The sequence below is a fragment of the Paraglaciecola sp. G1-13 genome (assembly GCF_055809255.1).
The window spans coordinates 2305431-2363101 of the sequence record NZ_CM147903.1 but is presented as its reverse complement, the minus strand read 5'-3'; the positions used below and the strand labels follow the sequence as shown (position 1 = coordinate 2363101).

Sequence of the window (57671 nt, the reverse complement as noted above, 5' to 3'; positions counted from 1 at the left end):
CTTCACCGGTGCAGGCATTGACGGTGGTATGTTTAGTGCGCAGAAATGTGTATCAACCGACAATGGTAGTGTTTTAGTTGTCCTTTATAGCGAAGATTTAGCAGCGACTCAGGCCGAGATCAAAGCGCATGGAGGAAAGATAGTACAAGATGTATTTAGTTTTCCTGGCGGGCATCGCTTTCATTTCTGCGACCCTTGCGGTAATGAGTATGCGGTGTGGAGTGACAAGTAGTGCCTTAGAAGGAGCCAGTCATTGGCTCCTTTGCACAGAACTAGCTGCGTACCGCTTATCCTTGAAACCCTTCATCGGGTAATAAATTCTTACCTGACGCCGCATCTCGTGCTAACACGTCGCATCGTTCGTTCATGGGGTGCCCCGAATGGCCTTTTACCCAATGCCATTTAACGTCATGTCGACCAACTTGCTCATCCAAGCGTTTCCATAAATCAACGTTCTTAACCGGTTTTTTATCTGATGTACGCCAACCATTCTTGCGCCAATTCTTTATCCATTGATTGATGCCGTTTTTTACATATTGACTGTCGGTGGTTAAATCAACTTTACACGTCTCTGTTAGGCTAGCTAACGCTTCAATCGTGGCCAGCAGCTCCATTCGATTATTCGTGGTGTGAACAAAGCCTTGGCTTAATTCTTTACTGTGCTGATTGAATAATAGCACCGCGCCATAACCACCTGGCCCTGGATTACCCAGGCAAGAACCGTCAGTATAAATTTCTATGTGTTTCATTTCACTTATCAATCATTTAAAATTTTTCGCAGTATAATGTAATCAACACTTAACGTCAGCCCGAAACAAATAGAGAAAACATGAGACAAATCGTACTTGATACAGAAACGACCGGTATCGATCCTAGGCAAGGTCATAGAATCATTGAAATAGGCTGTGTGGAGTTATTAAATCGCCGCTTAACAGGTAACACGTTTCATGTGTACGTTAATCCCCAAAGACTCATTGAACAAGAAGCGATAGAGGTTCACGGTATTACTAACGAGTATCTGTTAGACAAACCGCTTTTTGCAGATGTTGCTGCTGATTTTGTAAAGTTCATCAGTGGCGCTCAGCTCGTTATTCATAATGCGCCGTTTGATGTGGGCTTTATGGATCACGAGTTTGCTCGTGTTGCTGCGATGGCGGGCAAAAAAACGAGTGATATGTGTACCGTGTTAGATACACTCGAAATGGCGCGGCAAATTCACCCGGGTCAGAAAAACAATCTAGATGCTTTGTGTAAACGCTACGGTATAGACAACTCCCATCGAGAATTGCACGGCGCATTATTGGATTCCGAGATACTCGCTGACGTTTATCTAATGATGACTGGCGGGCAAACGGATCTTAATTTGTCCGGTAAGTCGAACTCCGATGGCGGCAGTCAGGTTGAACGTATTCGCAGGCTTGATCCTCAGTTAAATCAGTTAAAGGTTTTACGCGCCACAGCCGATGAATTAGTAGAGCACGAGAAGCGTTTAGATCTGGTTAATAAAGAAGGCGGTTCTTGTTTGTGGCGTGAATAAGCGCCAATTTTCAACACATTTGGGATGCTATGTTAAAATGTCTGTTATTTAGTGCGCTTATATTACCTGCTTTTGTTAGCGCACAAACGCCTCAAGCAGAACAGGCCCCATCCAATCCACTTACGTCTTTAGGTAATGACTTTCAAAACAGTATTGAGCTTTTACAAAACCGTTTTCGTATTGATTTCGAGGTGGATGAAATTACCATGGTCTTTTTTCGCGAATACGGTAGTTTACCTGTTGTATTAGTAAAGCCCGATGGCAGTAAAATCTATCAGTCTCAAGCTGATGGCGAAGATATTTTTTGGTTCGATACTGCAACCTATGACATGGTCAGTATTAAAAAACCGATGCCAGGCCCTTGGCAAGCGATAGGCGAAATTGAGCCGGGTAGCCGAGTGATGGTGATTAGTGAGCTATCGCTTCATGCACAGCCGTTACCCAGTGTTATCTTCTCTGGCGAGATTCTCAAGCAAACCGCTTATCTCACCAATGGTGGCGAGCCCATCAATTACACCGAGTTTAGAGACGTCGTTACGCTCAACATGCAATTCTTCAGCACAAACAATCCAGACAGTAATAATTTTGGTGCTGACTCGCAAACTATTGCAACATTTGAAGACAATGGCCAGGGGATGGACGAAATTCCGCTGGATGGCACATTCACTGGACAGTTTAATTTGTCAGTGGCTGCTGGTGAGTGGATCCCTACTTTTATGGTAAGCACGCCAATGTTCTCACGAGAGCAAGTGGGCGAGCCGGTGATGCTATATCCCAATCCCATTCATATTACGGTTGAGCAAAATGGCGGGGGAGGTGGATACCACAAGCTGATGGTCGATGCAGACCGGGAACATATCGATATGTCATCCCTGTTGATTGACGGTAAAGTCAAATTTCCAAATGGCGATATTCAAAACTTTTCCATTACTGACGAATCACCGGATATACGTGAGTACCTGATCGTCAATTATGAATATGGTGTTTATCGCGTGAAGTTAACTGCATTTGGTAAGACCATAGATGGCCGTGACCTTATTCTGGATGTGCCCGAATTTAGTTTCTTAACAGAAGAGCCTTTTGTAGAGCCTGTGATAGATGAAACGGCAACAGGGGAAGGCACTCAAGTCACTGATGAACAAAGTCAGCCATTGATGGCACAACCTCAGCTCGACGCTGAACCCGAAATGGAAACATCGACCTTGATCATGTTGATAGTCGGTATCAATGTATTTCTATTAATTGTGGGGGGGGCGCTAATTTGGTTTGTTACCAGAGAAAAACCGCTCACGGTTAGCGAGGTTTTAAACCAGAACACAGAACAAAGTGACGCGAGCGAGAGTAAACCAGGATGGTTTGCACGGCTTAAATTGCGCTTTGCACGTAAAAAAGACGATGCACAAGGGGAAAGTGGTAAAGCCGATAAGAAGCAAAAGGAAGCCTCGAAGAAAGATAGCCCTAAGAAAAAAGCCTAATGTTGAATGCATTTTGGTCAAATTGCTCACTGCGTAGGCAAACAAACGAAAATATTGAAATTAAGCGATAAAATCCAGAAAAAGCAGTTGACTCGATACGGGGTTAACCGTATTATCTGCGCCGCGGTTGAGGGGAAGGTCCTAGATTAACTTCTTAACTCGTTGAAAGTATTAAAGAAACTGGAGCGGTAGTTCAGTTGGTTAGAATACCGGCCTGTCACGCCGGGGGTCGCGAGTTCGAGTCTCGTCCGTTCCGCCAATTTCTTTTAATATTTTCGGTTTTGAAACAGCGGAGCGGTAGTTCAGTTGGTTAGAATACCGGCCTGTCACGCCGGGGGTCGCGAGTTCGAGTCTCGTCCGTTCCGCCAATTTCAAAACAACAAAAATTATATGGGGAGCGGTAGTTCAGTTGGTTAGAATACCGGCCTGTCACGCCGGGGGTCGCGAGTTCGAGTCTCGTCCGTTCCGCCATTAATTTTTCTTCTTTTTTTATCCCAGTTTTATTCTACGTTATCTTCGCCGATTCTTGGCAAATATTTGAAACAACTTATCTTGTGTGATGCTTAGCTATGTGGCTGAAATTCATGTCATTATCGTATGCTTAAGGTAAACTGCTTGTTCTGAATTTTATCGTGTTGATGTTATATTTTTGCACGAACGATTGACGAATAGGTGGGTTAGTTTGATCTTACTGATGTTTTATATTGTTTTGGCTTTGGGAGTATCTTTTATATGCTCAATTGCAGAAGCCGTGATATTGAGTGTGTCCTCTGCTTATATATCTGTGCTTGAGAAGCAAAAACACAAAAGTGGAGAACTCCTACGCCAGCAAGTTCAAAATATCAATAACCCTCTGGCAGCAATTCTTACTTTGAACACAGTGGCCCACACCATGGGGGCTGCGGGGGCTGGAGCCCAAGCGGTTGCCGTCTTTGGCGAAGTGTACATGGGCGTTATCTCTGCTATTTTAACCCTGTTCATTCTGGTCTTTTCAGAAATCATCCCAAAAACAATGGGCGCCACCTACTGGCGAAAGCTAGCCCCTGCCACAGCGTATTTTCTTAAGTACCTAATCTTGTGCCTCTACCCGTTTGTACTGCTGGCGAACAAGCTGACGGCGGGGTTTAGCGATGACTCGCCCTTAAAAGGACTGAGTAAAGCCGAATTGGCGGTGTTAACGGATGAATCCTATCAAGAAGGGCAAATAGCAAAGCAAGAGGCGAATATATTGCAGAACTTGTTGGCCCTTGATGAACTCAAAATAAAAAGTGCCATGACCCATCGTACGGTTATTTTTTCTGTTCCAGAAAACATGACGGTCGAAGCGTTTTATCATAAACATGGAACAATTGAATTTTCCCGTATTCCGATTTATGAGCAATCAGAACCAGAGAAAATAACGGGTTACGTATTAAAAAAAGACATTTTGTTAGCCATGATCCGCAAAAATGAAAAGAACCCACTGAGCGTATATCGCAAGGACATGGTCACGCTGTTAAGCAGTATGCCACTGTCAGCAGCTTTGCATCCATTACATACCAGGCGCGCTAATATGCTATTAGTGGTGGACGAATATGGTGGCTTAGAGGGTATTTTGACCGACGAAGATTTGACTGAATCTTTACTCGGGGTGGAAATCGTCGATGAAAACGATAAAAACGTGAGTATGAAAAAATTAGCGAGGTTGATGTGGCGTCGCCGTGAACGCGCGGCTTTGCATAAAACATCACAAACAAAATCATAAACGACAGCTAAAGACTGACATCAAAGGTAAGAACGAATATATGCATGAACTGCTGAAATGTGACCATTTATCTAAACAGTATGACGATGGTAAAGAAAGTGTTCAGATACTAAATAATGTAAATCTAAGCGTGAATACATCTGAACAGCTCGCCATTATTGGCAGTTCAGGCTCAGGAAAAAGTACTTTATTACACTTACTTGGGGCATTGGATCAGCCCACATCGGGCACCGTACTTTTTGAACAACAGGATATCTTTTCCTTCACAAGTGCCGAACAGGCGAAATTTCGTAATCAATCACTCGGCTTTGTCTATCAAGCTCATCATTTATTACCTGAATTTAGTGCGCTGGAAAATGTGGCTATGCCTCGCTTGATTGCCAATGAAAAACGCGAAGAAGCGATGCACCATGCACAGAATATGCTTGAAAAGGTCGGTTTAGCCCACCGCTTAACACACAGACCAAGTATGTTATCTGGCGGAGAGCGACAACGCGTGGCGATCGCCAGAGCATTGGTTAATCAGCCAAAATTAGTGTTAGCCGACGAGCCAACGGGTAACTTGGACACCAAAACCGGTGAAGGGATCTATCAGTTGTTGAATGAATTGCGTGACATCAGCCAAACAAGTTTTATCGTGGTCACCCATGATATTCAGTTAGCGAAACGCCTCGACCGTTCTCTGCGTTTAGTCAATGGGCAACTTAGCCCACAACTCGATTAAAAGTAGAAATTAGATGAATTTGATTTTTCAATTGGCGTGGCGATTTCGCAGCAGTAAGCAGCAAAATGGCTACATTTCGTTTATTTCTGCTTCGTCAACATTTGGCATAGCCTTAGGCTGTTTCGTACTGATTTTGTTGCTATCTGTTATGAATGGCTTTGAACGAGAACTTAAAGACCGACTTTTATCAATCATTCCACATGGTGAACTATATGCTGTCAGTAGTCAGGGTATTTCCGATTGGCAAAAAGAAGTAACAGCCTTACAGTCAGACCCGCGCATTGAGTCTGTTCAGCCCTACACAAAGGCCACGGGCATGTTGCAGAAAGGCAAAAAAATGAAAGCCATTGAGTTAGTGGGCATCGATACTAAGTACGCAGAAAATGACGGTATGCTTAGCAGTGTACCAGCGGAGCAATGGCAGGCGTTTAGCGCCAATCAGCAGGGCGTAATGCTGGGGGCTGGAGCGATGGCTAAACTTGGTATTTCGTTAGGCGATAAAGTGAAACTGCTGCTACCTCAGTTAAGTGATGACTTGTCCATTCGGGCTCCTAAAACACTTTGGTTAACCGTGGTCGGTGAAGTTAAAATTGGCGGTGAGTTAGATAATCACATTGGCTATATGCATTTGCCATTGGCCTCAGAAACCCTAGGGGTCACTCATGGCGTGCAAGGTCTGCGTTTTCGCTATCACGACCCATTCGCCGCCCCCATGATTACCCGTGAGATCGGTTACGGTTTCCCCCATGAAGTCTTCATGTCTGATTGGACTCGGACCCAAGGTCACTTATACCAAGATATTCAATTGGTGCGTGTGGTGGTGTATATCACGTTGATACTTGTGATAGGTGTGGCGTGTTTTAATATTGTGTCGACGTTAGTGATGGCGGTAAACGAGAAGCAATCTGAAATTGCCATGCTCAAAACAATGGGTACAACCGACCGCAGTATTATTCTGATTTTTATGCTCCAGGGCCTCATAAATGGCCTAATAGGCACTGTAATTGGTTTAGTTTGCGGCGTTTTAATGGCGTTAAATTTATCTTCGGTCGCTCAAGGTATTGAACGTCTAACAGGTTTTCAGTTTTTATCCGGGGATATTTACTTTATCAACTTTTTACCGTCTGCCTTGAAATGGCACGAGGTCTATATTACCGGCTTCATCGCTATCACATTGACCTTGCTGGCAACTCTTTATCCTGCGCGCAAGGCAGCTAGGGTTAACCCCGCCACTGTTTTGGGGCATTAGAAGGGTAGCTAGCTTAACCTTAAAACTTAACCATAAAAAAAGGCAGTGCGTTTTTAATGCACTGCCTTTTATCATTCTATGGCTCGCATTGTTAGCGGCCGCTCATGATGAGCAACGGCTAACTCGCTTTTGGCGAATGCAATGTTTCTTCCTCTTTACCTGCGTCAGGATCCTTGTATCTGTCAATGTCAAATTCCCCCTCACTTTTGGCGACGATGCAGGCCACCATACAGTCACCTGTCACGTTAACCGAGGTGCGTGTCATATCGAGTAAACGATCAACGCCAATAATTAAAGCAATGCCTTCAACCGGCAAATTGACTTGTTGTAGCACCATGGCCAGCATGATCAAACCAACACCAGGCACACCCGCTGTACCAACGGATGCTAGTGTTGCGGTCACTATCACCATCATGTAATCGCCTAGGGATAAATCGATACCATAAACCTGTGCGATGAACACCGTTGCCACGCCTTGCATAATCGCGGTGCCATCCATGTTTATTGTCGCGCCAAGAGGAATGGTGAAAGATGCAACAGAAGGCTTAACGCCAAGTTTATTGGTTGCCGTTTCTAGCGTAACCGGCAAGGTCGCGCCGCTGCTTGAGGTACTAAAAGCGAAAATGGCTGCGTCACGCATCTTTCGCAATAAGATGATTGGACTGAGTCCACTTAAAAGCTTCAAAATAATGGGGTATGACACAAACGCATGCACCATTAGTACGAACATCACTAGCAAGAAGTATTTAAGCAAACCGGCAATGGTATCAAAACCGATGGTGGCGAAAAGTTTGGCCATTAAAACAAATACGCCATATGGCGCTAGGTTCATTAATATAGTGACCAGTTTCATCACTACTTCGCTAAGATCTTCAAACATAGACGTTAAACGTTTACCTGCTTCACCCGCCATCGACATAGCCACGCCGAATAACACCGAAAACACGATGATTTGTAGCATATTACCTTCCGCCATCGCGCTGACTGGGTTTGAAGGCATCATATTGATAATGACTTGACCAAGACTCGGGGCCTCTTTTGCTTGATAGGCAGCGTCCGTGGTCATGCTAATCGATTCACCTGGGGAGACCAAAAGTGCAAAACCAACCGCTAGAGAAATGGCAATGGCGGTTGTGCCGATATAAAGCAGAATAGACTTGCCGCCTAAACGCCCTAGTTTACTGGGATCCGACAAACTTGCGGTACCGCAAACCAATGAGACAAACACCAAGGGCACGACAAGCATTTTGAGGCTGGCGATAAAAATTTGCCCGACAACATTAAATATACCATCGACTAAAAGTCCATACGTAGAAACCTCTAACCCAAATACACTAAACGAAAAATCTCCGCTATCATCAAACAGTTGCTGGAGAAGGCCACCGATAACGATACCGGCCAGCATGCCGAAAAATATTCTGGCTGTTAAACTGAATTTTTCGGGGTTGGAGGGGAGGGATTGGCTCATGATTTTCCTGAATTTATTATTATTGCCCATAGGTTAGCAAGTTTGCCCAATAAGCTGAACAATTAAAATGTTCATATGTGTGACACACCGCATTGGTTAACTGTTAAAAACAAAGGACTATTTATATGTATCAACGAACAAGATTGCTTTTAAGCAGCTTTATATTGTTTACTTTATTTGCCTGTGGGGGAGGCGGCTCTGATTCAATCACCCGGGGCGAGACACCTAACTCAGGTGATAACCCAAGCGAGACCACTACCTATTCAATTGCCCTAACCTTAACAGATTCAAACCAGCAAACGGCTTCGCAACTAAGTGCGTCTACCCCGCTAACGCTAACTGCTCGGGTAACCGACAATACAGGGGCTATCGCGACAGATAAGCTTGTCACCTTTACCTTCAGCCCAGAAGGCTTAGCTGATTTTAATAATGACTCAGGTACTGCTTCAACCGGCACAACAGGTGAGGCCAGCATAACTTTATTGGTGGGGGGAAACTCAGGCTCTGGAGAGGTTATAGCAACCCTCACTGGCGGAGAGTCAGCTAGCACAACCTTTACCTCACAAGGCACTACACAAGTGAATGAACAGCCAAGCTCGCTCGACTTATTTGCAGGTGCAGTACAATTGCCTTCTAGCGGCACAGACAGCATAGCGCTAATCGCACTGCTTAAAAATGCGCAAAACGTTTTGATGGAAGGAGTTGATGTGGTGTTCTCAGCTGATGCTGACGCGGCGTTACTGATTACGCAGGGCACAACAGGCAATGATGGCCAAGCAACGGCGTCATTGACGACGCAAAATAACCGTCAGAATCGTGATATTCAAGTGACAGCCACAAGTGGCACGTTAAGCCAGACTTTATTGATATCTGTTATAGGCACCACGGTGAATATTGATGGTCCAAGTTCAGTCATATTGAACGACCCCGTTGATTTAACCATTAGCTTACTTGACTCAGATGGCAATGGTATAGCCAATCAGCAGGTTAACTTATCGGCTGCTAACGGGCTGTTAAGCACCACCACACCGACGACAGGCACCAATGGTCAAGTCACTGTTACTTATACAGGCAATACATCTGGAGTTGAGACGATTTCGGCCAGTGCCCTGAACGATGAGAGTGAATTCACTTTGGCGGTTCAAGCGGATAACTTTAGCTTCACCAGTGTACCTACTGAAGAGGTTAACCTGAACGACGCTCAGTCCCTTGGGTTAACGTGGTTATCAAACAACATTGCGGTTTCGGGTGCTCAAGTAACGTTGACCACCTCAAGAGGGGCCATAGCCACGCGCACTAAAAATACGGATAGTGATGGCTTAGTGAGTTTCTCTATCTCATCTGATAATGCGGGGTTTGCAACGGTTTCAGCGACGGGCACGGACAGTGACGGCAATCAAGTGACGGCGCGCACTCAAATAGAATTCGTTGCAACGGTAGCGGATAACATCATAGTGGATGCCACACCTGACTCTATCGGCCCCACAGGTGAAATTAGTACCATTAGCGCAGTGGTGCGCGATGCTCGAGGCAATTTGGTCAAAGGCAAAACCATTAACTTTTTACTGGATGATGTGAGCGGTGGGCAAATTTCACCGAATCAAGCCACAACGGATAGAAGCGGCATTGCGAAAACGGTGTATACCTCAAATGCATTAAGCACATTTGAAGGGGTGAAGGTGTACGGCACAGTAGATGATACCCAAAGCGTGTCGGCCTTCACTTTGTTAACGGTGGGTGACAAGCCGTTTGATATCGTCTTTGGTACGGGCAATACCATTCAATCGCCCACTGAATCATCTTACACAAAAGAGTTCTCAGCGTTTGTAACCGACCCTGATTCTAACCCGGTGGAAAATGCCAATATTACCTTTTCAGCGCCGCCAAAGCCTTTCAAACAAGGGGGAACGTACGAGAAAGGATTCTGGATGTTTAATACCACTACTAACATCTGGAATAAAAATGTTACGGCGGTGTGTGATAACGAAGATGTTAACGGAAATGGTATTCTTGACGAAGGTGAAGATATAAACGGTGATGAACAATTAACACCTGGCAACGTTGTAGCAGTTCAATCTCAGGGGACGACGGATGAAAATGGCCAGGTAGTATTTACCCTTAGTTATCCAAAAGCGTTTGGAGCATGGACAACCGTATCCATTACCGCTAACGGTGAATCTCAAGGCAGCGAGTCATCTGAGCAACATGATTATGGCTTAGGCGTAGCAGCGGACGATTTAACAGACTCAGCGTCAGCACCTCCCGCAAATCCTTATGGTGAGTCAGCCAACTGCAACGACATTTTATAAACAGAACATTTCAAACTAGAAAGCCCTATATCACAATCGTGATATAGGGCTTTTTTTATGCTCTCTTCAATGGATTCAAACAACCTAAACAGCTTTAAATCCCCAAAAAATAAGACAACGCTTTAGACTTTTTGGAACGGATAAACCGACCCGAGTTTCAATAACTGGGTGAGTTCGTCAAGGGCTGTGCGAGACTCATTGAGCAAGGCGACATCACGCAAATCATCTACCGATAGACGGTCACGGTAATGTTTATCAACCCAATTATTTAAGCGTTCGAACTGGGCATCATTCATCATAGTGCTTTGATTTACTGCGGCCAATTCAGTCTCGTTCATGGCTACGCGTAACCTCAGACAGGCAGGCCCACCGCCGTTTCGCATGCTTTGTTTTACATCGTAGTAGCGAATGTGTTTTATCGGCGTATTTAGGCTAATCAGCTCATTTAGATAAGCTGAAACCGCAGGATTCTCTTCGCAATCGGTAGGGGCTATGATCGCCATCTCGCCGTTCGCCAGTGTCACCAGTTGGGTATTAAACAAGTAGCTTTTTATGGCATCTTGTAAACTTACTTGCTCTGTCATTACCTTGATAAAGTGTAAATCGCCCGCACCGTATTTTTGCTTGATTTCAGCGAATGCTTTATCCGTATCCAGGAAAGCCTGCTCGTGATAGAAGAGCACATTTTGGTTCCCCACAGAAATCACGTCATTATGGAAAACACCTTGGTCGATTAAATCTGGGTTTTGCTGAATAAACACGACGTTGTCGTCACTTAGTCCATGTAAGCGAGCAACGGCTTGACTGGCTTCAAATGTTTGACGAGCAGGGAATTTCACCGGTGCTGGTTTGCTTTTATCAAAGGCATAACGCCCATATACGAATAACTCAACACCCCTTTCGCCGTACTCACGACACAAGCGCGTGTGGTTTGCTGCGCCCTCATCACCAAAATGCTCATTGTCGGGCAAGTGATTGTGGTGACTGAAATACTGCTGATTAGCAAATGTGGCTTTGAGAATATTGCCAGTGACTTGGGGCTCCAAGGAGCGGTGATATTTATTGGTCAGATTCGCAGGAGTAAAATGGACCTTACCATCGGCGGTATCCGCACTAGGGGAAACCGTAGCGGCGTTGGCTGTCCACATGCTAGATGCTGAACAACAGGCTTGAAATATAGCGGGGGCTTGCTTAGCCGCTTGCTGCAAAACATTGGCGTCAGAGCCGGAAAAGCCTAAACGACGTAACGCATCCACGTCAGGACGCGCCTGAGGAGCCAACACGCCCTGAATCATACCAAGGTCAGCTAGGGCTTTCATTTTCTTCAAGCCCTGCTTAGCGGCTTGTTTAGGGCTACTCTGTGCACTCGCATTATTTAGCGAGGCAACGTTACCGTATGATAAACCAGCATAGTTGTGGGTTGGTCCAACGAGTCCATCAAAATTCACTTCAAACTGCTTCATTCTATCCTCATGTGCGCATCAGTATTCGCTAAACTAAAAGCGAAAAAGTTGACCTTGAAAATGACCATTCCATCTTCATCTAGGTGTGTCATGGTCGGCATTATACTGGTTTTAAAGTCGCTGCCAATCGAGGTGATTAAATTATGAACAGTGAATCGTGCTTACGTATGACGATTATCGGATAAGTATGAAGAAGAACTTGTTTTCTATTCACTTTGTCGATATATGTTAAAAAGCATTTTATAGAGGTGAACGAACAATTCTTCTACGGTTCATCTAAAAACCCTAATAAATACAAAGGTTAAGACTAATTATATGGCAAAGTCTCTGGTCATTGTCGAATCACCGGCAAAGGCGAAAACAATTAATAAATATCTCGGAAAAGATTTTATTGTTAAATCTAGTGTAGGCCACGTTCGAGACCTTCCAACGAAAGCTTTAGGCAAAGTTCCGCCTAAAAAACCGGCAAAAGAGCTAAAATTATTATCGGAAAAAAAGCGTGAATCGTATTTACGCGAGCATGAATATCGCAAATTAGTTGATCGTATGGGCGTCGATCCGAAAAACGATTGGGAAGCCCATTACGAGGTCCTTAACGGTAAAGAAAAAGTCGTTAACGAACTTAAAAAGTTAGCCAAAAATGCTGACACTATCTATCTCGCAACGGATTTGGATAGAGAAGGGGAAGCCATCGCTTGGCATCTACAAGAATTGATCGATGATCCCTCAAAAGATTATCAGCGTGTGGTGTTTAACGAAATCACCAAAAACGCCATTCAAGAAGCCTTCTCTGAACCTGGGAAAGTCAACGTTGAGCGGGTTAATGCACAGCAAGCTCGTCGATTCCTCGACCGTATTGTGGGCTTCATGGTGTCGCCATTATTATGGAAAAAGGTCGCTCGAGGCTTATCCGCTGGTCGTGTTCAATCTGTTGCTGTACGTCTTGTCGTTGAGCGTGAACGTGAAATTAAGGCCTTTGTACCCGAAGAGTTTTGGGACGTGCACGCGGACCTAGTCACGGCAAAACAAAGTGACCTGCGTATGCAAGTTGCTAAATACAATGACAAAGCATTTAAGCCGGTCAATAAAGCGCAAACAGATGCGGCCTTATCCGATTTAGAAGGGGCTGATTACAAGGTTGTGAGTCGTGATTCAAAACCGACTCAATCTCGTCCATCAGCACCTTTTATAACCTCAACTTTGCAACAAGCCGCCAGCACGCGCTTAGGCTTTGGTGTAAAGAAGACCATGATGATGGCTCAACGCTTGTATGAAGCGGGTCACATCACGTATATGCGTACCGACTCAACCAATTTAAGCAAAGAAGCGGTCGATGCCTGTCGTGATTATATCGGTGATAATTTTGGTGATAAATACTTACCAGAAAATGCCCTAAAGTACGGTAGCAAAGAAGGTGCTCAAGAAGCTCACGAGGCTATCCGCCCGTCAAATGTGCTGCTTAAATCAGAGTCTTTATCTGAAATGGAACGTGACGCGCAGCGCTTATACGAGCTTATTTGGCGTCAGTTTGTTGCTTGTCAAATGACACCTGCAAAATACGATGCGAGCACCATTCGCGTATCAGCTAATGGTTATGAGTTGACCGCAAAAGGTCGCGTGTTGAAGTTCGACGGTTGGACTAAAGTACAAAACCCTCAGCGTAAGAAAGGCGAAGAAGACTTCTTGTTGCCGGATGTAAAAGAAGGCGAAAGTCTTAATCTTAAACAACTTGATCCGAAGCAGCATTTTACGAAACCTGTGGCTCGTTTTAATGAAGCATCCTTGGTAAAAGAACTGGAAAAACGCGGTATTGGTCGTCCATCAACCTACGCTAGTATCATTTCTACCATCCAAGATCGCGGGTATGTGCGCCTTGAGAGTAAGCGTTTCTATGCTGAAAAGATGGGTGAAATAGTCAACGATCGCTTGCTGGAGAATTTTGATAATCTGCTGAGTTTTGATTTCACCGCCAAGATGGAACAAGAGCTAGATGAAATTGCCAACGGCAAAGTCTCGTGGAAAGACGTACTCAACGATTTTTACGGTGATTTTGAACAGAAGCTGCACTTAGCAGAAAAAGATCCCGAAGACGGCGGTATGCGCTTAAACCAAGCGGTACCAACAGATATTGCCTGCCCCAAATGTGGTCGCCCAATGAACGTGCGTACCGCCAGTACCGGTGTGTTTTTAGGTTGCTCTGGTTATAACTTACCACCGAAAGAGCGCTGCACCGGTACCATGAACCTCACCTCTGGTGACGAAGTTATCAAGGTAGATGACGAAGAAGAGCTTGAGACTGAGTTACTGAGAGCGAAACGACGTTGTCCGATTTGTGCTACCGCCATGGATAGCTACTTGGTGGATGAAACTCGTAAACTGCATGTGTGTGGTAATACGCCTACGTGCCCCGGTATCGAAGTTGAAGAAGGCACGTTCAAAATAAAAGGTTATGACGGCCCCATTATCGAGTGCGACAAATGTGGTTCAAACATGGAGCTTAAAAACGGCCGCTTCGGAAAGTACTTTGGTTGTACTAACGAAGAATGTAAGAATACCCGTAAGTTACTGCGAAACGGTGAAGCTGCGCCGCCTAAAGAAGACCCAGTGGATTTGCCTGAATTAGAGTGTACTAAATCAGATGCGCATTTTGTATTGCGTGACGGTGCCTCGGGTATTTTCATGGCGGCGCATAATTTCCCTAAATCACGGGAAACTCGTGCGCCGCTTGTGGCTGAATTAGCGCGCTTTAGGGATCGCATTTCACCTAAGTTTTATTACTTGGCGGATGCGCCGGCTAAAGATCCTGACGGTAACGACACGCTCGTGCGCTACAGTCGTAAAACCAAGCAACAATATGTTATGAGTGAAAACGAAGAGGGCAAAGCCACTGGCTGGTCCGCTTGGTACACAGATAACAAATGGACGGTAGAAGATAAGCGTAAAAAAGCAAAATAGCGCTTTTGAAACCCAGTCCTCATTACTTATAATAAAGTATTGATTACCCATAATAAAAAGCCGGTAACTTATCCTTGCCGGCTTTATGCATTCTACAAAACCAATAGGCACGAGTATGGCATTGTCACTCCAAGAACAACTTTTACAAGCAGGCCTCGCTGACAAGAAAAAAGCGAAGCAAGTGCGCCAGCAAAAACACAAACAAGCAAAAGAGAAAAAGAATCACAATGTTCAACAAACGAACGAAAGCAAAATTGCTGCTGAAAAAGCCGCCGAGCAAAAGAAAGCCCGTGACAGAGAGTTGAACCAAAAGGCCAAAGCTGAAGCAGAGAAAAAAGCGGTTCAAGCACAAATTGTGCAGATGATTAACGTGAACAAACAGTCGCGTAAGGTGGGCGATATTGCATGTAACTTCAGTGATAATAATGTAATAAAGCGTATTTATGTTGATAAAAACATCCATACCCAAATTACGCAAGGCCAGCTTGCGATCGTTAAACTCAATGACGTGTATGAACTTATTCCTATGCCGGTGGCAGATAAAATTGCTGAACGAGATGAAAGTTACGTACTGTATCGCGCCGATATTCTGCCAGAAGAAAAAGCCAAGAACAGTGAAGATGAAGACTGGTATGCCGACTACGAAATTCCAGATGATTTGAGTTGGTAACAGAGGCCAATGCTGCATAGCGCTATCTGTGGATAGCGCCTTTTGGTGAATGTGTGGCATGTTTGCGCCACAGCAACTTAGTTAAGGTGACGGTACTTCACTTTACGGTATTTGAGGTGACGTTATGTAAAGTGCTGCGCAGGGAGTCCGTCGCTGGCTTTACTTTGCAGTTACTAATTACTTCCTATGATAGTACCAGCCTAGAAGTCTTTCTCGTCACGGGTTTTTACTAGCATAATTTTAAAGCCATTAAATTGCTTACCCATAATGTTTTTCATGGCGAAAATACCAAAAAAGATTCCAAGAGCGGCTCCGAACCCTTGAATATAAGGGGTAAAAGGCTCGATAGATAAGCCAAGAAAGGCCAGCGCGAAGCCGATAGTAAAACCGAAAACTACAGCGGTGGGTACCGTCCAAATCAAAAAACGCCAAGCCCAGCTCCACCAAATGCGCGCTGCTTGAACCCAAGTTACTTTTATTTCTTCCATGAGCCACCTTTGACGTTAAGAGTGTGTAGGCTAAACCCTGTAAATGCACAGTTTACAGCCGTCTATCGAAAACGGCTAAACGCAAAAGCTAGCTCAGCTAAAAAATAATCAATTAAACTGCTTACTTGAAAAATCTATCAATCATCGCCAACGCAGATTGGTTATAGCCCACGCGAGGCTCAAGCGGCGCGTCTTTGGGGCGAATACCAAGTTTTATACCGACAATCGAGTCATGGGTTAATGCCTCTCCACAGGCCGCTAACGAGCGATGGATTTCTTCTTCTGTCAACAATGAATGCTCAGCGCCAAAATCAACAGTTGAGTTTTTCGCTGCAGGCATGTGCGTGTCTTTCCAAATGCCATAAGGTGAATCTTGGTCTGTAACACCGGAGAACATCAAGCCTTTGAGCAAACCGTGAGCCTTAACGTGTTCAATATGCGCTAACACGCCTTCAGTGCTCATGCTTTCAATGGCTGAACGCCCCCAGTTGATTAGTAGCCCTAGGTTGGCATTGTTTGCTGCATTAAGTTCATTTATGACCGCTATTTCATCGTCAAGTGACAAAAAGCCTTTAGCATGGTCGTGTTCAGGTACAAGTGCGTCGCAGTGTTCAATGACAATATCGGCGCCGTGCCAATCCCAGCTGAGCATGGTTTCTAATGAAGCCTGCAAAGATTTCGCCGAGCCCTCGGCTTTGCTTCGATCTGGAGCCGTTTGTATTTCAATGGCTTTAACTGCCTTGCGGCCAAGGCCTTTATTTAACTTGCCAATGGCATCACAGGCTCTTTGCATAAAGGCAAGAGCATCTTGGCGACCGGTTTCATCGTCTGATGCGATGCCAAAGTGTGGGTTCTTACCCAATGCACCCATGATGCCCGGCACGCAGGTAAATACAAATTGCCAATCAGGACTCACGTTAGCGATAAACCAATCGTCATCATGGGGATGTAACGAGCCGGTGAAGGGGTGCTCTAAACCTTGCACATTTTTAAGAGCCTTTAGCTTAGTAAAATAAGCGTGTTCAGCTTCAGCGTCCCACTGTTCCCACGCAGGGGAGGTGGCGTAGGAGCCGACAAAATAATTCATGTGAATTCCTTTTTGAAAAGTGAAGGGAAACAGGTGTTTATCTAACTTTAGCATGAAGGAAGATGCTTGCGAATAGCCACATACGCGCGCTAAGTGTAAAGATACTTCGCTGAGATAAGGAGCTTGTATTAAACACAGTGTTGAGGGCGTCTTGCAGTATCAATGAGCAGGGTGTGGCTGATTCAAGACTAAGGACGTTGTCTCTGTCACAATTGGCTCAAGGTTTGCACTATTTTCAGTATTAGGTATGCGTATAAGCGTTAGCAGCTCTGCCAATTTATCACGGCGTGCTAACGGTAAAATACCACTTTGTTTTATTTGGGCAAATCTAGGAATCAACGCAATGCAGATCCAACAATCAAAGACCACTTTGTTTGACTACCTTAACAACGCTAGTGACGCAGATGCCGCATTACAAGGTGTGGTAGATGCCCAGAAAAATAATATTTCTGCTGGATTGTCTGATGTGCAAAGTAATTTAGCAAACGGAAACATTGATGACGCGTTAGCGCGTTTAAAATCAGGTGAGAACGGCATTAATCTACAAACGCTAGATAACATGCTTAGCTTCAACATGCGCGGGGTCACTGAAGATCTCACTGATACTGCGAAAAGTTTAGGTCTTAATTTTGATGTTAAGCTCACCCAAGAAGAGGGGGCATGGGTCGTTAGCAGCGAATATGACCCTGAACACAAAGGCCTCGCTCAGCTCCAACAATACCTCGATAGAAACCCCAGGCTGCAAAGTAAGCTAGATGATTTAAATTCGTTGTCAGAATTTTACGAACTAGGACAGTCTCAGGAATATGCAAAACAACTGCAAGAAGCCGACGTGCATGAAGACGACGTAGTCACGTACTTAACACAAAGCCGAGATTACTTGTTTTCACTGGACAGTTTTTATTTATCGGATGCGGGGCTCTCTTTAGCCTCTCGCGGAGAGTCAGATGGCTTGTTTGAGCAGGTGAAAAAAACATTGGGGTTAAGTGAAGAGGAGGATTAATGCGTTGTCAGGCTGCAACTTATTGTATCTCATTAGGCAATTCGTAGGCGGCGGTTATTTGCCACAGGGGCAGTGATATATTCTGTTAATTGCCGCTTTACAAGCATGAGCGTAACAAATACAGATCTTAAACAGCTAACTTACACTCAGCAGGTATAGCGAATGTCTTGCCTTTAGAGCGTGTTTTTTACTAAGATCCCCCGCTCAAATTTAAATATTCTATTTTTTAATGCGCCTACATTCTTTTTTTTACGAGCTTAGACATCTACTTGGCATTTCTGCTAATACCACCAGTCACAATGAAAAAATCATATCCGCCTTAGGGGGTGCTTTAGGGATCGCTGGGATAATGTGGGTCATGCATTTTGTAGTGCAAGCACAACTGTTAACCATGCATAGCAGTATTATGATCATCGCTTCGATGGGGGCAAGCGCCGTCTTGCTATTTGCTGTGCCTCACGGGGCGCTTTCGCAGCCGTGGGCTGTTATCGGTGGGCACCTCATTTCAGCTGTGCTGGCGATAACCAGCGTAAAGTTTCTAGGGCATGGGCCTTGGGTTGCCGCTTTTGCTGTGGGCGGCGCAATAGGAGCTATGTATTACTTACGTTGCATTCATCCCCCCGGCGGAGCAACTGCGCTTACAATCGTGGTTGGCGGGGCAGACATCAACGCCTTGGGGTATGATTTTTTATGGTTGCCATTGGGGCTGAACCTAATCGTCATCATGCTTATTACATTGGCGTTTAATGGTTTATTTGATTGGCGACGTTATCCGGTGCACCTTTCTCATAAGCTAAAAAGAGGCGCTAGTACGCCATCGGGCGAGCGGGAGCATGAATTAACCCAAGAAGATTTTGCCGCTGCTATGCAAGAGTTGGACTCTTACGTGGATATCACCCCAGATGGCTTGACGGACTTATTGGAGTTGGCCAAAAAGCATGCTGAAAAAAATACCACGCATCCATCCCGTATTATCGCGGGGCGGATATACAGTAATGGCAAATTGGGGCGATTGTGGAGTATTCGCCAGGTCGTTGATGCAGCACCGGCAAACACTCATGCCAGTAAAGACAAGGTAATATACAAAGTGTTAGCTGGTGATGGTGGTTACGAAACACATATGTGTTTACGCCGCGAGTTTCACACATGGGCGCGTTTTGAAGTGGAAAAACACAATCAGCAATGGGTGAAAGTAGAGGAATAAGCACCCAGTTATCCATCGAGTAACAGCAGTCAGCTTCATAAAAGTGTATTACTACTGACTGCGCTTTTACTTCATCTAATTTTATATATATAGGCGCCATAAATGGCGCCTGCGCCAAGTGAGTGTGATATACAATTGCACTTTCGAGGCACAAAACGCTGTAATTTAACGCAACCCTCGCTCGGTCGTTAAGTACGTCGCAAAGCTGCCCAACCAGTGACTGCCCATGTAGTGCATATCGTGGATCACCGAATTTATGCCGGCTTGATGATGCTTCTGAGCCGCACTTTGGATAGCGGCTACTCGTTTATCGTCTGCTGGCAGCGCCGATGCAATTCCCTCTAGCATCCACGCTCGGCTCAGGTTTAGGCCATCCAGATGGGCGAGTTTACCGTCACTTTTATCTGTGACAGTGGCTACGCTCATCCAATGGCTGTCTCCATTTTTGGGGATCGACGGCAAAAATGATGTTAACCAAGTCGCATATTCGCTGGGCGGTAAAATGCGGCGCATTAAATCGGCCTCCGCAATGCAGGGTGATAAGAAATCTTGGCCCGATGGTTCATATGCTAATGGGCAATTAACATCATTGGCGTATAAACGCCTTACGGTACTTTTAAGCAGTTGATTAAAGGCGGTATTGTTCGCTGTTTCACTCCAGTCTAACATTAGACCAAAGGCAAACGCGGTTTGGCTGTGCTCGCCCACACGGATCGGAAATGACAATTTGGGTAGCCAGTCGCTGACGTTCGCGACGATCTTATCTTCCAGCGGCCCAAGCGTTGCTAGCCATTTTTTCGCTCGCGGGTCGTCCCACTCACGTAATTCAGTGGTTAGTTGTAAGAACCACGCCAAGCCATAAGGGCGCTCAAAACTGGTGCCTGTGTCTTCACGATTAAAATAAGCCAGCTCCCCCTGAATATTGGCTTGGCTAAAGCTTTGATTCAAACTTGTCATTATATCCTGATAATGCGCTGAGTCTGGGTACTGACTGGCAATACGTGTCAGCAACCAATGACCATGTGCAGATGAATGCCAATCGAAACACCCGTAAAAAGCAGGGTACAACGCTTTGGGCGTTTTGACGTCGTCTTTGCTCGTCATCATGTGCTTAATGATGTTGGGGTATTCTTTGTGCACACATTCAAGGGCAAGTTCGGCAAAACGATCGATCACTTGGTCTTCGCTCGGTGCTATTATTTGGTCATTTTGCGCTGCGAAGGCGATGCCGCAGTACATCGCAATGGACAAACTCATGGCTTTGATTTTCATGAAAAATCTTATTTTTTGGAATTGTTAAACGCAGAATACTCGCTGCGTATGGGCGTTGCAACACGCGGTCAATCTGCAGCGCTGGTACTGGCAAAAAGAATGAATCAATGAACGAGCGAATACTCGGATACGTGACCCTTCCTGCAAAGAGCAGCGATGCACTATAACTGCGATGATGAACCTATAAGCCGCTTCAGCGTATAAACGCTAACTTTCACAGCTGCGCATAGTTTCCGATTAGCAAATATGCATTCACAACTTGCGTCAAAACAGTAAAGCTGGGTAAAATACTGTATAAACCACTGTATAAAAATGTTGGCCTGTTGAAATAGGCGATAAGCAATAGATAATAGAAAGTGAGCACGTCACCGATGAATCTTTTTAAAATTAATGAAAATGACTGTTGGCAATCGGTAAACGATGGCGTAATGGGTGGCGTATCAAAGTCGCAGTTATCCCATGTTGACAAACTCGCTGTGTTCAGCGGGCATGTCTCACTTGAGAACAATGGTGGTTTTGCCTCCGTAAATCGGCGAGTATTTGTATCAAACGTGCATCACGAAACTCAGGTGTCGATTCGAGTTATGGGTGATGGCAAGCGCTATCAGTTTCGATTGAAAGCAGGTACTGAAAAAGGCGCGCCATCTTATGGTGTCGGGTTCACCACTGAAGCGAATGAATGGCAAACGTTCCGCTTTAAATTGAGTGAGTTTAAGGCAACGTTGCGCGGCAAAAAAGTGCTTGAGGCCCCACCACTGAATTGGTTAGATGTGAAACAGCTGGGCTTTTTGATTAGCGATCGCCAAGAGGGTGACTTTTGTTTATTGATTGACAGTATCACTCTACATGAACGATAAGACTGCCAGTGCCAGAACCCGTATACCTCAGTAGAACGTAACCTATATGCAAAGCCCCGTGAAATCAGGTCTAATATTGCCTGAGAAATACTACCTTGATCATTTTAACGAATTCCTCGCTTATACGCAGACCCATTGTGCGGCATTATTATTGCCAGCACATCACGATTTTATTCAGCGCTTTGAGCAATTAGCGCACAACACCCAATGCATGTTTGTACGCGTGGTAAATCGAAAAGGCCTGTTCATCGCCAGCAGTACCTTAACCTACGGGGAAATTGAAGACTGCCAACGGGAGCTAGCGATACTCACTGACTGTGGCGTGTTACGTTCGGTTGTTACCAGCGATGTCGGTCCCTTTCTCGATGCGCTGAACAAGGCGCAATTGATCGAATTATTAAGCTCGCAACAGGTAACGTTTAAAAAAAGTGCTGCCAAAGCCGTTTTATTAACGCTAGCCCGTACGCTTAGCGCTGAGGCAATCACCCAACATACCTTATGCGACGATTTCAAAGTAAAAACATTCGTTGATGAGTGGCAATACTTACTGTTTTTATTTTTTGGCAATCTCAATAGCGCGCTAGACAAGTTCTCCATGCGGGACTTGGGCGTCCTTAAAACGCGCAATAAATCTAAGCAGCAAGGCCCTCGCTTTGATGGTATTGAAGAAGCCCAAAGTGCCTTCTATTTTGCTCAGCAAAAACAGCGTTTGGGATCTCTGTGCCCCGAAGGACTGACTGAATTTGCGCAACAGCAAGAATTACAACAAACGCCCGTAGGGATTACAGCCAATGAATATGCTGCACACTTTTGGTACGAGCTGGGCTGCGCCCTACTAGCCATTGATAGTGAGAACGCTAAAACACAAGCGCTGGCATTTTGGCGTTTATCTTCACACCAAAAAGCACAAGAGCGCTTGATCAGAGAAACCTATAAATTTGATAAAGAGCGCGCCAAGTTGGCCCTTGAAGCGATACTTGATGCACCGAAAGACGACGAACTAAGTTTGTTCGCGTTTGACTTTTACCAACGTAAGTTCAATCAAGCAAAGTTAAGCGTGCGTACCCAGCGTTTACGTGAGCATAGTCACAAACTTTACATTGATGAAGTGTACAAAGATCGCGTGGAGTTAGGCGTGAAACGCTACTACGAGGGGCAAAATCTATGCGTGGATAATGCTGCGCATGGGGGGAAACAACAAAGCGAGCTTCAGGCTGAATCTCTTGATCAAACCGCAGCACAATTGCCGGCAAATATTTTAGCTTATAGAACCGAAAATCGCTTATTCAGGGCACTATTTGGTTTAACGTTTTGGCATGAATTGTTTAATGAGGCCGAGCGCGCAACGGGCTCAGAGTTTGACCGCAGACCACGCCTGATAAAAGAAAACTGTCTATACGATGAGTTAGGTGCTCAGGTGGAAGCGCGCTTAGCGCTGTTCACTCAATGTCAATCTCAACCCCAGCCCCAACACAAGCACCAGATAAACAGCGTATCCAGCCATGCCATGGCATACCTGACGCAAGTTGCAAGTCGATACTATGGGCAGCCTAACGGTATATTTCGTTGGCACCCCAAGATGCTTGAGATCATTGGCGTATTCTTACGACATGTAAACGGGCAATGGGTAGCGGACCACTTAAGAGCAATGGCGAAAAATTACCAAGGGTTAAAAGATGGTTACCCAGATTTAATGGTGATTGAAAATCAGCAACTGCGCTTTGAAGAGGTGAAAGCGCCGGGGGATCAACTTCGCGCCAATCAGCTGGTGAGTATCGACGCATTGCAAAATGCCGGGTTTAACGTCGGGGTGTGTCAAGTAGAGTGGCGTTATAACCCCCAACAACCCTATGTCGTGGTTGACGTTGAAACGACAGGAGGATGCAAGCCGGGGCATCGCATTACTGAAATCGGCGCGGTTAAAGTGATTGACTCCAAGGTGGTCGACAGCTGGAGTAGCCTTATCAACCCTGAAAGACGGGTGCCGCATTTTATTACCCGTTTGACGGGGATCAGTAATGATATGGTCGAAGACGCGCCACTTTTTTGCGAAGTCATAGATGATTTAGAGGCGTTTATGCAAGACTGTATTTTCGTGGCTCACAACGTGAATTTCGACTATGGCTTTTTTAAGTTGGAATACGGGCGATTAGAAAGAGCGTTCTCTATGCCCAAGCTATGCACAGTGCGCGAAATGCGTAAGTATTATCCTGGCTCACCATCTTATTCGTTGGGTAAGTTAAGCAAAGAATACGGATTGTCTCTTGATAATCATCACCGAGCCTTATGTGACGCTCAAGCTGCTGCTGAGCTACTGATCATGGTGAACGAGAAAAAACACACAGTATAACGCTTGCCTGCGTGCGCTGGTCCGTGAGCTTTCTTGGTAACAGGTAAGTATGACGCGTTGAATTTAAGGAATAGCAGAACGCCCGATGCTTAAGTAGGTTGCGCGCCCAGTAGTGGTAAGTGTTTTACCTTGTGATAGGTCATCGCGATTAACAAGCACTGGTTTAATGGGGTGTCATAAATGCTTTTGGTTAAAGGAAGACTAAGTGCGCGATTGCCCTGATAAGTAAAACTGTTTGGATACACCTCTTTGAATGTGTCTATTAGCCGAGTTTGGCAGTGAAAATAAACGTTGAAGAGCTCTGGTGTTTTGTCTTTCCAATCGATGCGGATAGGGCTGCCACCTTTTACTGAAAAACTTGGCTCGCCCCATTTTAGCGACTCTTCCACTTTACCTAAGTTATGCACCGTAGCAATATCCCGTATTTCACTTCGAATAGCGCTGAACTGCGCTCTGGCGATTTTAGGATACTTATCAGAAATGACGATGGTCATAATGTAGGGTTTCTCCACTCTGCTTAACGTTGGCTGATAGAACCAAGTCCCGCTGACATTCAACGCCAGATGACAGGGGTTACAAATTACATTATGACACGCTGGATCACGCTAGGCGACCCAATAGCTTGGTATAAGCTCGGCGTATTGATTTCAGTGGCAAACTAGTCTTGCCTTATTCTAGGGTGCAGTAGGTGGTTGAAATTGTCTACTTGCTGTCTATCTGCTGATAATAGGTATCTAACCAAGCATCTAAGGCATCCTCCTGCGGCAGCATCAAGGGACTTGACGTGCTGTGAATATTCGCCAGTTTAGGGTGTGAGGCCAAGGTGACAATTGAACAGCCAAGGCTGACCTCAGCGCTTTGTTTGTTGATATATTTTTTGTATAAGCCCCCAAACGCGATAGCGCCTTTGTGCGCAATAACGTCGTGGTAGTGCTTAGGTACGTTTTTATTACCTCGCTGTTCGAATTCAGTTTCTCCAAACCCTTTGGCAACGATGATGCAACGGGCCGTCCTAAAAGGTTGGTACCCAGCTGTTCGGGGCACATTCAGCTCATCGTAGCGGGCATTGAAACTGGTAAATTTGGAGGGTTTGAAGCCGGTGTCTCTCGGTTCAAGTAACAGCCACCACGATGCTTTTTGAAACAAAGGCTGACCCTCAAGCTCGCGGATGATTTACGCGTCGCTTGCAGCGCGAATAAACCGATTGGGCGCTAACGGCGTCATCGTTAAATCGATACCGAGGGTGACGCATAAGCCTTGAACGAACTCATTGTCTATCACATTAAGCCTTCCACACATGTTGCACCCTAATTGCACCCTAAAAATTAATTAAAGTTATTTGAATTCGACATATACTGTATATAATAACAGTATATGTTGAAATTTATTCCTATTAAAGCCTCTGCCGGTATTGTTGGGTTCGAATCCCCTGCAACAGAATATACCCAGCTAAGCCTAGATTTAGACCAACTCTTGATTGACCATCCATCTGCGACCTATATCGGTATCGCACAGGGGGAGTCGATGACCGGAGACGGTATTTTTTCCGGCGACTTACTGATTGTCGACCGTGCCCAAGATATTAAAGATCGAGACGTGGTGGTCGCCAACCTCAATGGTGTATTTGTGTGTAAAAAGATTGATAAAGTGCAGCGTTGTCTACTGTCATCCAGTAATCGATTTCCCCCCTATTTCTTACAAGAAGGTGATGATTTCCAAATAGAGGGTGTGGTTACGCGCTCGATCCGCCTGCATCGACCTTTTAAAAAGCCAATGTAATGTTCGCTCTATGTGATGCCAACAGCATGTACGCGAGTTGCGAAAAAGTGTTTGATCCAAGTATTCGCAATAAGCCAGTGGTGGTGTTGACCAACAACGATGGTTGTATTTGTGCAGCGTGTGGCATTGCCAAACGAATGGGTGTCGGGAAGAAGTTCGTACCTTATTTTCAGGTCAAAAAAGAGCTAGAAGCGGCAGGTGCCGTTATTCGCTCAAGTAATTACGAACTTTATGCCGACCTGAGTCAACGCATGATGGATACATGCGCGCGCTTTGCCCCTGACATCAATGTGTACTCTATCGATGAATGCTTTTTATATTATGGTAAAGACGCAACTGCGCCCCAAGACGGTTGGAATAATCATGCTAACAGTATTCGAAAAACCGTGTGGCGGGAAGTGAGGTTGCCTATCTGTGTTGGCATAGGGCCGACGCCTACATTGGCTAAAGTGGCCAATCACGCGGCTAAAAATGTGAGTGGTTTTATCGGCGTGGCAGTGCTGGATAACGAAGATGCGCGTAAGCATGTGCTGAAGCAACTGGCTGTGACTGACGTGTGGGGCATAGGAAAACGTTTAGGTGTAAAATTGAATGCGCTGGGGATCCACACAGCGTGGGAGCTTGCAAACCGTGACCCGTCGCACATCAGAAAGGCGTTTTCGATTATCGTGGAAAACACGGTGAGAGAGTTAAATGGCGAGATTCGTCACTGCTGGGAAACCGTAAGAGCGGCCAAGAAAGAAATATACAGTACGCGCAGTTTTGGCAGTCGCGTGACTGATTATGATGAATTGCGAGCGGCGCTTGCTGGTCATGCTGAAACTGTAAGTGTGAAACTGCGTAAACAAAAAAGCGTGACCAGTAGTATGACGCTTTTTGCCACTAATTCTCCCCATGATAATGACGGGTATGTGCGGCGCTCTTTCTTTCATCGCTTCACTGTGCCCACAAATGACACGCGTAATATTCTTCATGTGATTGACAGTGCAATGTCTCAGCTTTTTCAACCAGGTGTACATTATTACAAATGTGGTGTCGGGTTGATGGACTTACATGAGCAGGATTTATATCAATATGATTTATTCAACCCGTCGAATGACAACTCAAGGTTGATGGCATGTATGGATAATATTAACTCGCGCTACGGACGTTCAACCGTGCAAATGGCGGCCAAAGGCTTTGAGCAACGTTTTTCTATGAAGCGGGCGTTTTTGTCCCCGCAGTACACGACGCAGTGGCGAGATATACCAAAAATTAAGTGCTAGTACTTAATGGCGTTGAAAAAAAGCAATAGCAGGGATCATTTGAAGTACTAAACAGACAACCTGTGATTACATAAAATAGGTAGTCAGAGCTCGCGCTTACAGAACATTATCGAACGCTATAACCTTCAATTAGTACTTTTTCTGCCGCGGCGCCGAAGCGTTGTAAAACGCTGATATCTTCGTCACTGAACGCACGAGGTTTATCAAACAACAGACAAAATGTACCCACTTCGTAACCTTCACCTGTATGTAAAATACTACCAGCGTATGCGCGAATAAATGGGGCGCCTGTTACCAAAGGATTATTTTTAAAACGCTCATCAGCAAGGGAGTCTGGAATGATCAAGTATTCTTCCTCGGCAATGGCGTATGTACAAAATGAAATTTTTCGTGGTGTTTCTGTTACGTCCAAGCCTTGTTTTGATTTAAACCACTGACGGTCTTCAGTAATTAAGCTGATTAAACAAGATTTACTATTAAAATGATTTCTTGCCTCAAGGGTAATGGCATCAAGTAATTGGTCTTGCTCTGTGTCAATGATATTCAAGTTTTTTAACGCACTTAAGCGTTCCAGCTCATGGGGTAACCGTGGGTAATCGGGCATGTGATACTCAGTTAACGTGACGGGATTTCGATGTCGATTTATTAGTCAAGTTGTGAAAAGGGGGAAGGGTGTACAAACGCGAGCGATATTATCATACTACCTTGGTTAAGATATAAAATAACGCAGGAATTGCTGTCATACCTGCAGTTAAATACGGTGCGATAATGCTGCCATTTGCTCGTTACCGACAGGGGAGAATGTGCGCATCAGGGCGAACACGTGCGGATGTTCGCCTGATACGAGGTGGTAGTGTTTTATGGCTCTTTTTTAGTCCCTTTTAGCTAGTTAACCGGGCCCGAGTGCGGTGACGCAGCGCGAGGCAAAATGTAGTAAAAAGAAAAATGCTGAACGTGCCTGCTGCGGGTACTGAGTTAACTTGCGCTGACGCGTTTAGAGCCGCACTGTCAATGGGCATAAAGGATTGGATATTGGCTAAGGTAAAGTCAGTGGAGCCAGAGGCAATAGCGGTCAAATTAAACGTGAGTGCACTAAAGTTTGGCTGCGTAAAATCCTCAAAGTCGATAAAAGACATCGCAACACCATACGTTTGTGCGCTGACCTCAAAAATAAATGCTCCAGTATTTGCTAAGTCACCGCCCACCGAATTAGGCGCGAAAGCAAAAAGATCAGTGTCAAATTCTATTTCAAAGCCCAGAGTACTGAACGGATCGAAATTTGTAGAGGATACGGTGACCGAAAGCGCCTCGCCTATGTTTAATTCAGGCGAACTGACATCTAGGGTAAGCAAGTTCGCTTGGCTGGGTAGGCTAAAACACAGTGCTAAAATTAACAGTAATTTTTTCATGAGATATATTCCTTATTCTTATTTTGTTTGACTAGGGTGCACAGCGGGTTCGGGTGCATGCGTTCATGAGTAGTCGTGTGTCGAGTAGGTTAACCGTACCATCGCTATTCATATCAAAAGTCAGGTCGATAGATTGCCGCATTTGAATAGCAACGATTAAGCTTTGTATGTCGTTGATATCCACGTCGCCATCTAGGTCGTAATCGCCGACCAACGCAGGGCTGACGATGTTGATACGTTGCACAGCGAGGTCTTGGGTGGCACCGTCAGTCGACTTGACGAGTACATAAAGAAAGTAAAAATCATTGGCGGGTAGTGCATCACTCGCCGCTATATTGGCGAGGGAAAACGTGACGCTGGCTGAGCCCGTTTGCTGACCAATTGCATTGGCATCTTCGAGTATGATGTCTTTAACCATAGAGTAGTCTTCTCTTAGATGGCGTAAAAAGAAACGTATACCGCCTAGCTCATCACTGACAGCGTTGCCTGTACCCATATCAAAATCGACTGAAACCACTAATGAACCGCCCACTTCGTAGTCTGTGGAGCGATATAAATTCGGCTCGCTAAATGTCAAGGAAAGCTCACTCACCTCTTGCTCGATACGAATGGGAAATACACCAGGAATGTTATATTTATCGCCGTTGGTGCTATTAAAAACAGCAAACAAATAGTAAAAATGTCCAGCAGGTAAGGCTGCGCTGGGCGTTAATTCTGCTAGTGAAAAGGTAGCGGTGGCAGCACCTACTTGTTGACCGATAGCTGAGGCATCTTCGATAATGATGTCATTGATGAGGCCAAAATTTGCGTCCAGTTCACGTAGGTAAAAGCGCACGCCGCCTTGCTCACTCGTCACTGTATTTCCATCGCCCGCCTGATAATGTGCTGTTACAGTAAGTTGTTGGTCTGTTTTGTAGATTGTATCGCGATATTTACGCGCATCATCCAGTGTTAACGACGGGCTTGTGTCAATATTGCCTGCTTCAATACTAACCGGGAAAGCACTTGTTGATTGAGTTTCCCCGTTACTAGAGACCACCCTAACAAATAAAAAATAGAACTCGCCATCAGGGAGGTCTGCACTGGCTTGTAAATTGGCGGGTAGGGCTAATTCGACGCTAGATGTACCACGTTGAGTATTGACCGCGTGACCATCTTGCACAATAGCAACATCAGATATTAAGCCAAAACTAGGGGTTAAATGACGCAGTCTGTATTCGACCCCGCCAAGTGCTGCCGTCACAGTATGGCCCGTACCAGCATCATACTCAGTGGTGACGTGCATAGCCTCACCTGCGGTATATACCGTGCTTGCGTACATGCTTTGATCATCGAATGTGATCGACGTAGGAGAGGGCAACTCAACCTCGATGTCTACCTGAGCAATAAAGCTGCCCTCTTCAGTGGTTGCAGTGATCCTCGCTTCCCCCTGCATTAAGGCACTCACCAAACCTGTTTGCGTTACAGTAGCCACCTCGGGCGCACTGGATTGCAAAAAATAATTTTGGTTGGTGGCAAAGTACGGGGTGATAGTGGGGTTTAGTTGTAGTGTGCGTCCCACCGCGACCACAGCCGATGTGGGCTCAATAGTGATCCCCTTTACAGGGCCAGCACTGGGGCGGACATCTGATGTGAAGCTAAACACTTTAAGGTTCACGCTGGCAATATGTCCCCCATCATCGCCAAAGGTCACATCTATTTCGTTATTAGTGCGCAAAAGGTCAATGGGGACGGGAAATTCGATAACACCAAAAAAGTCGCCTCGGGTGTTCTGAATATCCCCAGAAATTTGTGCTGAAGCTGTTAAGGTTTCCCCATTAACAGCGATAGTTGGTGCGAGAGACTCGCCTAACTTGCGCCCAACAACAATGCGCAATATGCCTTCACCGAGCGCGCTTGTAGCAACCGAATTAATATTAAAGCGACTGACTTGATTGGCTGAAATGGGTTTTAAATATTCAGTGGCAAAATACTTTTTCTCTTGTGATGTTTCGTTGATGACGATGTCTGAAGGGTAATCGTATTCGATTACCATAGTCGCTTCAGCAGCAATCGTGACTTCTTGGATATCTGACGCATGACTTGTTTCATCAAGCGCGGGGGCTGCGCCTTTGAGATACAGATGCTTAATGCGTGTTGTGGGCTGACTTGACGCAGGCGCGCCGTACTTGTGCACAACAATTTTTTCCGCTTGTTCAGTAAGATTACTGATCAGCACATATGCTTTGTCATTTTGTACATAGCTATCAATAAGGAAATCACTGTTAGTGGAAAAGGTATCAACGCGAGTGCCTTTTACATCAGACCATAGCTGATAAAATTTGACCATTTCAGTAAATACCCAGTCTTCACCGGTTTCATTCGGTGCTTCCTTTTGTTGACGAAGTAATCGCCAATTGTAGGGCGTACCGTCTGCTGCCGTGCCCCACAGCGCTTTGATGGGGACAAAGGGAATAGAGGTTAAGACGGAATCGGGACGACTGAGAAATTGCATTAACATGGGGCTAGCGGTTTTAAGAAACCACCAATCGCGTAATGCAGACCAAGGCGCATTTTCCATGGGTCTATTTCGGCCGCCATATTCTGAAATAACGTGAGGTTTGGTTTCACCTAAAGCGAGTAGCGAATATTGATCTATCATGTCTAATGTTGCTTCGAGTCGACTACCTTTAAAACGATTGTCGTCTTCAAGATCATAAAAATGGGTTGAATACACATCCATATGGCTGCCACTGGTATCAATAAATAGCTTCATTCTTTCTTCCCAGCGAGCAAACTCTCTTTGCTCAAATATAGGGAATGCCACCGTAAAGCCACCAATTTTTATATGGGTGTTGTGTTGTCGAAAAGCATCGGCAACGTCGTTATGAAAGGTAAAAATATCGATTGGCGGGATGGGCTGCTCTAATCCGAGTTCATGTGGCGCATCCGTTACCTGATAAAGAGGTTCGTTAAGCACCTCAAAGTAAACGGGCGCTAGGTGTCCCTTTGTCACGGGATCACCTGCAGAACGGAAAAACTCGTTAACATATTGTCCAAGGAAATCACCTACCGCGTCGCCACCTTTTGCTTGCCAAGCGCTTCCACCGCAACAAGGTGAAGTGTTACCTAGATAATGCGCTCTGGGTTGGCCGCCTATCATCAAGTCTCCTCGGCCATCGTATTGATGTAAAGCAGACTTGTTTTGTCCCCAATTGGTTTCGCGCTGAGCTTGACCACGAGCGATGATATTCTGCGGATCTGCATAACCTATGTTGGCTGGGTCCTCAATGGCTTGGTTAAAATTCCAAACGGTGCCACCGTTATCTCGACCAAAATAAACGTCTAACTCTTCCATCATATACTTAAGTTTGTCTTCTTCACCCTGCCAATCATTATCGTTTAGAGTGGAATGCAGTTTTATATGGTTTTTGCGCTCAAATTCAGATTTACCTTCAACTGAATGTTTGACATTCAAATTAACAACTACCTCTGTCGTTGCGTGTATGTATGTTGGTATCGCGACCAAACTCGACGTTACAAGCAACCACGGAATGACTTTTAACATAGTGCGTTCCTATTATGTATGTGGTGGTTTTACAGGCTCAACTAACTCGCTTAAAACTGAATCGACACGTAAATTGGGTTAGTTGCGGGCAATAGATTATATTACTTGGTTAACAAAGTGTAATTAATTGTTAACAAAATGATTGATATTTTACTTGAAGGGTTTTCTCATACGGGCTTCTTGACCGTGATTGTTTCATTGCTATGGAGATGAATACGTATGTAGGGCGCTATGCGGGGTAAGGGATGGCAGGTATGATTTGTGACTAATTTGTTAATTTACCTGTATTGGACACTATCCTTATGCGTTTACCGTTGTCATACATGCTCTCATATTCTTTTACTCGCGCGTGGAGTGTGCCTCTTGTAGTGCTTACTAGTAGTTTATTTGCCTGTTCGCATGAGTCGGGTAAGCGAGATGAAAACGTTCAAGATAAGGGGGACGTCGCAGTGGCGAACATGACGCACGAGCACGTGAAGCCAGTGGTGTACCAAGTGTTTACCCGGTTATTTGGCAATACCAATACCACCAATAAACCATGGGGCACCATTGAAGAAAACGGCGTTGGGAAATTCAGTGATTTTACCGATGAAGCCCTGCAAGGCATAAAAGAACTCGGCGTCAGTCATATTTGGTATACGGGCGTACCCCATCACGATGTGATCACCGATTATAGCGAGTACGGTATTTCAAATGACGATCCCGATGTGGTTAAAGGCAGAGCGGGCTCGCCATATGCTGTGAAGGATTATTACACGGTTAACCCAGATTTGGCAGATGACCCAGCAAACCGGTTGGCAGAATTCGAGGCACTGATAAAGCGCACGCATAAAAACGGCATGAAAGTCATCATTGATATTGTGCCTAACCACGTGGCAAGAAATTATCAATCGCTGGCAAAACCTGATGGTATGAGTGATTTCGGTGAAAAGGATGATGTAAGTCTTGAATATGCGCGAGATAACAACTTTTATTATGTCGTTGGGCAAGATTTCATGGTGCCAAAAGCCCCTCAAGGATATCAACCTTTAGGCGGGGAACCCCACCCGTTAGCTGACGGGGAATTTAAAGAATCACCCGCAAAGTGGACGGGCAATGGTTCACGCAAAGCACAACCTGATGCCAATGATTGGTATGAAACAGTGAAAGTGAATTACGGCGTTAAGCCTGATGGAAGCTATGATTTCGCTGTGCTACCAGCCCAATATGCCGACAAAACGCCCGATGAACATGTGGTGTTCTGGGCAAATAAGAGTGTGCCGGACTCATGGATTAAATTTCGTGATATTACCCAGTACTGGTTGGCAAAAGGTGTAGATGGGTTTCGATATGATATGGCGGAAATGGTGCCAGTGGCGTTTTGGAGTTACCTAAATTCGCACATTAAACACACCAATCCGGAGGCATTTTTACTGGCTGAAGTGTACGATCCGACTAAGTATCGAGACTATATTACTCAGGGAAAAATGGACTTCTTGTACGATAAAGTCGGCTTTTATGACAGTTTAAAAGGGGTCATGCAAGGTCAATTACCCGCTTCTGTTATTACAAAAGCGCATTCAGAAGTAGCGGATATAGAGATGCATATGCTGCACTTTTTGGAAAATCATGATGAGCAGCGCATCGCTAGCCCTCAGTTTGCTGGCAGCAGTGAATTAGGAAAGCCGGCATTAGTCGTATCAGCCTTAATAAGCCGCGCGCCGACACTCATTTATTTTGGCCAAGAAGTGGGGGAAGATGGCAGTGAAAATATGGGCTTTGGTTCAGCCTCTCGCACCACCATTTTTGATTATGCTGGCGTTCCAGCGCATCAACGCTGGATGAACCAAGGAAAATTCGACGGTGCGATGTTAGCCCCAAGCGAAAAAGCCCTCCGGGATTACTATCGCCGGGTGTTACGTATCTCAGCAAGCCAAAGCGCGATGGCGGGGCACTATGCGGACTTGCATTCAGTTAATCTTAATCAGAACAGCGATAATAATGGAGTAACTTACAGCGAGTCTATTTACGCATTTAGTCGCTTCAATGACGAGCAAAAAATTGTGGTAGTCAGTAACTTTAGTCAAGCGGGTAAACAGTTCGAATTAGTGATCCCCGAAAGCTTAATTTCTCAATGGGGGCTACCTGATGGCGAATATACGATGTTCGATTTACTCAGTGAGCAAAAAATGAATATTAACGTGGAAAATCAAAAAGGTCGTATATCAATGACGCTAGGATCGTTACAATCTGTGGTACTGAACCTCGTGAAGTAAAACACGCAGGTAGAATTTTTGATAACGACATTGTAAAGGCAGGATAAATGCGGAATTGGATAGCGAGTTTGAGTCGTCTGTTGTTTTTAGTGATGGGTATGGTGTTCACGTTATTCGTACTATCTGGTTGCGGCGAAGTTATTCAGCGCCCGACGTCGGCCGCGTCGAATGTATCTGTATTACCTTATCCGTTTTTAATACCTGAACTGGATCGCCAAAGAACTGTTCGCCTTTATCTACCGCCGAATTATGAGCATGAAACTCAGTCATACCCTGTTATTTACATGCATGACGGCCAGAACCTGTTTGATAATGCCACGGCTTACGCTGAAGAATGGGGGGTGGATGAAAGTCTAAACGCGCTGGCTAAAACATCGGGACGAAAATTTATCGTTGTTGCCATCGATAACGGCGGTGATTTTCGGATGAATGAGCTTAGTCCATGGGCCAATAAACGCTTTGGGGAAGCACAAGGAAAAGCATATATGCAATTGATTGTGGATGTAGTGAAACCTTATATCGACAACAACTATCGCACTAAAGCCGATGTAAAAAACACCGCGATGATGGGCAGCTCAATGGGCGGCTTAATCACCCACTACGCCATACACAATTACCCAGATGTGTTCGGCAAAGCCGCTATTTTTTCTCCCTCCTATTGGTATTCGCAAGATGTGTTCAGTGATACCAGGCTACATAGAAGCAAAGATTCCGCTCGTCTATACGTGTTATACGGCAGTAATGAGGGCGACGGGATGATTGCTGATACAGACAAAATGCAGCGATTGATTAAAGAGCAGGGTCACCCTCGTGAAAACATGCAATTCGTATCCATCGCTGGTGGGCAACACAATGAACAACTTTGGGGTGATTCATTTACCGATGCGATTGAATGGCTGTTTGAGATACATTAGGCTTGTTATTAATTGGGAGTTGCCTAATCGACACCTATATTGAAGATACATGTTATTGCTGCAATGCATTAGCAATGAGCACATTAAAGAGAATTCGCACCTACTTATGATAAAAATACACATTTCAACTGGACGAAAAATAATGATGCGGTTATTTGGACTTAGCCTGATTTTATTGGCATTTACGGCGGCAAGTAGTGAGTATCAATCACACGAATTGAATGGCCAAGTACTGCATATTCAAACTGATGAAGGGCAACTTAGCATTACGGCACTGGCCAGTGATTCTTTTGAAGTCTTTTATCAACCCAAAGGCATTAAACAGCTCCCATCATTTGCGATCGATGGGGTCGCAAAGCAAACAGAATTGACGATATCAGATGATGCATCACGCCTTACGCTAAGCGCACCTGGTATTCGTGCACAAATAGATAAATCGCCCCTGCGGATCCGCTATTTTCGTGATGACAAACTACTGTTAGCTGAGCAACAAGGCTTGTTCATTGACACTGACAAGCGAGGTTTTAGTTTCGATTTGCAAGAAAATGAAAAATTACTTGGTGGGGGTGAGCGCATAGTGGGGATGGATCGTCGCGGTCAGCGCTTTCCTCTTTATAACAAAGCGCATTACGGCTACACCACTGAGTCAAATCAGATGTATTTCGGTTTATCCGCTGTTATGTCGAGTAATAAATACGTGTTGATATTCGACAACTCTGCCCGCGGGGAAATGGATTTAGGTGCTAGCAACAGCGATGAAATGCGCTTTGAAGCGATAGGTGGGCGTACCAGTTACATTGTCGTTGCAGGAAAAACCTACCCATCGTTAATTAAAAATTTCGTCACTGTGACGGGGAAGCAGCCTTTGCCGCCTAGATGGGCATTAGGCAGTTTCGCCTCGCGCTTTGGCTATCGTAGTGAGCAAGAAGTGCGAGATACGGTAAAACAATACCAAGAATCCGGATTTCCGTTGGATGCACTCGTGCTTGATCTATATTGGTTCGGAGCGGATATCAAAGGCCATATGGGTAATTTGAGTTGGGACGAAAAGACCTTTCCTACGCCAGTCAAGATGATCAGTGATCTGCGTAAAGAAGGTGTAAAAACAGTCGTGATAACTGAGCCTTTTATTCTGTCTTCGTCTAAAAACTGGCAAGAGGCAGTCACACACAATGCCTTGGTAAAAGATCCTGAAGGTCATCCTTATCAATTCGATTTTTACTTTGGCAATACCGGTCTAATTGATGTGTTCGATAACGACGCCCGTGATTGGTTTAACCAAACCTACACAGCGTTGTACAAACAGGGTGTAGCGGGTTGGTGGGGAGATTTAGGTGAGCCAGAGGTGCACCCAGCAGATGCTCTGCATAACCTCAATGGAATGTTGGCAACCGGTGACGAAGTGCATAACGCTTATGGGCATAAGTGGGCAGAACAAGTTTATCAACAGCAAGTATCGTTAGCGCCGAACACCAGACCCTTTATCATGATGCGCTCAGGTTTTGTTGGCTCACAGCGTTACGGCATGATCCCCTGGACAGGTGATGTCAGTCGCTCTTGGGATGGCTTGAAACCGCAAGTTGAATTATCACTGCAAATGGGCTTGCTAGGCTTGGGGTACACTCACTCTGATTTAGGGGGATTTGCAGGAGGCGACGTATTCGATCCCCAAATGTATATTCGCTGGTTGCAATACGGTATTTTTCAACCTGTTTTTAGACCCCACGCACAAGACAATATTGCCCCAGAACCGGTGTTTCATAAAGGCAAAACCAAGGATATTCTTCGTACCTATGTAGAGTTGCGTTACGCCATGATGCCGTACAATTACTCTTTGGCATTTGAGAACAGTTTGACCGGTATGCCCTTGATGCGTCCGATGTTTTTTGAAAACGAAAATGACATATCGCTCATCGATTTAAAGGATCAATATTTTTGGGGAGATGCGTTATTGGTTAAACCTATCACTCAAGCAAATCTGAACGAGGTCAGCATCACCTTACCCAAAGGAGCTTGGTTCAATTTTTGGAGTGACGAGCGCTATGAGGGTGATCAAACGATAACCATGCCTACTGACATTAAGTTGCTGCCTGTTTTGGCTAGAGGTGGGGCTATTATCCCTATGACGTTACCCGTACTGAGTACAGATAATTATTCAACCAAAACACTCGACTTACATTATTACGCGGATAAAAGCGCGTTAACGTCCACGTCCGTTATGTACAACGATGACGGTAAAAACCCTCACGCTATTCGCGATAAGGCATTTGAAACGTTGACGTTCGCAGCCAAGCGTCAAGGTGACGAGAGCAAACCCGATTCTTTAGTGTTTGAACTTAAACGCACAGGAGAATTCAAAGGCATGCCGGGAAGCAGGATGGTGTCACTTTGGATCCATAATTGGCCGCAAGATATTAATCAAGTGCTGGTGGGTGACAAACAATTACCACAGATTAAAGACAAAACGACGTTTTTAAACGCAAACCGTGGGACCCGTTGGGACAGTGAAACCAACACGCTTGAGGTGAAATTTGGATGGGACGCAGATACTTCAGTTCAGGTGTTTTAATCTTCAAATAACACGCTGGTAGCCATCGCATGGTGGCTAAATACATAGTGAAAATTTTATCTTTTATTATTCACATCAGTTGGTTGCATCACTATTACGCATCATTTAAATTGGTGCTTTACGTCATACTGCGTTATTTTCAATCACGCTGAAATCAACAATGAGACGTTGTAGGCGATTAATTTGATATAGGCTGAGTATTTGAATTACAGATTGGTAGTGTGGTTAATAGCAAGCTTAATGATGTTTCAGGTTTCGAGCGCTGAGCACAAGCCTATATTGACAGCCTGTGGACATCACGATTATGCGCCATGGAATTGGCTTGAGGACGATAAGATTGTCGGTGTATGTGCTCGGGTCGCAACTGAACTTTTTGGTGCACTCGGATACGATGTTGACCTTACTTACGTAGGCCCATGGAAGCGTTGCCAACAAATGATAGAGAAAGGAGAGGTTGATCTTAATATCTGTTCTTTCAAAAATTCACATCGTGAAGAATATTCAGTGTTTTCCTCTGAGCCAATGGCAATGAATGAAAATGCTATGTTTGTCAATAAAGACAATTACTTTGACTTTAACGGCCTAGAAACGCTTAAAGGCAAATTAATAGGCTTAGTCCGTGGTGTAAGCCTAGGCAATGAGTTAGATGATTATTTAGCTAACAATAGCCACGTCATTCGTGTCAAAAATCATCAAGCATTGTTATCGATGTTGAAACTTAACAGAATTGACGCAGTGATACTTGGTCGTCAATCTGGACGACACTTGCTTAATCTGTATGATCTTAATAGTGAAATTGTCGACTCACCTAATGGATTACTGAAAGGCGATCTGTACTTTTCCTTTTCAAAAAAATCACCTCATACCGGCTTACTAATTGATGTAAATGAAACACTAAAGTCTGATAAGTACAGGGTATGGCTGGCAAGCCTATTGGAACGGTATTCCCAAAGGCATAAAGAATATAAACAGAACAATATGTTACAGATTAACCCGCTTGGGACACTGCGAGATTAAACTAAGCAGCATAGGTCATTGAAAAAATAGCTATGTACGTCTTTAAATACCTATCGGCGCTGGTTTGGATGGCAAATGTTGTTATATTGTTGCCCTAAGCTAGGGCATAGATAAAGAATTCGAAAATGGGAAAATTAATCATTTTAGCGGCTGTGCTGTTTGCCGCTCTTCAATATATTGGGGAGCCAGAAGCACAATCGAATACTTCGCAATCAGAACAAGCGCAAAAACCTACGCGACAATCTCCCGTGGAAATGCGGGCTAACCAAATACCCAAAGTATCAGCATCACCAGCAAGAAAACCGGCACCCATGATAATGAATTTTCGTTGTGATGGTCGCCAATATTGCGGACAAATGACATCTCGCGCTGAAGCTGAATATTTTTTACAGCATTGTCCAGATACAAGAATGGACGGCGATGATGACGGAATACCGTGTGAAAATGACACCCGCTTTTAGGCTAGCGTTTAGTAAATATTCCGAATAATGTACTGTTTGTAATTCGAACTGCTCGTTTTCGTACCAATTATAGTGCCTAATTCTTCAAGTAATTCGATAACCTTATTAAAAATAGGTGATTGAAAAATATACAACCTTTGATGATGTAACGCACGAGTTATTAGGTGGACCAAAATGGACCTATTCGTGGTCAAAATGGCTGAGTTCATAAAAGTAGAAATGGACACCGACGCCGCCCATGATTTTCAACACGTTAAGCGGGTTGTTCTAAATGCGAAACAGTTATGTGAAGCGGAAAAGGCTGACGAGTGGGTTGTTATGCCCGCGGTGTGGTTACATGATTGTGTGACTTTGCCAAAGGATCATCCTGAGAGAGCGTCAAGTTCACGCTTAGCGGCGGATAAAGCGGTGACCTTCTTATCCGAAATTGGCTACCCAAAAACGCATTTTGACCATATTCATCACGCTATTGTTGCACATAGCTACAGTGCTAACGTCGCACCTAAAAGCTTAGAAGCTTGCGCGGTGCAAGACGCTGACAGACTAGACGCCATTGGTGCGATAGGTGTTGCAAGATGTTTGCAAGTGGGCACCTCGATACAGCGCGATTTATACGAGCCTGATGATCCTTTTGCTTTGTATAGAGATATCGATGATTCACAGTTTACTCTTGATCATTTTTTTCAAAAATTGCTCAGGATAGAGGAAATGCTTCACACCGAGGAAGCGAAAAGAGAAGGGCGGATCAGAACTGATTTCATGCATCACTATTTACGTCAATTGCGTCACGAAATTGGTTTACTGCGGCGGTAAAAGCAGAGCCAAGCACTTTGTAGTATAGTTTTGTTACCCTATCTGGTGTGCTTCATGATTAACTTCGTACGTGGTTCCAAGTTGGAACACACTCATTTATCGTTAAAGTATGTCAGGACATTCTAAAAGGAGCTTTAGTATGTGTCAGTTGTTCATTGAGGCAGAATCAGAACAATGGTTGAGTAGAACTAAGTCATTGCGCATAGAAGGTGTTGTGACCTCAATTCGATTAGAAAATTTCTTTTGGGATGTGTTAGCTGAAATTGCCTTTCGTGATGATATGTCGGTTAATCAGCTCATCACCAAGCTTTATTTTGAATCACAAGAAGCAGAGTTAGATTTGAGTAACTTTACTTCCTTTTTGCGGGTGTGTTGCAGTCGATATTTATCCTTGGTCGCGGATGGCGAACTAACTCGCTGTGAAAAAACACCTATGAAAAAAGAGGGTATAGATATGCTGCTTAGCCAGGAAAATCAGCGTACTTTAGCAAGACGTCGATGCTTTACCCGAGAGCCTTCCGTATAGCCTGTATAAACATTCCCTATCATATGCGATGTTACTCAACTGAGTAACATCGACGACTTTTTAGCACGTCAAGGTTCCATTCCTCACAGTCAAGATAAGCTGACAATAGAGTATTGATCTAAATTTGAATAATTTGGTCTCTCTCTGACACTGCTCAGCAAATACTTTATGATACTACGCATTGTCACTGACCGTGTTTAGATAAAAATCTGTAAGGTAATTCATGAATCAAGAGCTCACATATCACATCGGTAGACCCGGTATTCCTTGGACACAATCTGAAAAAGACCAATGGTTAACGCAACAAACCATTAAGCGAAGCTATCAAAATGAAGTGGTTGTTCATATTGACAGCCTTCGCTCTCAATTCAATGTGGAGCAATACGGCACGCTGGATTACGAAAGCGGCCCTTACGCACTCTATGCTATTACCAGCAAAGAATTCGACCTCAATAAACCAACTGTATTAGTCACCGGAGGAGTGCACGGTTATGAGACAAGTGGTGTTCAAGGGGCATTGCGTTTTGCTATGCGCCACGGGATTGATTATTTAACGGACTTTAACCTTATCATCGCTCCCTGTATCAGCCCGTGGGGATACGAAACAATCAATCGTTGGAACCCAATGGCGATAGATCCAAATCGCTCATTTGTACCCCAAAGTATGTCACCAGAAGCGGCTCAAATCATGGCGTATGTGAGCAATCTCGGCCTAACGATCCACGCTCATATTGATTTACATGAGACGACTGACACTGATAACAGCGAGTTTAGACCAGCCCTTGGTGCAAGAGACGGAGTTGTGCAAGATATATGGCAAATTCCTGATGGCTTTTACACCGTCGGCGATACCCAAAATCCGCAAGATGCATTTCAACGTGCGGTGGTGAAAAGTGTTGAGCAAGTCACGCATATCGCGTTGCCTGATAGCGAAGGTAAATTGATCGGTGCACCTATGACGCAACACGGGGTCATTAACTATGCACTGAAAGATTTAGGCTTATGTGCTGGGTTTTCTAATGCACGCTACACTACAACCACTGAGGTCTATCCTGATAGCGAAACGGCTACGCCGGAAGAGTGCGTTCTGGCCCAAGTCGCTGCAGTAATAGGCGCATTAGATTACTTGCGTCAACAAGGCTGATAACGCCAATAGATGAACAAGGCGTAACAGCGTTGTTCATCTCGATAGGCTAGGTTTGGGCGTAATGCCTACTCTAAGAAACTGGCGTCTTGCGCTAACAACATCGAATATAAAGGCTGGAAATTGCCCCAAGTCACGAGCTCAGAGCCGTTGGCTGCTTTGGTCTTACGGGCAATATCTGGATTTATTAAGGTCAATGGCCCCGCAGCTTGTGCCAGTAACTGGCTTTGACAACAGCTATCCATCAAAATAAAGTTTGCCACAGCTGCATCAACCGATGAGCCCACTGTGATAAGACCATGATTTTGTAGAATAACCGCGCTGTGCTCGCCTAGCGATTCTGCAATCATATCGCCTTCCTCTTTTTCAGCCACTACACCTGTGAACGTGGCAAAAATACCGTGATTTTCAAAGAACATGCACGCGTCTTGAGAAATTGGCAGCAGAGGTTGGCCTAATGAAGAAAATGCTCTGCCATACTTAGTGTGCGCGTGAGCAACCGCATTCACATCAGGCCGAGCCATATGGAGACGAGAATGTATTGCAAACGCAGCATTATTGACGGCATGTTCACCATCAATAATGTTTCCTAGATGATCAATACGCACTAAATCAGACGCCTTAATCATCGAAAAATGAATACCTAGAGGGTTGACCCAAAACGTATCAGGCTCTATGAAGTCGCGCAGGGTAATATGGCCAGCTAAACCTTCATCAAAATGATGTAGCGCAAACGCTCTAAAACCCGCGGCTAAGCGTTGTTTTTCGTATTCACGTTGTTCAAATCTATCACTAAACGAGGGCGGCATCGGAATTTTAAATTTACCTGCGCCAATAGCCATGTGTTTCGCATCTTGTTGAATCTTGTTGCTCACGTCCTACTCCAATTTGGATGATTTGACACCAGTCTAATAACTAATAGAATAAATACGAATGATGTTATTTTATTCCAAAGTATGAATATGTTGCATAGTAAAATTGATTTAAATTTATTTCTTATTCTTGTCGCGGTTTACCAAGAAGGCTCAATTACTGGAGCAGGTAAACGACTCCATCTCAGTCAACCCGCGGTGAGTCATGCACTTTCAAGGCTCAGAGATAAATATCAGGATCCGCTATTCGTGCGCCACGGACGCAAAATGATCGCCACTCAACTGTGCCAAACGATTATGCCCAGGGTACTTAGCTCGGTGGCAGAGCTAGAGTCCACTTTGCACGACATTGGCGACTTTGACGTCCATCAATATCAGCGCGAAATGAAGTTTGGTTTTAGGGATATCCTTGAGTCTATATTCTTTCCTGAATTGGCCACTGATCTGATGGCTAACACTCCAAATATTACAGTGCACAGCCGCCAAGTGAGCCGTCTAGACATGGAGGCTGCTCTTGAAAGCCAAGCTCTCGACATCGTAATCGATGTGCTTACACCAACCAGTGATGATATTCAGCACACATTGATTTGTGATGAACATTTTTCGTTAATATGCCGCAAAGGCCACCCCATTTTATCTGATATGAGCTTGGCTAATTACATTAAGGCTGAGCATGCGTTAGTGACCTTAAAAGACTCTGCGGTCAATACCGTAGATATGGCACTGGCTAAACATGCTGTTGCGCGCAAGTTTGCTTTAAAATGTGAACATTACTTTGCTGCAACCAGTGTCATCAGTCGCTGTGACATGTTGCTCACCATGCCCAACGCCTATGCGCGATTACTAAAACAACAAATGCCCGTTGAGGTCGTTCCTTTGCCGTTCGAGGTACCCATTTTGCCTGTACACATGTACTGGCATAAGCAAGCGGTGCACGACCCACTGAATAGTTGGATGCGGCAGAAGCTACTGGCTATTGCTAAACGCGTTATTCCCCCGCCATCTTAGGGCTCTTAAAGAAGTAAGCGCCTTGCAACAATGTACGTCTTGGACGTTCCACTAATAATCGATGAGCGTAACTCAATACAGAAACATCGTTCGTTTGGGCGAAAGTGCAAATGTGTATTAACGTGTTGACCAATAAGGACAATGACTTTTTTCATCAGTGCCTGGAAAGCCTATTTTATGTTTACTTTGTGACGTGCGGTCCATGATGTGATGGGATCCAAATTTTATTCGCAGCAGGAGGAGTGAGATTGATGAATAGATATTTAATCAAGCAAGCGGGTCTGCTCGATGCCTCTTTGTTGGCGAAAGTGGCGAATGTTTTGTTTCATTTTTGACGTGTAATTTTCAGTTATAGCCCGATTAAGTTCATTAAGTGCTGTATTGGTTGATATAGTTGTGAATCGAAACAGAATTTCCTGTATATTTCGCCATCGTTTTTTAACCCATCACGCAAATTCAACATTCAGACGTTACGATATGATAAATAACGTCATGGCAACTATTTACACAGATAGCATGTAAACAAGTTGCGTCTATGTTTTTGTCTGCCAGAAAGAGAAATTAGCATGAACTTTTCATCATTAGATTTAGCGCCAGAATTGCAACAAGCCATTGATGCTTGCGGCTATAAAAAAATGACCCCAATCCAGCAGCAAGCCATTGTGGTTGCTCGCCGCGGTCGTGACGTGTTAGCCAGTGCGCAAACAGGTACGGGTAAAACAGCTGCGTTTGCTGTGCCTATTTTACAGCAAATGTTAAACAAGCCTAAAAAGACGACACCGGGTACACCCAGAGCGCTTATTTTAACGCCGACCCGAGAGCTTGCCGAACAGCTAGCAACCAATATTGCGAACTACGCGAAATTCACTGATATCTCAGTCACGGCTCTTTATGGCGGCGTAAAATTAGGTGGCCAAGCCAGTAAATTAAAAGCTGGTGTGGACATTGTTATTTCGACTCCTGGGCGATTATTGGAGCACATGACGTTGAAAAATGTCGAATTGGCTAACGTTGAATTTGTGGTCCTCGATGAAGCCGACCGTATGTTGGACATGGGCTTTATCGCCGATGTACGTCAAATGCTGGCGCAAATCACCTCTGCTCACCAAACATTGTTATTTTCAGCGACCATTTCCCCTACCGTGAACGAGCTTGCTCATAAGCTGCTTAAAAATCACCAAGAGATTCGCGCCACGCAATTAAACAGTGCTGCGGATACCGTGCAGCATGTGATGTATCCTGTATCTGAAGAAGACAAAATTCGTTTGTTCAAGACGTTATTAGCTGAGCAAAACTGGTATCAGGTATTGGTCTTTACCAGTACTAAAGAGCAAGCGGATAAACTGATGGCCGCTCTTAAAACCAGTAAAATTGATGCTGCAGTTTGCCATGCTGATAAAAGCCAGGGTGCGCGCCGCCGTGCAATCGCAGATTTTAAATCAGCCAAATTACAGGTGCTTATTGCAACGGAAGTGGCGGCCCGCGGCCTAGATATTCAAGGCCTTGATTATGTAGTGAATTACAACTTACCTTACTTACCAGAAGATTACGTGCACCGTATTGGGCGTACAGGTCGCGCTGGGCAGCAGGGCAATGCTATTTCATTTGTGAGCCGTGAAGAAGAGCGCACAGTAGAGAGGATAGAGCGTTTAATTAACGGCAAAATCAAACGTATTTCACGCCCTGACTTTGCATTTAGTAGCCGCGAATCTTTACTTAAAACGGTGCGCAAACACAGTAAAAACAGCCGTACTAACAAAGCATCGCAAACCGTCATTCGTATGGATAAAAGCGCTACTAAGGCAAAGCCAAAAGCAAAACCTAAGGCAAAACGAACGAGTAAATAAGCGTCCTAAATGTAGAACAAAGCGTGGCCTTAGTTAAGGGCAATATTTAAAAAAAGAGTTGCTCCTAGAGCAACTCTTTTTTTGTGTTGGCAAAACTTAACTAGGGGGCCGGTTCATCTTTGTCGTTTACTGTGGTAGGGGTGTCAGGTTTTGCTTCTCGCCCACGAAAGCCGGATATGATGCAAGCGATAACCACACACCCGAACGATATATTTAACGCGACAAGCACCGTCTGTAATAGAGCTGGGTACTGCTGCGGCACGATTTGCGCATCGCCAATGTAATGGTGCACCAACAAATTCACCATGCTCATGCCAACAAGGTTACCTATGGTCCTAGCTAAATTTAATGATGCCGACGCCACGCCCAACTCGGTACTGTGCACAGCGCCCATAATGGCGTTGTTATTAGGGGTAGAGAACAAACCAAAACCAATACCAACAAGCAGCAATGAGCTGCCGATATACCAAGCTTGGGTATCAATATCCATTCGACTTAAAATAAAGAAGCCACACGCCACAATAGCGCAACCTGTGGTCGCGAGTAATCTGGGCTGAACCTTATCTGATAGTTTACCCGACAGTGGCGCTAAAAATGCCATGGCCATTGCCTGCAATAAGATAATTTGCCCAGATTCAGACGGGCTAAATCCTTTCACATATTGCAGATACAAGCTGAGCAAGAAGGTTAGGGGATAGTTACTGGCATACATCAATAGTGACGTGGCCAAAGACATAGAGAATACTCGGCTTTCCTTAAACATCTGTACCCGTATCAGCGGTTGATCCCGTTTTGACTGATGAACCACGAACCAGACCATAAAAATCAATGCTATACCCAGCAATAAAAAGCCCAAAACGGAGGGTAATTGGCTTAACCCAAATACGAGACATGTGGCAGCAATAATGAAAATCCCCGAGCCTCGCCAATCAAATTTCGCTTTACGTTCGTTTTTCCATTCCCCATGCATACGCATTTTGATGAGTACCAGCAACATAACGACTAAAGGCACTTGAAATAAAAATACTGAACGCCACCCCCATAACTCTGTGAGCCAGCCGCCAACCGCTGGGGCGACAGTTAATCCTATGTATACGCAGGCTGCCGCTATTCCTAGCGCGAAACCGCGTCTTTCTGCTGGGGTAACCGAGGTCAAAATGGCCACACCGGTACCGAATATCATCGCCGCGGCTGCGCCTTGCATGAATCGCCAAAACAATAACCATTCAATATTAAATGCCAAAGCGCACATGGTGGACGAAATAACATTAAGCACCAGACCATAGCTATAAATGCGCTTGCGCCCGTAATTATCCGCCAGCTTGCCAAAAGGCAGCATCAACGCGACATTCGCCAGTAAAAAGATAGTGGGCAGCCAACTGACCATTTTGGCGTTGGCTTGAAGCTCAGCGGCAAGATCCGGGATCGCAATATTGACAGACGCCATGCCCAAAGGACCAATAAATGAGCCTGCACAGACTACAATAAGCGCTACCGTAGTCAGTGGCAGTTTTGATAAAGAAGGAAATAGAGAAGCCATATACACCGATAGTAGCGAGAAGAATGGGTATAATACTCATTGCAGTGATGACTTTCACTGCTCAAGCTATAAATAATCGACTTTTAGCAAATACCGACTTGAGGTAATTTAAAAATCAGGGTTGCAGCTAAACTCAAGCCATTGATTGGATACCGGGTGAAACAAACCCAAATATTGAGCATGTAAGTGTAAACGACGGGCTTGAGTACCGTACAAATCGTCCCCCACAATCGGCATGTTTAACCCGCGCTCGTGGGCGCAATGAACACGTAATTGGTGTGTTCGTCCTGTTCTGGGGTGCAGATATACCTTGGTTTGCTGAGTTTTGTGGCGCCGTTCAATCACTTGCCAAGTGGTATGGGCTGGTTTGCCGGTTTTGTCACATACGCACTGTCTGGGCCTGTCATAAAAATCACCTGCTAGCGGCAAAGTAACAACGCCGTTTTCATCAGTCACAATGCCATCAATAAGGGCCATATAGCGTTTACTGACTTGCCGGCTGATAAACTGTTTTTGTAGCACCTTGTGGGCAGCAGTACTTAACGCAATGACCATCAAACCTGATGTGGACATATCCAAGCGATGCACTATTAAAGAGCCTGTGGCATGGGGCAGCATTGCTTTGATGCGGGTATAAACAGAATCACTGATATGCTTACCCGGTACAGATAACAACTGAGCCGGTTTATTGATGATAAGCATTTCATGATCTTGGTAAATGATCTCTATTTGCTCGCCGTCAGCTGCGTTTTTCAATAGCTGATTTTCTTCTACTGTTAACCCCTCAAGCATGTGGTTCAAAATGGGTTGGCATTTTCCAATACATGCAGGATAAAACTGCTTGTGTTTGCGTACTTGTGATTTAGGCGAAGCCCCCCACCAAAACTCTGCCATGGCAACAGGCGTTAAATTATGGCTATAAGCATAATGCAGCAGTTTTGGGGCGGCACATTCACCCGCACCAGCAGGAGGCGTGCGCATAACGGTGTCACTGAATATTGCGGCCAACGATTTGTTATCCCCAAGCGCATTTAAAAATTGGTACTGCTCGAAAAGACGCTGTTGTAGCTGTGCTGAAAGTGTTTTACGTTGTTTCTTTAGGGATTGTATTTGTCGTTCAAATTTATCGAGGGAATCTTTAGCCGAGGCTATCGTGCTAGATAGATCTTTTTTGTGTTGGGTAAATTCAAGCTTTTCTTCAATGCTTTGGGCTGCTAAGGACTTAAACAGCGACTCAAGCTCAGCGTTTTCTGGCTCAGCAGTGGCATTGTCTCGTAGCGCTTTTCGTTTAGCGCGATTAGCAACGACGCGTAAACGCTTTTGTTCAATTTCAGCAAGGCAATTCGCTTGGGTATGGGCAAAGTTGTCTTTGGCAAGCTGGTATGCAGAGTCTTGCAAAATAACATCAAGCTCGGCTGTTATCTGCTTGATCATGTGCTGCTCATCATGAAAAAAACTATCGCTTGCCAGCATATCAAACACAGGAGGTACAAACTTGGGTAAGTGATTTTGCTCAGCTAACTTGCCGGAAAAAGCACTTAAATAGCCCAACTCGCCGACACTGTTTTTGACCAACAATACTCCGAACATTTTGCCAATAATCAATGCAGGGTCGTCACTTAAACCGAAATTATGATACCAGTCTGTTTGCGTCAGTATATGCTGTTGCAGCTCTTTTGCTGCAAGCTGACACAACGCGTGAGGCTGGTAGTAAAATGGAAACGTAAACTTTTCAGGTAGCGTAGAGGACAAAATATCTGCGGAAACATCAGCAGAAAACGTCGTAAAGCAAGAGGGTTGATTAGATGTCATTGGCTATAGTGTGTCGTATAGATCGATTTAGCATTGGGGTGAAAGAGCGTAAAGTTTATCATACCCATCGCTTTTACTTTAGTGACAATGAAGCATTTATACGAGGTTAAGTGCTTTTAATATTGAGCTGCTAGAATCGCAAGCATCTGCTTTTTTTGCATAGCTTATGGCTCGATAAAAAATGCTCAGTAAAGAGCAGCCCTTCCTAGTTTATCCGCCTTCGCATGCTGTATTATCAGTGTGTTTGCAACAGCGCCTCAGTGGCCTTTAATAATAACAATAAGGAAATCGTATGAATATGTTTGAAACCGCGTGTCTGCTAGTGGGTAGGTTACTACTTGGCTTATATTTTATAGCGCCAGGCCTGCAAAAAATAGTAAGTTTTGACGCCATGAGTCAGTACATGGAGCATCATAACGTTCCGCTTGTGACGCCGCTTTTACTGCTTACCATTGTCATACAATTAACCGCTGGGCTGGCGATTATTATCGGTTTTAAAGGCCGATTTGCGGCATTTTTATTAGCCGGCTTAACGCTGATTATTAGTCTATTTATGCATAATTTTTGGAACTTACCCGAGGGCGGCAATATTGCTCATGAAACGCAGAACTTTGTAAAAAATATGGCCATTATGGCGGGATTGCTGATATTGGCCGCACGGGGTACTGGCCAAATGAGCGTGGATAACCGTCAGAAATAGTTAGGTAGTGGTGCGGTCTACTTTGACTTAGGTTGATAACGTGCATGTAGCACCAATAAAAACTGGTTTAGGTGTATTGTATCGTGATACATTTTAGGTGTGTGTTTTCATATTACTAATACGAGGTGACCATATGGAAAATGAACCTAACTCGCGCCAAGGGATACAAGTGATCTCTCGTGCTGCTAACATCTTGCGAACGCTTGAGGGTCACCCTGAAGGGTTGAGTCTTAGTGCTATCGCCAAGAACGTCAAACTTGCGCGTTCAACCGTGCAGCGTATCGTTAATTCACTGGCTTCTGAAGGTTTTTTAATTGCAGCAAGTCCTACCTCTCGCGTGCGCTTAGGGCCGGGGCTCGTGTCTTTGGGCTCTGCGGCGAAAGCAGATATTGACAGAGTACTCATACCTCACATGAAGAACTTGTCAGATGAAGTAGGGGAGACAGTGGATTTATCTGTGCAAGACGCTGAAAACATGATCTTTATTGATCAGGTCACCACTGATACCCACCAATTACGCGCGGTCTCTGCGGTAGGGCATGCCTTTTCGATCTACAGCTGCGCCAATGGCAAAGCGATGCTTGCCACCATGAGTGACGAAGAAGTTATGGCTTTTGTTGACGCTCACCCTATTAAAGCCTTGACCCATTCAACCATCACTAGCACCGAACAGTTGCTCACTGAAATCGCCAGTATTCGCAAGAATGGTGTAGCGTTTGATAAGGAGGAACACTGTGAAGGGGTGTGCGCAATTGGTGTGGCGATTGAAGATCCTTATGGGCGCAATATTGCGATTTCCATTCCGGTTCCCACTGTGCGTTTTAATCGTAACAAAAAGCAACTTGCTAAACAGCTGCGTGAATATAAAACCACCATTGAGTTAGCGTTAGGTAAAGGCGCCATGTAATTGGTTACAGCATTTACGATTAAAAAGGGCGCCATAGCAATATGGCGCCCTTTTTACGAAGTGTGTCCCATCCAGAAATAGGGTGGCGTTATTTTTTGTATTTAACGTAGCCACTTAACGCGATAGCGCCATATGCGAACATCATAAAGACCACGCCAGCCATCCAGAATGTTGATAGTTTTTCTAAACGACTATGTCAGTGTGAAATACGAGTGGTCTGATAATACCGTTGTTTACAGCACTTATGGGTAGGGAGCAAGACAGGGGGCGAGAGTTTTTAGCGGACCGCCGGCGGCACCCATAGGTGCTATTTTAGGTGCGCCTACGGGCGATCAAGGTATTACCTCGGAAACATTGAATACGCAGCGTACGATTAAACTGCAAATGAGCTACCATTTCTTTTAATCGCTACTGAATGTTAAATTCCAAAAGGTATTTAAAGCCGATTTTTAAGGGACTAATAAAGCGCTATTTTATTTACTTGCATTAAAACTCATAACACCCAATATTAATGACTGGTATTGGGTGTTTTTTTATACTTATCAATTTAGGGGTTACGTCTTTTTATTTAATAACTAGAATGCAATTTTATAGATTAAAATTTGAGTTTTATTCACTCATTCACTATTTTTAATGCAGGATAAATTAATTTATACGTTGTAAAGGTTTAAATGTTTTCGTAAACGAATAAAGGATTAGTTATGGAAAACGTCGTAAATCAGATAACCCCCCTCTTTTCTTTCAAATTATCAAAATTTGCGCTGGCTTTTTGGCTAAGTTCATCGTCAATGACTTATGCTGCACAGAATATTGAGGGTGATGATACATCTGTCAATCAATACAAAACTGAGCTTGAACGGCAGCGGGTTTTATTAACCAAGCAAGGTGAGAAAATAGAAGCACTGACGCGCATGGTGAATGCCCTTATGGCGAATAGTCAGGCAACGGGGTCGGATGAAAACTCAAATAAAAACCCGAACAAAGGTACATCACACAATGTAGCTGGTACTAATACATCAACATCGAAACCTAAGCAGACTAAACCAACGCAATCAACAACCTCTAACGTGGCGCAAAACAAGCCCGTTGGTCAAGCTCCGCCTAAGTCACCAAATGTGATTGACGCGAGCGCCATTCCTGAATTGGGAGATACCTTTAGCGGTGTGTTATCCGGTAAAGGCACACTCGTCTTAGAGCCTTCTTTTGGCTACTCATATACCGATAATAATCGGGTTTTCTTAGATGCTTTTTCTTTCATACCAGCATTAGTGGTGGGCCTTATTGATCTGCGCGAAATTAAACGACACAGCTTTATTGGCAGTATTTCAGCCCGTTATGGGATCACCGAGCGCTGGGAAGTCGATTTGAAAGTGCCTTATCTCGCGCGAAGTGATAGCCAGCGGTCACGCCCTGTCAGTGTCGGGGTAAGTGAAGATGAGATCTTTAACGCTGACGGCCATGGGCTAGGGGATATTGAGGTGTCGACCCGTTATCAACTCAATAACCCAAAAGATGGAGGGCCCATTTTTGTCGCAAACCTTGTGGCGACTATTCCTACCGGTACCAGCCCATTTGAAGTTGAATTTATGCAATCGACCCCCGGCGCGGTATTTCCCACAGAGCTGCCAACAGGCTCGGGGTATGTGAGTATTCAACCTAGCGTTACTGCTATTTATGCGACTGATCCCGGCGTATTTTTTGGAAATTTAAGTTATGGATACAACATGGACACAGAAGAGGAGGTGGGTAATGTTGACCCAGGTGACAGCGCGGGGATCAGCTTCGGCCTTGGGGTGTCGTTGAATGAACGGGCGTCCATGAGTCTGAGTTATTCTCATAAGCATGTGTTGAAATCAAAGATCAACGATATAAAAATAGACGGGAGCCAACTCGATATTGGCCAGTTAATTATAGGCTACTCGTTTCGATATTCGCCCTCAACCAACGTCAGTCTGTCATTGGCGATCGGTGTGACGGATGATGCACAAGATACGCGTTTGAACTTCAGACTGCCGGTGACGTTTTAGTGACTAACGTTCAAGTACTCACGCAATAACCAGCTAAATATAATAAGTTTTTGGCCGCATCGTGTTCTGGCAAACTGTCGATTGATATATGGCTTATTAATACATCACTAGGCTACATCCTTTGAATCCACTTATGACTTAGGTTCTACTGGTGCGCTATGGCGTTAAAATACGTGTTATATAATTGGTCTTGGGAAAAGGCTTGTTTTGCATGTTCTAGATTCTTTATTGTGATATCGATATTGGTTATTGCGGATAACGTTTGGTTATCTAATGTGTTCTGTAAAACGGTATTAAATGAATTGGTAGGCAAAATGGATTGCAAAGAAAATTGGTCTTTGCTTAGTAAAGCAAAGTCTTGCGGGGTTTGAAAATAGGAATGACTGGCCAGTTCGCCGTTTCTGAATATGCTTTTTTGAAAATTTAAATCCACCACCACGCCATTACCGAGCACAAAGCCTGCGCGCAACTCTGCCAACGCACTTTCTGCAACGGGCTCCCACTGAGTATGCTCAGTAAATTTGTTAGCAGAAAGGGCGTGAGTACTGTAGGTGCAGGTTGCCATTAAAAGTACGCTAATAGCGCTAATGCGAGTGGTTAAGGTGCGAACGGCTGCTGGCATATTCATAAATGAGTCCTTCACTTAAAAGTCGACGCTGGATGGCTGCAATACGTTAAATAGCCCTAGGCTGGCATGGTCGATGGCCAACCCTAAGTTTGCCCTAACGAGATGATCGTTTTGTTGATCGTTCTTGTAATGATTAACGGCTATGTCCTTTTGGTCTTGTATTACAAACACAATTCGGCCTCCCCACATCTGTTGAAAAGCATCTATTTTTATCGACTTAATACCTACTGCTGGATCACCCACTAGTACCTCGGAGTCATTACTGCCTTTGATGATCACGAAGTGCATGTAACCGTTGTTATTAATAATCGTGATGGCAGGAAGCTGCGCACTGGCTAGTTGTTCGAGGGTGATTTTGAAACCATTTGCGTTATAGCCTCGACGAGTCAGATAGTGTTTCATATCGAGTAGAGAGAACCCTTGATGCTTAATTTTTTCTTTATTGCCATGTGCGAACATGTCTTTAAACACGCTTAATTCATTCACTTGGTCATCGTAATGAAACGATAATAAGCTTGCTAACGTGGCCGAGCCGCAGCTAAAGTCATATTGTTGCTTGTAAATGGTTTTAAAGCGTAGCTCGGCAATACTGGAAACTTTAATCGAAAATTGGCCGTTAAAATCGACTAGGCCGCCCCAAGCGGGGGAAGTGGTCAATAACAGTAACAAACAAAGTAAAAGTCTCATGTGTACACCTATTCATCCGTTAATTAGGGGTAATGGTCACTGTGATAATGGTAGAGTCCTGAATAATGACGTTGTTACCGGTATTTTGAATAATAGAAAAAACGCCCGCCGCTTCATTGAACGAGCCGCGATCAATTGTGTTATTTCCGGTCACACTATTTGAATTGTAATTGTTGGTCAGTACAGCCTCTAAGTGGCTGTTGTTGGTCACATCCATCACACCACCCATACCACGTTCTTGCTCTAAATCTTCGAGCAACACGGGTGGCATTTCATCTATATTTGGTTGTGCAGTTACACAAAAAGACACCGATAAAAATAACGGTAACAAAGATGATACGCAGGTAACTCTCGATAAAATCTTCATGGCTAGTATCCTTATTAATAGGTTACTGGCGCTGCCGCCAGTAACCTATTTATCCTTGAAATGAAGCCTACAATAAGGAGGTTATTGTGGGTTCACATTGACATTCCCTTGGAAAGATACTTGTTGCTGAGCTAAGGCATTGTGCCCTAGGTTCTGCACGTTTTGGTTGATACCAGCGGTTCCATTGAACGTATCAGACATACTATTGTTACTAGCGATAGTTGACTGATTATCAAAGCTGTACGTGACGTAGTTGCCTGTTACTGTGCCAGTTAAGTATGAATCATTGACACTGTAAGTCGTGGTGGCCACTCCGCCGTTATTCGCCGCAGACGTTCCCCAGCCTTCGGACCAAGCCGAGCTACTGTCGCTGTTATCACTGTTATCGCTGTTGTCACTATTATCAACAGAGGCTGTGCTACCACCATTGGCAGAGGCGCCACCTTCGGCGGCACTGGCATAACTATTGTCACTGTTATCACTGTTATCACTGCTGTCACTGTTGTCTACGGTGGCTGTGCTGCCACCATTAGCAGAGGCGCCACCTTCGGCCGCATTAGCGTAGCTATTATCGCTATTGTCACTGTTGTCTGAATTATCTGAGTTGTCAGAATTATCTGAGTTGTCAGAATTGTCAGAGTTATCAACATTGGCTGTACTGCCGCCATTAGCCGATGCGCCTCCCATGGACGAACTAGCATAGCTGTTGTCAGCGTTATCAGAGTTGTCAGAATTGTTGCTGTTGTCTGAATTATCCGAATTATCTGAGTTGTCGCTATTGTCCGTGCTGGCTGTACTGCCACCATTAGCTGACGCGGCACCCATCGCGTTGGCGCGCGCCATGCTGTTGTCGCTATTATCACTGTTGTCTACCGAGGCGGTACTTGCGCCATTAGCGGCTGCAGAGCCCATCGCACTGGCACTTGCCATGCTGTTGTCTGAACGGTCAGAGCTAGCGGTACTGCCGCCATTGGCTGCTGCGTCTGATGCTGATGCATAGCTGTTGTCGCTATTGTTGCTGTTATCGCTATTATCAGAGTTATCAGAGTTATTGCTGCTGTCTGAATTATCAGAGCGGTCACTCATGGCGGTGCTACCGTTGTTTGCAGTTGCCTCAGTGCCCATAGCATAACTGTTGTCACTGCTGTCTGAGCTTGAGCTATCTGAATTGTCAGAGTTGTCGCTGTTATCTGAGTTATCAGAGTTGTCGCTATTATCTGAGTTATCAGAGCGGTCTGTCATCGCCATACTGCCGTTATTTGCCGCAGAGTCGGTGGCTGATGCGTAGCTACCATCGCTTTTATCACTGTTATCGGAATTATTGCTGCTATCAGAATTGTCAGAGTTGTCGCTATTATTGGAGTTGTCTGAGTTGTCAGAACGATCACTCATAGCCGTACTTCCATTGTTGGCGGCAGATTCAGTGGATGATGCGTAACTTCCGTCGGATTGATCACTGTTATCAGAGTTGTCTGAATTGTCACTCATATCAGAGTTATCGCTGTTATCGCTGTTGTCAGTTGCGGCCATGCTGCCATTATTTGCTGCAACTTCTGACCCTGAAGCAGAGCTGCCATCAGAGTTATCGCTATTGTCTGAGTTATCACTGTTATCAGACGCATCGGAATTGTCTGAATTGTCGCTATTATCAGTTGCGGCCATGCTGCCATTATTTGCGGCAACTTCAGACCCTGAAGCAGAACTGCCATCAGAGTTATCACTATTGTCTGAGTTATCACTATTGTCTGAGTTATCACTGTTATCAGACGCATCGGAATTGTCTGAATTGTCACTATTATCAGTTGCGGCCATGCTGCCATTATTTGCTGCAACCTCAGACCCAGAGGCAGAACTTGCGTCGCTGTTGTCAGAAGAGTCAGTGCTGTTGTCGGTATTGGCGGTAGAGTTCTCATTTGCCGCAGCGGAAGAGTCTCCGGTGCTATCAGCACTGGCTGTCGCTGTTTGGGAATCAGCAACTTCGTTTGCGGTATTGGTAGGGTTTGCCCATACACTGGTTGCTGAACCGAGTATGATAGCCATGCTTGCTGCTAATAAACTTTTATTAAATGATTTCATCTTTTATGCTCCATTAAAAAACGATTGGTTACCATTCACTGATCGTCACACTGAAAATAGCAACGCCTTAATATTCAAATTATGAAAAAGGAAATTGAACATTTATCTTGTTCTTAATCTCCCGCATCAACTGTAGTTAAATGGAAACTAAAAATTCCATTAAATACATATTAAATTAACCTCAAAAATAGCGTTAAGGACCAGTATCAGCTTGGATCTTTTAAAATTTGGGTAAAGTAAATTCTCTTTTTGTTAGGCGGTATGGGGTAGGTTTATTTAATGGAATTTGAAAATCACAAAATATTCTTTAATTAATATATACACAATGAATGAACATATTTTTTTAATGAATGCGAATGTTGGCACTGAATAATTAAAAACATCTGCACACTCTCATGTCGGTTTTTTTTACATGAATGCTTAATGACAGACATTAATATAATTAGTGTATAGATTAAGTGTCAGTATTACTTAATGTTAATTTAAGTGGTTCGGTTATTGCTATCTTCTTAGGGTTACGTGAATTAATCAGACATTTCAGAATAGGATTCTGTTTTATTTACTCAAATTTAGGCTGTCTTGTGAGTAGAGTCCATCTGGTTAAGACAACTAAAGGATGAGATCATGACGCTTACTCAAGCACAGCAAGGCGTGCTGGTGATATCAAACGACAGCTTTTTAATCGGTTTACTCACGGGTATCAGCATTGCTAATAATTTTTCTTTTCGCTCTGTTTCACCGACGTATCCACTCAATATTGAAAGCGTCAATCATGTATGTAAGGTGGTATTGATTGATTTGCGAGCGGTATCGGCAGAACTAATGGCTTCGCATCTTAAAATATTGCAGCAAATTCATACTCAGTCAGAGATCCCCATTTGTGCTATTTACAGCAAAAGTGATGCAGGATTCAATCATCACTTGTCCTGGGTGAACTATTTTGATGAAACCGATTTAAGCGGCCGTCTAGACAGATACCTCAGTCAGGTGATTGCTAATGAGAGCCATCAAAGGGAAGAAAGGCGCAATAGTGAACGGCGAAATGCTATTGATAGACGCGGTATTCCTGCGATATTTGGTTCCGTACAAAGTAATCTGCAACCAATGATACTCAATAGCACAATACTTGATGAAGAAGAGCAATACGTGGTTGGCCCTTTTGTCATAAATCACAACTGCAGAACGGTATTTTGTCAGGGCAAGGACGTAATGCTAACCAGCAAAGAGTTCAAATTGTTTACCTTGTTAGCGCAAGTGCATGACCATGTTTGCAGCACCGAAAAAATTATTGAGAAACTATGGCCAGATACACGGCGCGCAAACAAGTCGGATTTATATCAGTACATGCATTTACTGCGCAAAAAAGTCGAAGTGGACCCGGATAACCCAAGGTGGATCCTTACGGTCAAAGGGGTAGGCTACCGGTTAAATACCAACCAATTACTTCTATAGCAAATGTGACGCTAAGGCCTAGATAGCGGTGCTAGGCGTTCAATGACAGTTTGCTGCGTTAGAGTTGGGTAAGCAGCGCAGCGACCTTTTGTTGTAGATGGATTTTAAATGCGTTCACGGTTGGGCTGAGTAACCGCCTTTCAGCACAAATTAGATTAAGAGGAAATGTTTCTCCTTGCCAACCATCTACATCA

At 44.6% G+C, this 57671-nt stretch carries 48 protein-coding genes and 3 tRNA genes (2 of these 51 cut by a window edge); 32 read left to right on the top strand and 19 right to left on the bottom strand.

Going from position 1 to position 57671, the window contains the following annotated elements; genetic code table 11:
- Window positions 1-232: the 3' portion of a VOC family protein gene (locus tag AC0L6N_RS09845; RefSeq protein ID WP_473481306.1), read on the top strand. 122 nt of this gene lie to the left of the window's left edge; only the last 232 of its 354 coding nucleotides appear in the window; its start codon lies off the left edge, out of view; it ends in the stop codon at window positions 230-232.
- Window positions 233-287: 55 nt separating this feature from the next.
- Here AC0L6N_RS09845 and rnhA read toward each other — a convergent pair whose 3' ends face one another.
- Complete coding sequence (gene rnhA / locus AC0L6N_RS09840) at window positions 288-749, bottom strand: ribonuclease HI (RefSeq protein ID WP_473480939.1); 462 nt, start codon at window positions 747-749, stop codon at window positions 288-290.
- A gap of 80 nt (window positions 750-829) precedes the next feature.
- Between rnhA and dnaQ the strand changes: the two genes are divergently transcribed.
- From dnaQ to lolE, 8 genes are all read left to right on the top strand, one after another.
- Complete coding sequence (dnaQ, locus tag AC0L6N_RS09835) at window positions 830-1537, top strand: DNA polymerase III subunit epsilon (RefSeq protein WP_011575161.1); 708 nt, start codon at window positions 830-832, stop codon at window positions 1535-1537.
- A 29-nt stretch (window positions 1538-1566) separates the two neighbouring features.
- On the top strand, window positions 1567-3012 hold the full coding sequence (locus AC0L6N_RS09830) for a TIGR03503 family protein (RefSeq protein ID WP_473480937.1): 1446 nt from the start codon (window positions 1567-1569) through the stop codon (window positions 3010-3012).
- Window positions 3013-3194: 182 nt separating this feature from the next.
- Window positions 3195-3271, top strand: a tRNA-Asp gene (locus AC0L6N_RS09825).
- A gap of 32 nt (window positions 3272-3303) precedes the next feature.
- Window positions 3304-3380, top strand: a tRNA-Asp gene (locus AC0L6N_RS09820).
- Window positions 3381-3406: 26 nt separating this feature from the next.
- Window positions 3407-3483: transfer RNA gene (locus AC0L6N_RS09815), tRNA-Asp, on the top strand.
- Window positions 3484-3694: 211 nt separating this feature from the next.
- On the top strand, window positions 3695-4756 hold the full coding sequence (locus tag AC0L6N_RS09810; RefSeq protein ID WP_041713771.1) for a CNNM domain-containing protein: 1062 nt from the start codon (window positions 3695-3697) through the stop codon (window positions 4754-4756).
- Window positions 4757-4796: 40 nt separating this feature from the next.
- A complete protein-coding gene (gene lolD, locus AC0L6N_RS09805; protein WP_006990856.1) occupies window positions 4797-5480 on the top strand; it encodes a lipoprotein-releasing ABC transporter ATP-binding protein LolD in 684 nt (227 codons plus the stop codon).
- Window positions 5481-5493: 13 nt separating this feature from the next.
- Window positions 5494-6729, top strand: coding sequence for a lipoprotein-releasing ABC transporter permease subunit LolE (lolE, locus tag AC0L6N_RS09800; RefSeq protein WP_473480935.1), 1236 nt, complete (start codon window positions 5494-5496; stop codon window positions 6727-6729).
- A gap of 118 nt (window positions 6730-6847) precedes the next feature.
- Here lolE and AC0L6N_RS09795 read toward each other — a convergent pair whose 3' ends face one another.
- Complete coding sequence (locus tag AC0L6N_RS09795) at window positions 6848-8197, bottom strand: dicarboxylate/amino acid:cation symporter (protein ID WP_011575156.1); 1350 nt, start codon at window positions 8195-8197, stop codon at window positions 6848-6850.
- A 125-nt stretch (window positions 8198-8322) separates the two neighbouring features.
- Between AC0L6N_RS09795 and AC0L6N_RS09790 the strand changes: the two genes are divergently transcribed.
- Entirely contained in the window at window positions 8323-10506 is a 2184-nt protein-coding gene (locus AC0L6N_RS09790) for an Ig-like domain-containing protein (RefSeq protein WP_473480933.1), read from the top strand.
- A gap of 122 nt (window positions 10507-10628) precedes the next feature.
- On the opposite strand, the gene astB is transcribed toward AC0L6N_RS09790, so the two are convergent.
- Complete coding sequence (gene astB / locus AC0L6N_RS09785) at window positions 10629-11969, bottom strand: N-succinylarginine dihydrolase (protein WP_473480932.1); 1341 nt, start codon at window positions 11967-11969, stop codon at window positions 10629-10631.
- 315 nt (window positions 11970-12284) lie between these two features.
- Here astB and topA point away from each other — a divergent pair, with 315 nt between their 5' ends.
- Both topA and AC0L6N_RS09775 read left to right on the top strand, forming a co-directional pair.
- Window positions 12285-14924, top strand: coding sequence for a type I DNA topoisomerase (topA, locus tag AC0L6N_RS09780; RefSeq protein WP_011575153.1), 2640 nt, complete (start codon window positions 12285-12287; stop codon window positions 14922-14924).
- 115 nt (window positions 14925-15039) lie between these two features.
- Window positions 15040-15594 carry a DUF2058 domain-containing protein gene (locus AC0L6N_RS09775; protein ID WP_473480930.1) on the top strand — a complete coding sequence of 185 codons (555 nt, stop codon included), beginning with the start codon at window positions 15040-15042 and terminating at the stop codon, window positions 15592-15594.
- A gap of 200 nt (window positions 15595-15794) precedes the next feature.
- On the opposite strand, the gene AC0L6N_RS09770 is transcribed toward AC0L6N_RS09775, so the two are convergent.
- Window positions 15795-16082 (bottom strand): hypothetical protein, encoded by a 288-nt coding sequence (locus AC0L6N_RS09770; protein ID WP_473480928.1) that lies wholly within the window; start codon window positions 16080-16082, stop codon window positions 15795-15797.
- A gap of 121 nt (window positions 16083-16203) precedes the next feature.
- Window positions 16204-17169 carry a DUF4862 family protein gene (locus tag AC0L6N_RS09765; RefSeq protein ID WP_473480926.1) on the bottom strand — a complete coding sequence of 322 codons (966 nt, stop codon included), beginning with the start codon at window positions 17167-17169 and terminating at the stop codon, window positions 16204-16206.
- 343 nt (window positions 17170-17512) lie between these two features.
- Between AC0L6N_RS09765 and AC0L6N_RS09760 the strand changes: the two genes are divergently transcribed.
- Together AC0L6N_RS09760 and AC0L6N_RS09755 are read left to right on the top strand one after the other, a co-directional pair.
- Window positions 17513-18172, top strand: coding sequence for a hypothetical protein (locus tag AC0L6N_RS09760; protein WP_473480924.1), 660 nt, complete (start codon window positions 17513-17515; stop codon window positions 18170-18172).
- 229 nt (window positions 18173-18401) lie between these two features.
- On the top strand, window positions 18402-19376 hold the full coding sequence (locus AC0L6N_RS09755) for an HPP family protein (RefSeq protein WP_473480922.1): 975 nt from the start codon (window positions 18402-18404) through the stop codon (window positions 19374-19376).
- A 165-nt stretch (window positions 19377-19541) separates the two neighbouring features.
- Here the strand turns inward: AC0L6N_RS09755 and AC0L6N_RS09750 are convergent, their stop codons facing one another.
- On the bottom strand, window positions 19542-20648 hold the full coding sequence (locus AC0L6N_RS09750) for a DUF2891 domain-containing protein (protein ID WP_473480920.1): 1107 nt from the start codon (window positions 20646-20648) through the stop codon (window positions 19542-19544).
- A 371-nt stretch (window positions 20649-21019) separates the two neighbouring features.
- On the opposite strand from AC0L6N_RS09750, the gene AC0L6N_RS09745 reads away from it, so the two are divergent.
- Together AC0L6N_RS09745 and AC0L6N_RS09740 are read left to right on the top strand one after the other, a co-directional pair.
- Window positions 21020-21505, top strand: coding sequence for a CIA30 family protein (locus tag AC0L6N_RS09745; RefSeq protein ID WP_473480918.1), 486 nt, complete (start codon window positions 21020-21022; stop codon window positions 21503-21505).
- Window positions 21506-21551: 46 nt separating this feature from the next.
- Window positions 21552-23855, top strand: coding sequence for an exonuclease domain-containing protein (locus AC0L6N_RS09740; protein WP_473480917.1), 2304 nt, complete (start codon window positions 21552-21554; stop codon window positions 23853-23855).
- Between the two features lie 89 nt (window positions 23856-23944).
- Here the strand turns inward: AC0L6N_RS09740 and AC0L6N_RS09735 are convergent, their stop codons facing one another.
- The gene (locus AC0L6N_RS09735) at window positions 23945-24349 is read right to left on the bottom strand and encodes a DUF1801 domain-containing protein (protein ID WP_473480915.1); all 405 of its coding nucleotides are present in this window, start codon (window positions 24347-24349) and stop codon (window positions 23945-23947) included.
- 208 nt (window positions 24350-24557) lie between these two features.
- Window positions 24558-25001: an SOS response-associated peptidase family protein gene (locus AC0L6N_RS09730; protein ID WP_473480914.1), complete on the bottom strand. Its 444-nt coding sequence runs from the start codon at window positions 24999-25001 to the stop codon at window positions 24558-24560.
- Window positions 25002-25229: 228 nt separating this feature from the next.
- Here AC0L6N_RS09730 and AC0L6N_RS09725 point away from each other — a divergent pair, with 228 nt between their 5' ends.
- Both AC0L6N_RS09725 and AC0L6N_RS09720 read left to right on the top strand, forming a co-directional pair.
- The gene (locus AC0L6N_RS09725) at window positions 25230-25634 is read left to right on the top strand and encodes a LexA family protein (protein WP_011575143.1); all 405 of its coding nucleotides are present in this window, start codon (window positions 25230-25232) and stop codon (window positions 25632-25634) included.
- Entirely contained in the window at window positions 25634-26899 is a 1266-nt protein-coding gene (locus tag AC0L6N_RS09720; protein WP_473480911.1) for a Y-family DNA polymerase, read from the top strand. Before AC0L6N_RS09725 ends, AC0L6N_RS09720 begins: the two co-directional genes overlap by 1 nt.
- Before the next feature lie 106 nt (window positions 26900-27005).
- Here AC0L6N_RS09720 and AC0L6N_RS09715 read toward each other — a convergent pair whose 3' ends face one another.
- The 3 genes from AC0L6N_RS09715 to AC0L6N_RS09705 form a co-directional block, all read right to left on the bottom strand.
- Window positions 27006-27503, bottom strand: coding sequence for a GAF domain-containing protein (locus AC0L6N_RS09715; protein WP_473480909.1), 498 nt, complete (start codon window positions 27501-27503; stop codon window positions 27006-27008).
- Between the two features lie 277 nt (window positions 27504-27780).
- Window positions 27781-28308: a hypothetical protein gene (locus AC0L6N_RS09710; protein ID WP_473480907.1), complete on the bottom strand. Its 528-nt coding sequence runs from the start codon at window positions 28306-28308 to the stop codon at window positions 27781-27783.
- Between the two features lie 31 nt (window positions 28309-28339).
- The gene (locus tag AC0L6N_RS09705) at window positions 28340-31855 is read right to left on the bottom strand and encodes an Ig-like domain-containing protein (RefSeq protein ID WP_473480905.1); all 3516 of its coding nucleotides are present in this window, start codon (window positions 31853-31855) and stop codon (window positions 28340-28342) included.
- A gap of 323 nt (window positions 31856-32178) precedes the next feature.
- Here AC0L6N_RS09705 and AC0L6N_RS09700 point away from each other — a divergent pair, with 323 nt between their 5' ends.
- The 8 genes from AC0L6N_RS09700 to AC0L6N_RS09665 all read left to right on the top strand — a co-directional run bounded on the left by AC0L6N_RS09700 (window position 32179) and on the right by AC0L6N_RS09665 (window position 41554).
- A complete protein-coding gene (locus tag AC0L6N_RS09700; RefSeq protein WP_473480903.1) occupies window positions 32179-34110 on the top strand; it encodes an alpha-amylase family glycosyl hydrolase in 1932 nt (643 codons plus the stop codon).
- 47 nt (window positions 34111-34157) lie between these two features.
- A complete protein-coding gene (locus tag AC0L6N_RS09695; RefSeq protein WP_473480901.1) occupies window positions 34158-35024 on the top strand; it encodes an alpha/beta hydrolase in 867 nt (288 codons plus the stop codon).
- Between the two features lie 106 nt (window positions 35025-35130).
- Window positions 35131-37593 carry a glycoside hydrolase family 31 protein gene (locus AC0L6N_RS09690; RefSeq protein ID WP_473480899.1) on the top strand — a complete coding sequence of 821 codons (2463 nt, stop codon included), beginning with the start codon at window positions 35131-35133 and terminating at the stop codon, window positions 37591-37593.
- A gap of 240 nt (window positions 37594-37833) precedes the next feature.
- A complete protein-coding gene (locus tag AC0L6N_RS09685; RefSeq protein ID WP_473480897.1) occupies window positions 37834-38610 on the top strand; it encodes a substrate-binding periplasmic protein in 777 nt (258 codons plus the stop codon).
- A gap of 125 nt (window positions 38611-38735) precedes the next feature.
- Entirely contained in the window at window positions 38736-39071 is a 336-nt protein-coding gene (locus AC0L6N_RS09680) for an excalibur calcium-binding domain-containing protein (protein ID WP_011575134.1), read from the top strand.
- A 174-nt stretch (window positions 39072-39245) separates the two neighbouring features.
- A complete protein-coding gene (locus AC0L6N_RS09675; protein WP_473480895.1) occupies window positions 39246-39884 on the top strand; it encodes an HD domain-containing protein in 639 nt (212 codons plus the stop codon).
- 139 nt (window positions 39885-40023) lie between these two features.
- The gene (locus AC0L6N_RS09670; protein ID WP_011575132.1) at window positions 40024-40410 is read left to right on the top strand and encodes a ribbon-helix-helix domain-containing protein; all 387 of its coding nucleotides are present in this window, start codon (window positions 40024-40026) and stop codon (window positions 40408-40410) included.
- A 223-nt stretch (window positions 40411-40633) separates the two neighbouring features.
- Window positions 40634-41554, top strand: coding sequence for a M14 family metallopeptidase (locus tag AC0L6N_RS09665; RefSeq protein ID WP_011575131.1), 921 nt, complete (start codon window positions 40634-40636; stop codon window positions 41552-41554).
- Between the two features lie 68 nt (window positions 41555-41622).
- On the opposite strand, the gene AC0L6N_RS09660 is transcribed toward AC0L6N_RS09665, so the two are convergent.
- Window positions 41623-42429, bottom strand: a complete 807-nt coding sequence (locus tag AC0L6N_RS09660) for a class II aldolase/adducin family protein (protein ID WP_473480893.1) — start codon at window positions 42427-42429, stop codon at window positions 41623-41625.
- Window positions 42430-42516: 87 nt separating this feature from the next.
- On the opposite strand from AC0L6N_RS09660, the gene AC0L6N_RS09655 reads away from it, so the two are divergent.
- Together AC0L6N_RS09655 and AC0L6N_RS09650 are read left to right on the top strand one after the other, a co-directional pair.
- The gene (locus AC0L6N_RS09655) at window positions 42517-43434 is read left to right on the top strand and encodes a LysR family transcriptional regulator (protein WP_473480891.1); all 918 of its coding nucleotides are present in this window, start codon (window positions 42517-42519) and stop codon (window positions 43432-43434) included.
- Window positions 43435-44000: 566 nt separating this feature from the next.
- Entirely contained in the window at window positions 44001-45281 is a 1281-nt protein-coding gene (locus AC0L6N_RS09650) for a DEAD/DEAH box helicase (RefSeq protein ID WP_473480889.1), read from the top strand.
- A gap of 100 nt (window positions 45282-45381) precedes the next feature.
- Here the strand turns inward: AC0L6N_RS09650 and AC0L6N_RS09645 are convergent, their stop codons facing one another.
- Together AC0L6N_RS09645 and AC0L6N_RS09640 are read right to left on the bottom strand one after the other, a co-directional pair.
- A complete protein-coding gene (locus tag AC0L6N_RS09645; RefSeq protein ID WP_473480887.1) occupies window positions 45382-46821 on the bottom strand; it encodes an MFS transporter in 1440 nt (479 codons plus the stop codon).
- A 108-nt stretch (window positions 46822-46929) separates the two neighbouring features.
- The gene (locus AC0L6N_RS09640) at window positions 46930-48633 is read right to left on the bottom strand and encodes an RluA family pseudouridine synthase (protein WP_473480885.1); all 1704 of its coding nucleotides are present in this window, start codon (window positions 48631-48633) and stop codon (window positions 46930-46932) included.
- 292 nt (window positions 48634-48925) lie between these two features.
- Here AC0L6N_RS09640 and AC0L6N_RS09635 point away from each other — a divergent pair, with 292 nt between their 5' ends.
- The 3 genes from AC0L6N_RS09635 to AC0L6N_RS09625 all read left to right on the top strand — a co-directional run bounded on the left by AC0L6N_RS09635 (window position 48926) and on the right by AC0L6N_RS09625 (window position 52267).
- Window positions 48926-49333, top strand: coding sequence for a DoxX family protein (locus tag AC0L6N_RS09635; RefSeq protein ID WP_011575125.1), 408 nt, complete (start codon window positions 48926-48928; stop codon window positions 49331-49333).
- Window positions 49334-49466: 133 nt separating this feature from the next.
- Entirely contained in the window at window positions 49467-50240 is a 774-nt protein-coding gene (locus AC0L6N_RS09630; RefSeq protein WP_473480883.1) for an IclR family transcriptional regulator, read from the top strand.
- Between the two features lie 701 nt (window positions 50241-50941).
- A complete protein-coding gene (locus AC0L6N_RS09625; protein WP_473480881.1) occupies window positions 50942-52267 on the top strand; it encodes a transporter in 1326 nt (441 codons plus the stop codon).
- Between the two features lie 145 nt (window positions 52268-52412).
- Here the strand turns inward: AC0L6N_RS09625 and AC0L6N_RS09620 are convergent, their stop codons facing one another.
- From AC0L6N_RS09620 to AC0L6N_RS09605, 4 genes are all read right to left on the bottom strand, one after another.
- Window positions 52413-52895 (bottom strand): hypothetical protein, encoded by a 483-nt coding sequence (locus AC0L6N_RS09620; RefSeq protein ID WP_473480879.1) that lies wholly within the window; start codon window positions 52893-52895, stop codon window positions 52413-52415.
- A 15-nt stretch (window positions 52896-52910) separates the two neighbouring features.
- Window positions 52911-53582, bottom strand: a complete 672-nt coding sequence (locus AC0L6N_RS09615) for a C39 family peptidase (RefSeq protein WP_473480877.1) — start codon at window positions 53580-53582, stop codon at window positions 52911-52913.
- A gap of 19 nt (window positions 53583-53601) precedes the next feature.
- On the bottom strand, window positions 53602-53949 hold the full coding sequence (locus tag AC0L6N_RS09610; protein WP_473480875.1) for a hypothetical protein: 348 nt from the start codon (window positions 53947-53949) through the stop codon (window positions 53602-53604).
- Between the two features lie 81 nt (window positions 53950-54030).
- Window positions 54031-56025: a dentin sialophosphoprotein gene (locus AC0L6N_RS09605; RefSeq protein ID WP_473480873.1), complete on the bottom strand. Its 1995-nt coding sequence runs from the start codon at window positions 56023-56025 to the stop codon at window positions 54031-54033.
- A gap of 624 nt (window positions 56026-56649) precedes the next feature.
- On the opposite strand from AC0L6N_RS09605, the gene AC0L6N_RS09600 reads away from it, so the two are divergent.
- Window positions 56650-57477, top strand: a complete 828-nt coding sequence (locus AC0L6N_RS09600; protein ID WP_011575111.1) for a winged helix-turn-helix domain-containing protein — start codon at window positions 56650-56652, stop codon at window positions 57475-57477.
- Between the two features lie 58 nt (window positions 57478-57535).
- Here AC0L6N_RS09600 and AC0L6N_RS09595 read toward each other — a convergent pair whose 3' ends face one another.
- Window positions 57536-57671, bottom strand: the final stretch of a protein-coding gene (locus AC0L6N_RS09595) for a LysR family transcriptional regulator (protein ID WP_473480871.1). Its footprint extends 773 nt past the window's final position; the window shows 136 of its 909 coding nt (coding positions 774-909); its start codon lies off the right edge, out of view; the stop codon is at window positions 57536-57538.

Bases quoted from the DNA above. Each gene is read 5' to 3' on its own strand.
- rnhA (WP_473480939.1), bottom strand. From the start codon at position 749: ATGAAACACATAGAAATTTATACTGACGGTTCTTGCCTGGGTAATCCA.
- dnaQ (WP_011575161.1), top strand. From the start codon at position 830: ATGAGACAAATCGTACTTGATACAGAAACGACCGGTATCGATCCTAGG.
- AC0L6N_RS09830 (WP_473480937.1), top strand. From the start codon at position 1,567: ATGTTAAAATGTCTGTTATTTAGTGCGCTTATATTACCTGCTTTTGTT.
- lolD (WP_006990856.1), top strand. From the start codon at position 4,797: ATGCATGAACTGCTGAAATGTGACCATTTATCTAAACAGTATGACGAT.
- lolE (WP_473480935.1), top strand. From the start codon at position 5,494: ATGAATTTGATTTTTCAATTGGCGTGGCGATTTCGCAGCAGTAAGCAG.
- AC0L6N_RS09795 (WP_011575156.1), bottom strand. From the start codon at position 8,197: ATGAGCCAATCCCTCCCCTCCAACCCCGAAAAATTCAGTTTAACAGCC.
- AC0L6N_RS09790 (WP_473480933.1), top strand. From the start codon at position 8,323: ATGTATCAACGAACAAGATTGCTTTTAAGCAGCTTTATATTGTTTACT.
- astB (WP_473480932.1), bottom strand. From the start codon at position 11,969: ATGAAGCAGTTTGAAGTGAATTTTGATGGACTCGTTGGACCAACCCAC.
- topA (WP_011575153.1), top strand. From the start codon at position 12,285: ATGGCAAAGTCTCTGGTCATTGTCGAATCACCGGCAAAGGCGAAAACA.
- AC0L6N_RS09775 (WP_473480930.1), top strand. From the start codon at position 15,040: ATGGCATTGTCACTCCAAGAACAACTTTTACAAGCAGGCCTCGCTGAC.
- AC0L6N_RS09770 (WP_473480928.1), bottom strand. From the start codon at position 16,082: ATGGAAGAAATAAAAGTAACTTGGGTTCAAGCAGCGCGCATTTGGTGG.
- AC0L6N_RS09765 (WP_473480926.1), bottom strand. From the start codon at position 17,169: ATGAATTATTTTGTCGGCTCCTACGCCACCTCCCCTGCGTGGGAACAG.
- AC0L6N_RS09760 (WP_473480924.1), top strand. From the start codon at position 17,513: ATGCAGATCCAACAATCAAAGACCACTTTGTTTGACTACCTTAACAAC.
- AC0L6N_RS09755 (WP_473480922.1), top strand. From the start codon at position 18,402: ATGCGCCTACATTCTTTTTTTTACGAGCTTAGACATCTACTTGGCATT.
- AC0L6N_RS09750 (WP_473480920.1), bottom strand. From the start codon at position 20,648: ATGAAAATCAAAGCCATGAGTTTGTCCATTGCGATGTACTGCGGCATC.
- AC0L6N_RS09745 (WP_473480918.1), top strand. From the start codon at position 21,020: ATGAATCTTTTTAAAATTAATGAAAATGACTGTTGGCAATCGGTAAAC.
- AC0L6N_RS09740 (WP_473480917.1), top strand. From the start codon at position 21,552: ATGCAAAGCCCCGTGAAATCAGGTCTAATATTGCCTGAGAAATACTAC.
- AC0L6N_RS09735 (WP_473480915.1), bottom strand. From the start codon at position 24,349: ATGACCATCGTCATTTCTGATAAGTATCCTAAAATCGCCAGAGCGCAG.
- AC0L6N_RS09725 (WP_011575143.1), top strand. From the start codon at position 25,230: ATGTTGAAATTTATTCCTATTAAAGCCTCTGCCGGTATTGTTGGGTTC.
- AC0L6N_RS09720 (WP_473480911.1), top strand. From the start codon at position 25,634: ATGTTCGCTCTATGTGATGCCAACAGCATGTACGCGAGTTGCGAAAAA.
- AC0L6N_RS09715 (WP_473480909.1), bottom strand. From the start codon at position 27,503: ATGCCCGATTACCCACGGTTACCCCATGAGCTGGAACGCTTAAGTGCG.
- AC0L6N_RS09710 (WP_473480907.1), bottom strand. From the start codon at position 28,308: ATGAAAAAATTACTGTTAATTTTAGCACTGTGTTTTAGCCTACCCAGC.
- AC0L6N_RS09705 (WP_473480905.1), bottom strand. From the start codon at position 31,855: ATGTTAAAAGTCATTCCGTGGTTGCTTGTAACGTCGAGTTTGGTCGCG.
- AC0L6N_RS09700 (WP_473480903.1), top strand. From the start codon at position 32,179: ATGCTCTCATATTCTTTTACTCGCGCGTGGAGTGTGCCTCTTGTAGTG.
- AC0L6N_RS09695 (WP_473480901.1), top strand. From the start codon at position 34,158: ATGCGGAATTGGATAGCGAGTTTGAGTCGTCTGTTGTTTTTAGTGATG.
- AC0L6N_RS09690 (WP_473480899.1), top strand. From the start codon at position 35,131: ATGATAAAAATACACATTTCAACTGGACGAAAAATAATGATGCGGTTA.
- AC0L6N_RS09685 (WP_473480897.1), top strand. From the start codon at position 37,834: ATGATGTTTCAGGTTTCGAGCGCTGAGCACAAGCCTATATTGACAGCC.
- AC0L6N_RS09680 (WP_011575134.1), top strand. From the start codon at position 38,736: ATGGGAAAATTAATCATTTTAGCGGCTGTGCTGTTTGCCGCTCTTCAA.
- AC0L6N_RS09675 (WP_473480895.1), top strand. From the start codon at position 39,246: ATGGACCTATTCGTGGTCAAAATGGCTGAGTTCATAAAAGTAGAAATG.
- AC0L6N_RS09670 (WP_011575132.1), top strand. From the start codon at position 40,024: ATGTGTCAGTTGTTCATTGAGGCAGAATCAGAACAATGGTTGAGTAGA.
- AC0L6N_RS09665 (WP_011575131.1), top strand. From the start codon at position 40,634: ATGAATCAAGAGCTCACATATCACATCGGTAGACCCGGTATTCCTTGG.
- AC0L6N_RS09655 (WP_473480891.1), top strand. From the start codon at position 42,517: ATGTTGCATAGTAAAATTGATTTAAATTTATTTCTTATTCTTGTCGCG.
- AC0L6N_RS09650 (WP_473480889.1), top strand. From the start codon at position 44,001: ATGAACTTTTCATCATTAGATTTAGCGCCAGAATTGCAACAAGCCATT.
- AC0L6N_RS09645 (WP_473480887.1), bottom strand. From the start codon at position 46,821: ATGGCTTCTCTATTTCCTTCTTTATCAAAACTGCCACTGACTACGGTA.
- AC0L6N_RS09640 (WP_473480885.1), bottom strand. From the start codon at position 48,633: ATGACATCTAATCAACCCTCTTGCTTTACGACGTTTTCTGCTGATGTT.
- AC0L6N_RS09635 (WP_011575125.1), top strand. From the start codon at position 48,926: ATGAATATGTTTGAAACCGCGTGTCTGCTAGTGGGTAGGTTACTACTT.
- AC0L6N_RS09630 (WP_473480883.1), top strand. From the start codon at position 49,467: ATGGAAAATGAACCTAACTCGCGCCAAGGGATACAAGTGATCTCTCGT.
- AC0L6N_RS09625 (WP_473480881.1), top strand. From the start codon at position 50,942: ATGGAAAACGTCGTAAATCAGATAACCCCCCTCTTTTCTTTCAAATTA.
- AC0L6N_RS09620 (WP_473480879.1), bottom strand. From the start codon at position 52,895: ATGAATATGCCAGCAGCCGTTCGCACCTTAACCACTCGCATTAGCGCT.
- AC0L6N_RS09615 (WP_473480877.1), bottom strand. From the start codon at position 53,582: ATGAGACTTTTACTTTGTTTGTTACTGTTATTGACCACTTCCCCCGCT.
- AC0L6N_RS09610 (WP_473480875.1), bottom strand. From the start codon at position 53,949: ATGAAGATTTTATCGAGAGTTACCTGCGTATCATCTTTGTTACCGTTA.
- AC0L6N_RS09605 (WP_473480873.1), bottom strand. From the start codon at position 56,025: ATGAAATCATTTAATAAAAGTTTATTAGCAGCAAGCATGGCTATCATA.
- AC0L6N_RS09600 (WP_011575111.1), top strand. From the start codon at position 56,650: ATGACGCTTACTCAAGCACAGCAAGGCGTGCTGGTGATATCAAACGAC.